The sequence below is a fragment of the Rhizobium sp. A37_96 genome (genome assembly GCF_053521765.1).
In genome coordinates this window covers 165,624-222,632 of sequence record NZ_JBNWDS010000012.1, presented here as the reverse complement: position 1 = coordinate 222,632, position 57,009 = coordinate 165,624, and the positions used below count along the sequence as shown (strand labels likewise).

49 protein-coding genes and 2 pseudogenes (2 of these 51 running past the window's edge) are annotated in these 57,009 nt (G+C 59.7%); 29 read left to right on the top strand and 22 right to left on the bottom strand.

The genetic code is table 11. The features are described 5' to 3' along the window. The 3 genes in view from ACQZ6J_RS25280 to ACQZ6J_RS25270 are tightly spaced (at most 47 nt apart) and all read right to left on the bottom strand, a layout consistent with a single transcriptional unit that may run on beyond the window. Window positions 1-875: the 5' portion of an ABC transporter substrate-binding protein gene (locus ACQZ6J_RS25280; RefSeq protein WP_449086137.1), read on the bottom strand. Its footprint begins 133 nt before the window's first position; only the first 875 of its 1,008 coding nucleotides appear in the window; it begins with the start codon at window positions 873-875; its stop codon lies off the left edge, out of view. Between the two features lie 47 nt (window positions 876-922). Beyond that, entirely contained in the window at window positions 923-1,768 is an 846-nt protein-coding gene (locus ACQZ6J_RS25275) for an ABC transporter permease (RefSeq protein ID WP_449086136.1), read from the bottom strand. A 25-nt stretch (window positions 1,769-1,793) separates the two neighbouring features. Then, the gene (locus ACQZ6J_RS25270) at window positions 1,794-3,140 is read right to left on the bottom strand and encodes an LLM class flavin-dependent oxidoreductase (protein ID WP_449086135.1); all 1,347 of its coding nucleotides are present in this window, start codon (window positions 3,138-3,140) and stop codon (window positions 1,794-1,796) included. Window positions 3,141-3,654: 514 nt separating this feature from the next. Between ACQZ6J_RS25270 and ACQZ6J_RS25265 the strand changes: the two genes are divergently transcribed. The 8 genes from ACQZ6J_RS25265 to ACQZ6J_RS25230 all read left to right on the top strand — a co-directional run bounded on the left by ACQZ6J_RS25265 (window position 3,655) and on the right by ACQZ6J_RS25230 (window position 12,677). Continuing rightward, complete coding sequence (locus ACQZ6J_RS25265) at window positions 3,655-4,257, top strand: ANTAR domain-containing response regulator (protein ID WP_449086134.1); 603 nt, start codon at window positions 3,655-3,657, stop codon at window positions 4,255-4,257. Next, window positions 4,254-5,468 carry a CmpA/NrtA family ABC transporter substrate-binding protein gene (locus ACQZ6J_RS25260; protein ID WP_449086133.1) on the top strand — a complete coding sequence of 405 codons (1,215 nt, stop codon included), beginning with the start codon at window positions 4,254-4,256 and terminating at the stop codon, window positions 5,466-5,468. Before ACQZ6J_RS25265 ends, ACQZ6J_RS25260 begins: the two co-directional genes overlap by 4 nt. A gap of 303 nt (window positions 5,469-5,771) precedes the next feature. Beyond that, a complete protein-coding gene (locus ACQZ6J_RS25255; RefSeq protein WP_449086132.1) occupies window positions 5,772-7,034 on the top strand; it encodes an MFS transporter in 1,263 nt (420 codons plus the stop codon). Window positions 7,035-7,051: 17 nt separating this feature from the next. After that, window positions 7,052-9,502 (top strand): nitrite reductase large subunit NirB, encoded by a 2,451-nt coding sequence (nirB, locus tag ACQZ6J_RS25250; protein ID WP_449086131.1) that lies wholly within the window; start codon window positions 7,052-7,054, stop codon window positions 9,500-9,502. 4 nt (window positions 9,503-9,506) lie between these two features. Beyond that, window positions 9,507-9,845: a nitrite reductase small subunit NirD gene (nirD, locus tag ACQZ6J_RS25245; RefSeq protein ID WP_449086130.1), complete on the top strand. Its 339-nt coding sequence runs from the start codon at window positions 9,507-9,509 to the stop codon at window positions 9,843-9,845. A 35-nt stretch (window positions 9,846-9,880) separates the two neighbouring features. After that, window positions 9,881-10,723, top strand: a complete 843-nt coding sequence (locus ACQZ6J_RS25240) for a formate/nitrite transporter family protein (RefSeq protein WP_449086129.1) — start codon at window positions 9,881-9,883, stop codon at window positions 10,721-10,723. A 158-nt stretch (window positions 10,724-10,881) separates the two neighbouring features. Then, on the top strand, window positions 10,882-12,363 hold the full coding sequence (gene cysG, locus ACQZ6J_RS25235; protein ID WP_449086128.1) for a siroheme synthase CysG: 1,482 nt from the start codon (window positions 10,882-10,884) through the stop codon (window positions 12,361-12,363). Beyond that, the gene (locus tag ACQZ6J_RS25230) at window positions 12,363-12,677 is read left to right on the top strand and encodes a hypothetical protein (RefSeq protein WP_449086127.1); all 315 of its coding nucleotides are present in this window, start codon (window positions 12,363-12,365) and stop codon (window positions 12,675-12,677) included. Before cysG ends, ACQZ6J_RS25230 begins: the two co-directional genes overlap by 1 nt. A 273-nt stretch (window positions 12,678-12,950) precedes the next feature. Here the strand turns inward: ACQZ6J_RS25230 and ACQZ6J_RS25225 are convergent, their stop codons facing one another. From ACQZ6J_RS25225 to ACQZ6J_RS25210, 4 genes are all read right to left on the bottom strand, one after another. Next, window positions 12,951-17,138 carry a molybdopterin-dependent oxidoreductase gene (locus tag ACQZ6J_RS25225; protein ID WP_449086126.1) on the bottom strand — a complete coding sequence of 1,396 codons (4,188 nt, stop codon included), beginning with the start codon at window positions 17,136-17,138 and terminating at the stop codon, window positions 12,951-12,953. Continuing rightward, window positions 17,138-17,623: a nitrate reductase associated protein gene (locus ACQZ6J_RS25220; RefSeq protein ID WP_449086125.1), complete on the bottom strand. Its 486-nt coding sequence runs from the start codon at window positions 17,621-17,623 to the stop codon at window positions 17,138-17,140. Before ACQZ6J_RS25220 ends, ACQZ6J_RS25225 begins: the two co-directional genes overlap by 1 nt. 678 nt (window positions 17,624-18,301) lie before the next feature. Beyond that, window positions 18,302-20,035 carry a molybdopterin-dependent oxidoreductase gene (locus ACQZ6J_RS25215; RefSeq protein WP_449086124.1) on the bottom strand — a complete coding sequence of 578 codons (1,734 nt, stop codon included), beginning with the start codon at window positions 20,033-20,035 and terminating at the stop codon, window positions 18,302-18,304. A 40-nt stretch (window positions 20,036-20,075) separates the two neighbouring features. Beyond that, the gene (locus ACQZ6J_RS25210; RefSeq protein ID WP_449086146.1) at window positions 20,076-20,291 is read right to left on the bottom strand and encodes a DUF2945 domain-containing protein; all 216 of its coding nucleotides are present in this window, start codon (window positions 20,289-20,291) and stop codon (window positions 20,076-20,078) included. A 537-nt stretch (window positions 20,292-20,828) separates the two neighbouring features. On the opposite strand from ACQZ6J_RS25210, the gene ACQZ6J_RS25205 reads away from it, so the two are divergent. From ACQZ6J_RS25205 to ACQZ6J_RS25195, 3 genes and pseudogenes are all read left to right on the top strand, one after another. Continuing rightward, window positions 20,829-21,623 (top strand): hypothetical protein, encoded by a 795-nt coding sequence (locus ACQZ6J_RS25205; protein ID WP_449086123.1) that lies wholly within the window; start codon window positions 20,829-20,831, stop codon window positions 21,621-21,623. Next, entirely contained in the window at window positions 21,620-23,116 is a 1,497-nt protein-coding gene (locus tag ACQZ6J_RS25200) for a sugar ABC transporter ATP-binding protein (RefSeq protein WP_449086122.1), read from the top strand. The genes ACQZ6J_RS25205 and ACQZ6J_RS25200 overlap by 4 nt, the downstream gene beginning before the upstream one ends. Continuing rightward, window positions 23,116-23,982 (top strand): annotated as a pseudogene (locus ACQZ6J_RS25195) (hydroxymethylglutaryl-CoA lyase). Before ACQZ6J_RS25200 ends, ACQZ6J_RS25195 begins: the two are co-directional and overlap by 1 nt. Here the strand turns inward: ACQZ6J_RS25195 and ACQZ6J_RS25190 are convergent. Beyond that, entirely contained in the window at window positions 23,962-24,936 is a 975-nt protein-coding gene (locus ACQZ6J_RS25190; RefSeq protein WP_449086121.1) for a LysR substrate-binding domain-containing protein, read from the bottom strand. The pseudogene ACQZ6J_RS25195 and the gene ACQZ6J_RS25190 sit on opposite strands and share 21 nt — an antisense overlap. 108 nt (window positions 24,937-25,044) lie before the next feature. Here ACQZ6J_RS25190 and ACQZ6J_RS25185 point away from each other — a divergent pair, with 108 nt between their 5' ends. From ACQZ6J_RS25185 to ACQZ6J_RS25165, 5 genes and pseudogenes are all read left to right on the top strand, one after another. Further along, window positions 25,045-25,947 carry a hypothetical protein gene (locus ACQZ6J_RS25185; RefSeq protein ID WP_449086120.1) on the top strand — a complete coding sequence of 301 codons (903 nt, stop codon included), beginning with the start codon at window positions 25,045-25,047 and terminating at the stop codon, window positions 25,945-25,947. Further along, a pseudogene (locus ACQZ6J_RS25180) lies at window positions 25,947-26,312 on the top strand (DUF2891 family protein); the annotation flags it as partial. The gene ACQZ6J_RS25185 and the pseudogene ACQZ6J_RS25180, both read left to right, overlap by 1 nt. Window positions 26,313-26,419: 107 nt before the next feature. Then, complete coding sequence (locus tag ACQZ6J_RS25175) at window positions 26,420-28,072, top strand: transposase (RefSeq protein WP_449086119.1); 1,653 nt, start codon at window positions 26,420-26,422, stop codon at window positions 28,070-28,072. Window positions 28,073-28,125: 53 nt separating this feature from the next. Then, complete coding sequence (locus tag ACQZ6J_RS25170; protein WP_449086118.1) at window positions 28,126-28,956, top strand: TniB family NTP-binding protein; 831 nt, start codon at window positions 28,126-28,128, stop codon at window positions 28,954-28,956. Continuing rightward, the gene (locus ACQZ6J_RS25165) at window positions 28,953-29,981 is read left to right on the top strand and encodes a TniQ family protein (RefSeq protein WP_449086117.1); all 1,029 of its coding nucleotides are present in this window, start codon (window positions 28,953-28,955) and stop codon (window positions 29,979-29,981) included. Before ACQZ6J_RS25170 ends, ACQZ6J_RS25165 begins: the two co-directional genes overlap by 4 nt. Window positions 29,982-30,013: 32 nt before the next feature. On the opposite strand, the gene ACQZ6J_RS25160 is transcribed toward ACQZ6J_RS25165, so the two are convergent. The 5 genes from ACQZ6J_RS25160 to ACQZ6J_RS25140 all read right to left on the bottom strand — a co-directional run bounded on the left by ACQZ6J_RS25160 (window position 30,014) and on the right by ACQZ6J_RS25140 (window position 35,553). Then, on the bottom strand, window positions 30,014-31,531 hold the full coding sequence (locus tag ACQZ6J_RS25160; protein WP_449086116.1) for a DUF1254 domain-containing protein: 1,518 nt from the start codon (window positions 31,529-31,531) through the stop codon (window positions 30,014-30,016). Window positions 31,532-31,595: 64 nt separating this feature from the next. Beyond that, window positions 31,596-33,062, bottom strand: coding sequence for a DUF1254 domain-containing protein (locus ACQZ6J_RS25155; RefSeq protein WP_449086115.1), 1,467 nt, complete (start codon window positions 33,060-33,062; stop codon window positions 31,596-31,598). Window positions 33,063-33,167: 105 nt separating this feature from the next. Continuing rightward, window positions 33,168-33,914, bottom strand: a complete 747-nt coding sequence (locus tag ACQZ6J_RS25150; protein WP_449086145.1) for a hypothetical protein — start codon at window positions 33,912-33,914, stop codon at window positions 33,168-33,170. A 111-nt stretch (window positions 33,915-34,025) separates the two neighbouring features. Beyond that, complete coding sequence (locus ACQZ6J_RS25145) at window positions 34,026-35,030, bottom strand: haloacid dehalogenase-like hydrolase (protein ID WP_449086114.1); 1,005 nt, start codon at window positions 35,028-35,030, stop codon at window positions 34,026-34,028. A gap of 1 nt (window position 35,031) precedes the next feature. Continuing rightward, the gene (locus ACQZ6J_RS25140; RefSeq protein ID WP_449086113.1) at window positions 35,032-35,553 is read right to left on the bottom strand and encodes a hypothetical protein; all 522 of its coding nucleotides are present in this window, start codon (window positions 35,551-35,553) and stop codon (window positions 35,032-35,034) included. Window positions 35,554-35,868: 315 nt separating this feature from the next. Between ACQZ6J_RS25140 and ACQZ6J_RS25135 the strand changes: the two genes are divergently transcribed. Beyond that, window positions 35,869-37,080 (top strand): alpha/beta hydrolase, encoded by a 1,212-nt coding sequence (locus ACQZ6J_RS25135; protein ID WP_449086112.1) that lies wholly within the window; start codon window positions 35,869-35,871, stop codon window positions 37,078-37,080. A 105-nt stretch (window positions 37,081-37,185) separates the two neighbouring features. Here the strand turns inward: ACQZ6J_RS25135 and ACQZ6J_RS25130 are convergent, their stop codons facing one another. Beyond that, entirely contained in the window at window positions 37,186-38,886 is a 1,701-nt protein-coding gene (locus ACQZ6J_RS25130; protein ID WP_449086111.1) for a tetratricopeptide repeat protein, read from the bottom strand. A gap of 119 nt (window positions 38,887-39,005) precedes the next feature. Next, on the bottom strand, window positions 39,006-39,236 hold the full coding sequence (locus ACQZ6J_RS25125; protein WP_449086110.1) for a hypothetical protein: 231 nt from the start codon (window positions 39,234-39,236) through the stop codon (window positions 39,006-39,008). A gap of 273 nt (window positions 39,237-39,509) precedes the next feature. On the opposite strand from ACQZ6J_RS25125, the gene ACQZ6J_RS25120 reads away from it, so the two are divergent. The 5 genes from ACQZ6J_RS25120 (at window position 39,510) to ACQZ6J_RS25100 (ending at window position 43,280) form a co-directional block, all read left to right on the top strand. After that, window positions 39,510-40,280 (top strand): hypothetical protein, encoded by a 771-nt coding sequence (locus ACQZ6J_RS25120; RefSeq protein ID WP_449086109.1) that lies wholly within the window; start codon window positions 39,510-39,512, stop codon window positions 40,278-40,280. 70 nt (window positions 40,281-40,350) lie between these two features. Next, window positions 40,351-41,454 (top strand): hypothetical protein, encoded by a 1,104-nt coding sequence (locus ACQZ6J_RS25115; protein ID WP_449086108.1) that lies wholly within the window; start codon window positions 40,351-40,353, stop codon window positions 41,452-41,454. A gap of 12 nt (window positions 41,455-41,466) precedes the next feature. Beyond that, complete coding sequence (locus ACQZ6J_RS25110; RefSeq protein WP_449086107.1) at window positions 41,467-42,312, top strand: DUF2092 domain-containing protein; 846 nt, start codon at window positions 41,467-41,469, stop codon at window positions 42,310-42,312. Next, a complete protein-coding gene (locus tag ACQZ6J_RS25105) occupies window positions 42,309-42,926 on the top strand; it encodes a hypothetical protein (protein ID WP_449086106.1) in 618 nt (205 codons plus the stop codon). The genes ACQZ6J_RS25110 and ACQZ6J_RS25105 overlap by 4 nt, the downstream gene beginning before the upstream one ends. 45 nt (window positions 42,927-42,971) lie before the next feature. After that, on the top strand, window positions 42,972-43,280 hold the full coding sequence (locus ACQZ6J_RS25100) for a DUF982 domain-containing protein (protein WP_449086105.1): 309 nt from the start codon (window positions 42,972-42,974) through the stop codon (window positions 43,278-43,280). 430 nt (window positions 43,281-43,710) lie between these two features. Here ACQZ6J_RS25100 and ACQZ6J_RS25095 read toward each other — a convergent pair whose 3' ends face one another. The 4 genes from ACQZ6J_RS25095 to ACQZ6J_RS25080 form a co-directional block, all read right to left on the bottom strand. Next, a complete protein-coding gene (locus tag ACQZ6J_RS25095; RefSeq protein WP_449086104.1) occupies window positions 43,711-44,754 on the bottom strand; it encodes a helix-turn-helix transcriptional regulator in 1,044 nt (347 codons plus the stop codon). A 134-nt stretch (window positions 44,755-44,888) separates the two neighbouring features. After that, a complete protein-coding gene (locus ACQZ6J_RS25090) occupies window positions 44,889-45,704 on the bottom strand; it encodes a helix-turn-helix domain-containing protein (RefSeq protein ID WP_449086103.1) in 816 nt (271 codons plus the stop codon). 108 nt (window positions 45,705-45,812) lie between these two features. After that, a complete protein-coding gene (gene scpB, locus ACQZ6J_RS25085; RefSeq protein ID WP_449086102.1) occupies window positions 45,813-46,508 on the bottom strand; it encodes an SMC-Scp complex subunit ScpB in 696 nt (231 codons plus the stop codon). Between the two features lie 10 nt (window positions 46,509-46,518). Next, window positions 46,519-47,472 (bottom strand): DUF1403 family protein, encoded by a 954-nt coding sequence (locus ACQZ6J_RS25080; protein ID WP_449086101.1) that lies wholly within the window; start codon window positions 47,470-47,472, stop codon window positions 46,519-46,521. A 124-nt stretch (window positions 47,473-47,596) separates the two neighbouring features. Here ACQZ6J_RS25080 and ACQZ6J_RS25075 point away from each other — a divergent pair, with 124 nt between their 5' ends. The 4 genes from ACQZ6J_RS25075 (at window position 47,597) to ACQZ6J_RS25060 (ending at window position 51,000) form a co-directional block, all read left to right on the top strand. After that, on the top strand, window positions 47,597-48,751 hold the full coding sequence (locus ACQZ6J_RS25075) for a site-specific integrase (RefSeq protein ID WP_449086100.1): 1,155 nt from the start codon (window positions 47,597-47,599) through the stop codon (window positions 48,749-48,751). Window positions 48,752-48,850: 99 nt separating this feature from the next. Next, complete coding sequence (locus ACQZ6J_RS25070) at window positions 48,851-49,321, top strand: NUDIX hydrolase (protein WP_449086099.1); 471 nt, start codon at window positions 48,851-48,853, stop codon at window positions 49,319-49,321. 478 nt (window positions 49,322-49,799) lie between these two features. Further along, window positions 49,800-50,729 (top strand): recombinase family protein, encoded by a 930-nt coding sequence (locus ACQZ6J_RS25065; protein WP_449086098.1) that lies wholly within the window; start codon window positions 49,800-49,802, stop codon window positions 50,727-50,729. Window positions 50,730-50,790: 61 nt separating this feature from the next. Further along, window positions 50,791-51,000, top strand: a complete 210-nt coding sequence (locus ACQZ6J_RS25060) for a hypothetical protein (protein ID WP_449086144.1) — start codon at window positions 50,791-50,793, stop codon at window positions 50,998-51,000. A 48-nt stretch (window positions 51,001-51,048) separates the two neighbouring features. Here ACQZ6J_RS25060 and repC read toward each other — a convergent pair whose 3' ends face one another. From repC to repA, 3 genes are all read right to left on the bottom strand, one after another. Beyond that, window positions 51,049-52,263 carry a plasmid replication protein RepC gene (gene repC / locus ACQZ6J_RS25055; protein ID WP_449086097.1) on the bottom strand — a complete coding sequence of 405 codons (1,215 nt, stop codon included), beginning with the start codon at window positions 52,261-52,263 and terminating at the stop codon, window positions 51,049-51,051. Between the two features lie 162 nt (window positions 52,264-52,425). Then, entirely contained in the window at window positions 52,426-53,433 is a 1,008-nt protein-coding gene (gene repB / locus ACQZ6J_RS25050; RefSeq protein ID WP_449086096.1) for a plasmid partitioning protein RepB, read from the bottom strand. A gap of 62 nt (window positions 53,434-53,495) precedes the next feature. Then, window positions 53,496-54,701: a plasmid partitioning protein RepA gene (gene repA / locus ACQZ6J_RS25045; RefSeq protein ID WP_449086143.1), complete on the bottom strand. Its 1,206-nt coding sequence runs from the start codon at window positions 54,699-54,701 to the stop codon at window positions 53,496-53,498. Window positions 54,702-55,084: 383 nt separating this feature from the next. On the opposite strand from repA, the gene traI reads away from it, so the two are divergent. The 3 genes in view from traI to ACQZ6J_RS25030 are tightly spaced (at most 10 nt apart) and all read left to right on the top strand, a layout consistent with a single transcriptional unit that may run on beyond the window. Further along, the gene (traI, locus tag ACQZ6J_RS25040; RefSeq protein WP_449086095.1) at window positions 55,085-55,708 is read left to right on the top strand and encodes an acyl-homoserine-lactone synthase; all 624 of its coding nucleotides are present in this window, start codon (window positions 55,085-55,087) and stop codon (window positions 55,706-55,708) included. A 10-nt stretch (window positions 55,709-55,718) separates the two neighbouring features. After that, the gene (gene trbB / locus ACQZ6J_RS25035) at window positions 55,719-56,690 is read left to right on the top strand and encodes a P-type conjugative transfer ATPase TrbB (RefSeq protein WP_449086094.1); all 972 of its coding nucleotides are present in this window, start codon (window positions 55,719-55,721) and stop codon (window positions 56,688-56,690) included. Beyond that, window positions 56,680-57,009: the 5' portion of a TrbC/VirB2 family protein gene (locus tag ACQZ6J_RS25030; protein ID WP_449086093.1), read on the top strand. 57 nt of this gene lie beyond the right edge of the window; 330 of the gene's 387 nt are visible here — the first part of the coding sequence; the start codon lies at window positions 56,680-56,682; its stop codon lies off the right edge, out of view. The genes trbB and ACQZ6J_RS25030 overlap by 11 nt, the downstream gene beginning before the upstream one ends.

Genomic DNA, 57,009 nt, shown 5'->3' with positions numbered 1-57,009 from the left:
CCCTCACGCACGCCATAGCCGGCGAAATACTGCGCGATGTCTCCGTTCTCACCGCGTGCGGCGAGCACCTTGGCAATGATCGCCTTGGTCTCCTCAGGATGAAGACGAGCATATTCGAGTGCGGCTTCGGATTTCTCGACAAAAATCTTGGCCGCCTGCGGGTGCTCCTTGATCCAGTCACGACGCAGAACAACGAAACCGCCGGCGATTTCACCCAGCACATCGGTGTCGCCAAAGACCTTCTGGAGCGGGCCGTTCTTCAGAGCGGCCCCCTCGAACGTCTTCGGCCAGAATCCGAAAGCGGCAATATCGACTTGCCTGGATCTCAAAACCTGCTCCAGTTGTGGACCGGGCACCACGACGAGCTTCGCCGAATTCTCGGGCAGGCCGACCGAATGGAGTGCCTCACGAACCGCATAATCCAGATGAGCGCCGAGCGTGTTGACGGCAATCGTCTTGCCCGCAATATCCTTGATGGATCGGATCGGGTTCCCTTCCAATGTGTAGAATATGCTCTGGGTCGTCTTGTTAATGCCGTTCGAGGCGTAGGCTGCCACGAAGTCGTTCCCGCCGGCAACGGAATTGAGGACCGCCGCCGTTGCGGCGCTGCCAAGCTCGACGTCGCCGGAAGCCAGGGCAAACAACGAGGCCGGACCGCCCTGCGCGTAACCGACGCTCTTCAGTGTGATGCCGGTGTCCTTGAAATAGCCGAGTGCGTCCGCCAGTTCATGCGCGGAAAGGTCGCCCTGACTCGCAAGGAAGCGGATGGTGACCTGCTCCGGCTCGGCCGCGAAGGCAAGGCTGGTCGGGCCGGTGAGAAGCAGGCCAGTTGCGAGCGCAAGTGCACTGCCGAAAGTACGGCGTGATATAGGCATGATGAACTCCGTTGATTGTTATATGAAGGTTCGGCGTTGACGAGGCTTCAGTCCTTGACCTTGGACCAGCGGCATAGCCGGGCCTGAAGGAGTTCGAGAATGAGATTTGCCGACAGACCGAGAAGGGCGAGAAGAAGGATCGCCGCAAACATCAGCGGGATCTGGAAATTGTATTGGGCGTTCATCACCTGGAAGCCGACGCCGGAATTGGCCCCGATCATTTCGGCCGCGATGAGCAGCAGAAGCGCCGTCGTCGCGCTCAGGCGAAGGCCAACGAAGATTTGCGGCAACGCAGCCGGGAGTACAACCCGGCGGAAGATGGTTAGTCGCTTTGCGCCGTAAACCCGCGCCATCTCCAGAAGCTTGGGGTCGACCTGCTTTACGCCGCCAATGGTGGCGAGCAAAACCGGAAACAACGTCGCCCAGAAGATCACGAAGATCTTCGACGTCTCGCCAAGACCGAGCAGCAGAATGAAGACCGGATAGAGCGCAAGTGCGGATGTCTGCCGGAATAGCTGAAGGATTGGATCGAGACTGCGCTCGATGATCCGGATCTGCCCCATGAAAAGGCCAAGCGGAATGCCCAAACCGGCGGCCGCGCCAAAGGCTATCCCCGCGCGCTCAAGACTGATGAGAATATCGGCCGAAAAACTGCCAGCGGTGATCCCGTTCCAAAGCGCGACCAGTATGGCGCTAAGCGGCGGCAAGACCGCCCGGTTGGTCCAGCCGAGCGATGGCGAAACTTGCCAGAAAACGGCAAACGCGATGAGAAGCCCGTAGCGGGACAGAAAATTCCGCAGCACGTCAAGCACCCCTTTCAGAGGGTTGCTTTGCCAAACCGACGCTGTTTCGTAGTTATGCAATATGACTTGCTGGTCACTGTCTAGTGCCATCGGATGTCTCCTTGTCCCGTTTCGACTATTCAGCGGCTTTAGTGTGTGAATTGCTCCAGCGCGTGTGCGGGAACGGCAGGCCGAGATTTTCGCGCAATGTCCTGCCCTCATAGACCGTGCGGAACAGACCTCTGCGCTGCAGTTCGGGGATGACCAGATCGACGAAATCGGTCAGGCCGGTCGGCAGCCAGGGCGGCAGAATGTTGAAGCCGTCAGCCCCTTCAGATTCGAACCACTCCTGGAGTGTGTCTGCGATCTCAACGGCGGATCCGACGATGGTAAAATGACCGCGTGCGGAAGCGATCCACTGGTAAAGCTGCCGGATCGAGAAATGGTTCTCGTCGGCAATCTGGCGGATCAGATGCTGACGGCTCTTGAGGCCTTCGGTCGGCGGTGCCGGTGGTAAAGGTCCATCGAGATCGATGCCAGCAAGGTTGAGCTCGCCGCCGCTGAGTGCGTTGATCAACGCGAGGCCGTCTTCCTCGACGATCAGGCTTGTCAGGCGGTCATATTTCTGGCGCGCTTCGGCCTGCGTCCGGCCGACAAAAGGTGAGACACCTGGCATGACCAGCACATGCGATGGATCACGACCGTAGCCTTGCGCGCGGGTCTTGATGTCCCGATAGAATTCCTGTGCGGTCTCAAGCTTTTGATGTGCCGTAAAAATGACCTCCGCCGTCGCCGCTGCCAGATCGCGTCCGTCATGGGACTGGCCGGCCTGCACGATTACGGGATGTCCTTGCGGCGAGCGGCTGACGTTCAGCGGGCCTTCGACCTGGAAATGCTCACCACGATGGTAGGTGCGATGGACTTTATTGATGTCGAAATAAATGCCGCTATCGCGATCGCGGATGAAGGCATCGTCTTCGAAGCTCTCCCAGAGCTTCTTGACGACAGAAACGTGTTCGGCCGCCCTTCGGTAGCGCGCGGCATGGGGTAGCTGCTGGTCGAGATTGAAGTTTCGCGCTGCGGCTTCCGTTGCGGTCGTCACGACATTCCAGCCGGCTCGACCGCCCGAAATGAGATCAAGTGAGGCAAATTTACGCGCGATGGAATAGGGTTCTTCATAAGTTGTAGACGCGGTCGCGATGAAGCCGAGATTCCTTGTGTGCGACGCAATTGCCGAAAACAACGTTACGGGTTCAAAACCGACAACTCTTGCGTTGCCGCCTTCGACCCCGCCCCCAAACGCAATCGCGAGCCCGTCCGCCAGAAAGTATGCGTCAAAAAGGCCGCGCTCTGCTTCCTGTGCGAGTTCGATGTGAAACTTCAGATTGACCGCTCCATCGAGGGGCTGGTCTGGATGCCGCCAGGCCGCAATGTGCTGGCCGCCGCCTGGCAAGAATGCACCGAGCTTGATTTGTCTTTTCACGAGTCCCTCTCAAGGTTCATGATCGCGGCGCTGTTTCAAAGGCTCGATCAGTATATCGCCTTACGACATATATTCTGGATAAAATCTACAAAATTGATAGACTAACCCTTGTGACTGATGGCGTTTCACGGGAATTTTTTTCTAAACTGAACCTAAAACGAACAAGATTCGGGTCGGCAGGGCCGCCAGCGCGAGTGCGCAAGGCACGCGTGTTTCACGAGCCGATCACAGGGCGCCGGCACGATCAAAGCGTCCGAGAGGCAACAATTCGCGGGGGTAAATGCCACTGATGGTCATCAGAGGTTGGCAGCACGACATGCGAGCAGGGTTTGGCCTCCGACGACGCGGAGATAAACCGCTTGATCTGAAGGTTATTTTTGCGCATTCAATCATGCGAGGATCGTTGATTGAGTGTCAAATTGCAAATTATGAATGGCCGAAGCTTCACGAAGGTCGAAGCGCGTTCACCCTATTCAGAATTGTGAAGGCAAGGTAATTTGTGGTCAGACGCCCTGTGAAACCGAGCAGCCTCAACGTTCTCGTCATCGATGAGAATAGCATCCGCGCATCCATTATCGAGATAGGCCTCCGTGAGGCCGGCTATGACGATGTGACGATCATCGCAGACATGAACGGCCTTGCCCGACGCATCATGGAGATCAATCCGGATGTCATCGTCATCGATATTGAAAACCCGAACCGCGACATGCTCGAGAGCATCTTTCAGATTTCGCGCGCGGTGAAACGTCCCATTGCCATGTTCGTCGACAAATCGGACGAGGCATCGATCGAAGCGGCCGTCGAGGCGGGCGTTTCGGCCTATATCGTCGACGGTCTCAAGCAGGAGCGGGTTCGTCCCATCCTCAAGATGGCGATCGCCCGGTTCAACGCATTTTCACGCCTCAGCCGCGAATTGGAGGAGACGCGCAGCGAGTTGGAAAGCCGAAAGGTCATCGACCGCGCCAAAGGACTGCTGATGCGGTCGAGGGGGCTTTCCGAGGAGGATGCCTATGCCTTGCTGCGGCGAACAGCGATGAACCAGAACCGAAAGATTGCCGAGATTGCCCAAAGCCTTGTTACCGCAGCAAACCTGCTCGATCCGGGGACCGACGCATGACCAGTAGACACGACATCACCGCCGGCTTCCTTCCACTGCTCGACAGCGCTCTGCTCGTCGCGGCAAAGGAAAAGGGCTTTGCCGAAGAGCACTCGATCAACCTCAAGCTTGTTCGTGAACGATCCTGGGCGACGATCCGGGATCGATTGGCGGTCAGCCATTTCGATGTGGCTCATATTTTGGCACCCATGCCGATTGCCTGCAATCTCGGACTGACCGCGCCGGCGCCGCAGATGGTCGTCCCGATGGCCTTAGGACTTGGTGGCAACGCGATCACGGTTTCCCCCGCTCTCTGGCGGCAGATGGCCGATCAGGGCGCCATCGCGGACCTGGGCGCCCGAACAAGTGGATTGGCTCTACAGCGGGTGATCGCTCGACGCCAAGGCGACCGGATACGGTTTGGCGTCGTTCATCCCTATTCAGGCCACAACTACGAACTGCGCTACTGGCTGGGAGCGAGTGGGATCGATCCCGAACACGAAATCGAGACCGTCATTCTGCCTCCACCGGATATGGCAGATGCCTTAAATGCTGGTGTCATTGATGGTTACTGCGCTGGAGAACCCTGGAACACGCTCGGCGTCCTCAAAAGCGAAGCCCATATCGCAACGGTTAAGGCGGCAATCTGGAAGTCTAGCCCGGAGAAAGTCCTTGGCGTCAACGATCGATGGGCTGAACATCATCCGGAAGCATTGGATGCCCTTCTCAAGGCGCTCTATCAGGCGTCGCTCTGGTGCTCCGATCCCGGAAATCACGAGGAACTTGCGCGGCTCTTGGCAACATCTCCCTATGTTGACCGACCGGCGGAAAGCATGCAGCCTGCCCTGAGCGGCAGGTTGCTAATTGGCGGCGGTCGGACACAGATCGTCGAGGATTTTTTTGTTCCCAGCGCCAAGGCCGCGACATTTCCCTGGAAAAGTCACGCCCTCTGGTTTTACACGCAAATGGTTCGATGGGGGCATGTCGAACACACGGCAAGCCACCAGGAGATCGCCGGTAACACCTATCGGCCCGACCTCTACCGGAGCGCACTGAAGGCGCTAGGCGTTGCCCTTCCGTCTGCAAACTCCAAGGTCGAAGGCGCCCTGCGCACTGAAACGCCAGTCGGTTCCACGGGCGCTTTGATACTCGGGCCGGATGGCTTCTTCGACGGTAGCCTCTTCGACCCCGATCAGGTCACCGCCTACATTGCGAGCCAAACCACCATTTAACAATGTGCACATTTTATGCGCATTGCACAAATTTTTGATTGATTGCTGTGCGCCTGGATTGGCTTGCCGCTGGCAAAATTCAGTAAAAAACGTGAAAACAGGCACTTAGAGAATCTGGCACGTGCCTTGCATTGTTTTAAGCAGGCCAACAAGCCACGATTTTGGCGTCCAACGACGGGCGCCCCCAGCAAAGCCGCTGTTTCAGGATATCCCGTGCACCTCGTGGTGCGTGTCCTGATCAGCGGCTTTTTGTTTTTAACCCAGCGATTGATCGGCACGACCTTGTCGGGCCACGGAGAAGCCATGTCTTTTTCTGAAAACGCACAGTCCATGTCTGCCGGCGAACCAGCCAGAGCCTTGTGGGTGTCCACGATTGCCTTCACGCTCTGTTTTGCCGTCTGGACGATCTTTGCGATCATCGGCATTCGCATCAAACAGGATCTCGACCTCGATGAGGCGCAATTCGGCCTGCTGGTCGGCATTCCAGTCCTGAGCGGATCGCTGGCTCGTGTCCTCCTTGGCGTATGGACCGGGCGCTATGGCGGCCGCTTGGTCTACACACTGACGATGTTGGGGGCGGCGCTAGCGACCTTCCTTCTGTCCTATGCCCACACCTATGCCCAGATGCTGATCGCCGGGCTGGGTGTCGGCCTTGCGGGCGGCTCTTTTGCTGTCGGCATTGCCTATGTCTCGCCTTTCTTCCCGCCCGAGAAGCAGGGAACGGCGCTCGGTATTTTCGGCGCCGGGAATGTGGGTGCTGCCGTCACGAAATTCGCCGCGCCCTTCGTCCTTGTCGCATGGGGCTGGCAGGCTGTCGCAGAAATCTGGGCTGCGGTCCTTGCCGTCATGGCTGTCGTCTACTGGTTCACCACCAGCAACGATCCGGCGTTCCGCGCCCGCCGTGGAGTAAAGTCCGCGCCCAGGAACCTCTGGCAGGAATTCGCGCCGCTGAGGAATGCCCAAGTCTGGCGTTTCTCGCTCTATTATTTCTTCGCCTTCGGCGGTTTCGTCGCCCTCTCCCTCTGGCTGCCCCGCTATCTCGTCGGCGTCTACGGCTTCAATCTCGAAGTCGCCGGCATGGTTGCCGCCGCCTACTCCATACCGGGCAGCCTCTTCCGCATCTTTGGCGGCGTGCTGTCGGACAGGAAGGGCGCGCGTGGCGTCATGTATGCCGTGTTTGGGGTCTCGGCCGTCGCGACCCTCATTCTGTCGCTGCCGGCGGCAGGAAACAGCCAGGCGTTGGGCATCACGCCGGCCGTCTTCATCATTGTCATTTTCGTGCTTGGCTTCTTCATGGCGCTCGGCAAGGCGGCCGTCTACAAGCATATCCCCGCCTATTATCCGGACAGCATCGGCGCCGTCGGCGGCATCGTCGGAATGATGGGCGGTCTGGGCGGTTTCGTCCTGCCCATCGCCTTCGGCTTTCTCAAGGACATAACCGGCCTGTGGTCGAGCTGCTTCCTGCTGCTCTTCGCGCTCGTCGTCGTCTCGCTCGCCTGGATGCACCTGTCTGTCAGGCAGCTCGATCGTAGGGCGCCTTCCACCCAGACCGTTACCGCCGCCTGATTTGAGGATATGAAACCATGACTGAGAAACTTGTCATCATCGGCAATGGCATGGCGCCCGGGCGCATGCTGGAACACCTCTTCGAACAGGCACCTGATCAATACCAGGTGACGATCTTCAATGCCGAACCGCGTGTCAACTACGACCGCATCATGCTGTCACCGGTCCTGTCCGGCGAAAAGACCTATGAGCAGATCGTCATTCATGGCGACGGCTGGTATATCGATCACGGCATCACCCTCTACAAGGGTCACAGGATCGTCGCGATCGATCGTACGGCAAAGACGGTGACCTCGGACCATGGCGTCGTCGAAAGCTACGACAAGCTGGTGATCGCTACCGGCTCCGTCCCCTTCATCATCCCGGTTCCCGGCAAGGACCTGCCCGGCGTCATCACCTATCGCGATCTCGATGACGTGCAGGCGATGCTGCTTGCCGCCCAATCGCGCGAAAAGGCCGTCGTCATCGGCGGTGGCCTGCTCGGTCTCGAAGCCGCGGCGGGGCTTGCCCAGCGTGGCATGGACGTCACCGTGCTGCACGTCATGTCGACCTTGATGGAGCGCCAGCTCGATCCCGCGGCCGGCTATCTCTTGCAGAAAGCGGTCGAGGAACGCGGAATCAAGGTCATCTGCAAGGCCAATACCAAGGCGATCATCGGTGACGGCAAAGTCGAGGGCATCGAATTGGATGATGGACGCATCATCCCGGCGACCCTCGTCGTCATGGCCGTCGGCATCCGCCCCAGTGTCGGCCTTGCCAAAGAGGCTGGTCTCGCGGTCAACCGCGGCATTGTCGTTGACGACGGCATGCAGACGTCGGACGGCAGCATTCTGGCACTCGGCGAATGTGCCGAGGTGGGCGGCATGGTTTACGGCCTGGTTGCACCGCTCTACGAGATGGCCCGTATTGCCGCAGCGCATCTCTCCGGCGATCGCTCGCCGGCCTTCGTACATGCGGATACGCCGACCAAGCTGAAGGTCACCGGCATCGATCTCTATTCCCTCGGCGATTTCGCCGACGGCGACGACCGTGAGGAGATCGTGTTGCGCGACGCCTGCGCGGGCGTCTACAAGCGCCTTGTGCTCAAGGACAACAAGATCATCGGCACCGTGCTTTACGGCGAAACTTCCGATGGCGCCTGGTTCAACGACCTGAAGAAGAAGGCGACCGATATTTCGCAGATGCGCGAGACGCTGATCTTCGGACAGGCCTATCAGGGAGGGTCGCCGCTGGACCCCATGGCGACCGTTGCAGCCTTGCCGGATGACGCGGAGATCTGCGGCTGCAACGGCGTCTGCAAAGGCAAGATCACCTCGACGATCCTGGGAAAGGGCCTGACGTCGCTGGACGACGTTCGCGCCCATACCAAGGCTTCCGCCTCCTGCGGGTCCTGCACCGGCCTGGTCGAGAAGCTGATGGCGCTGACGCTGGGCGACAGCTACAATCCGAAGGCCGTGCAGCCGATGTGCACCTGCACCGAGCTTGACCACGACGACGTCCGCCGCCTGATCAAGGCCAAGGGGCTGAAGAGCATTCCCGCCGTCATGCAGGAACTCGAATGGAAGACCTCCTGCGGCTGCGCCAAATGTCGTCCGGCGCTCAACTATTACCTCGTCTGCGACTGGCCTGACGAATATGCCGACGATTACCAGTCGCGCTTCATCAACGAACGCGTCCATGCCAACATCCAGAAGGACGGCACCTATTCGGTGGTGCCACGCATGTGGGGCGGGGTCACCAATGCGAACGAGTTGCGCGCCATCGCAGATGTCGTCGACAAGTTCGAGATTCCGATGGTGAAGGTCACCGGCGGCCAGCGCATCGACCTGCTCGGCATCGAGAAGGAAGATCTGCCAGCCGTCTGGGCCGACCTCGGCAAGGCCGGGTTCATTTCCGGCCAGGCCTATGCCAAGGGGCTTCGCACCGTGAAGACCTGCGTCGGTTCCGATTGGTGCCGCTTCGGCACCCAGGATTCCACTGGCCTCGGCATCCGCATCGAAAAGTTCATGTGGGGGTCCTGGACGCCGGCAAAGCTGAAGCTTGCCGTATCGGGATGCCCGCGCAACTGCGCGGAGGCCACCTGCAAGGACATCGGCGTCATTTGCGTCGATAGCGGCTTCGAGATCCATTTCGCCGGCGCCGCCGGCCTTGACATCAAGGGCACCGAGATCCTTGGCCTTGTGAAGAGCGAAGACGAGGCACTCGAGCATATCGTCGCACTGACGCAGATGTACCGTGAACAGGCCCGCTATCTCGAGCGCATCTACAAATGGGCAAAGCGCGTTGGCCTCGACGAAATCCGCCGCCAGATCATCGGCGATACCGAGAAGCGCCAAGCCTATTACCAGCGCTTCGTCTTCAGCCAGAGCTTCGCACAGGTCGACCCCTGGTCGGAACGCGTCTCCGGCAAGGACAAGCACGAGTTCAAGCCGCTGGCGACCATCGGCTACCCGCAGGCCGCTGAATAAGGAGATGGATATGAACTGGATCGCAATCGGTGACATCGCGGACATCCCGCTGCGCGGCGCACGCTGCGTGAAGACGCCGCAAGGCAGGATCGCCGTGTTCCGCACGGCGGACAACGAAGTTTTCGCGATCGAGGACCATTGCCCGCACAAGGGCGGGCCGCTCTCCCAGGGCATTGTCCATGGAAGCGCGGTCACCTGCCCACTGCACAACTGGGTGATCTCGCTCAAAACCGGCAGGGCGCTCGGGGCCGACGACGGCGGCGTCCGGACGATCCCGCTCGAGCTGCGCGGCCGGGAAATCTTCATGGCGCTTCCCGCGGAGAAGCTGATCGCAGCCGAATGATCACTCCATTGCAATCACCACAAAAAGGGGACCACATGTCATACGTTCAACCGACCGAATTCGTAGCAAAGATGATCGACGCCGGCGAGGCGAAGGTCTTCATGTCCACCCGGGACACCTTGATCCGGGCTTTCATGGCGGGCGCCATCCTGGCTCTCAGCGCCGTCTTCGCCGTAACGATCTCAGTCCAGACCGGGCAGCCGCTTGCCGGCGCCATCCTTTTCCCGGTCGGCTTCTGCCTCCTTTACCTCATGGGTTTCGACCTCCTGACCGGCGTCTTCACCCTCGCGCCACTCGCCCTGATCGACAGGCGGCCGGGCGTGACGGCCGGCGGCGTGCTTCGCAACTGGGGCCTCGTTTTCACGGGTAATTTCGCCGGTGCGCTACTGGTTGCGGTAATGATGGCAATCATCTTCACCTTCGGGTTTACGACTGCACCCAGCGAGGTCGGGGAGAAGATTGGCCATATCGGAGAAGGCCGCACGCTCGGTTATGCCGCGCATGGTGCAGCAGGCATGCTGACGCTCTTCATTCGCGGCGTGCTGTGCAACTGGATGGTCTCGACCGGGGTCGTTGCCGCGATGATGTCCACCTCAGTCTCCGGCAAAGTCATCGGCATGTGGATGCCGGTCATGCTATTCTTTTATATGGGCTTTGAGCATTCCGTCGTGAACATGTTCCTGTTTCCGTCCGGCCTGATGCTCGGCGGCAATTTCTCGATCATGGACTACTTCGTCTGGAACGAGATCCCGACCGTCATTGGAAATCTGGTCGGCGGGCTGACCTTCGTCGGTCTGGCGCTCTATTCCACCCATGGGCGCAAGCAAGCCGCATCCAATGGTCGGCTGGCCGGCCCCGCAGCCGTTCCCGCGGAATAACCAGATGAACACCGCAGCCGCTGGGACCGGAATATGGACAGTTCCGTCCCCCCAGACCTGCCTCTATTGCGACCTCGGCTACCACTGAGCCGCCTCCAGTAAACTCAACGCCGGCAGCGACTATGGCTCTTGCCACGCTAAAATCATGGAGATTTTCGATGAATGTTTTGCGGCGCTCGCGGAATGACAACCCGGCGCGCATGGAACCACTGGCAAAGCTCCCGGTGTTCTGGGCGCTGGAAGGCAAACGTGTCGTCATAGCGGGAGGCTCGGATGCCGCTGCCTGGAAAGCCGAGCTGCTAGCGGCCTGCGGCGCGCTTGTCGAGGTTTATGCCGAGACACTGACTGAAACCTTTACGGCACTTCTGGCACGACAGCCGGAACATCCCTCGGCGAGGCTTGTTTATCATCCAATGCCCTGGAAACGGCATGACCTTGTAGGGGCAGTGCTTGCGATTGCGGATTGCGACGACGATGCCCAAGCAAGGCTGTTCTTCGACGCCGCCCGCGCGATGGGTGTCCCGGTCAATGTTATCGACAAGCATGCCTACTGCCAGTTCCAGTTCGGCTCGATCGTCAACCGCTCGCCTGTCGTTGTCGCCATCTCCACCGATGGAGCAGCACCCATTCTCGCGCAATCGATCCGGCGCAAGATCGAGACGCTGTTGCCGCGCAGCCTGAAGACATGGGCCGCGCTGGCGCTGTCGATGCGCACGCGGATCAACGACCTCCTCGACACCGCCGCAGCACGACGAAATTTCTGGGAGCGATTCACTGACATGGCGTTCGAGGGATCAGCGGCTCCACGCAGTGACCGCGACCTTGTCCTAGCTGCCCGCAATCTGAGTTGCGCCCCGGCTGCTGGCCGAGTAACCCTGGTTGGCGCCGGTCCAGGAGATGCGGAGCTTCTGACGCTGAAAGCGGTCCGCGCCTTGCAGGCCGCTGACATCATTCTGTTCGACGACCTTGTTTCGACCGAAGTGCTGGAACTCGCCCGCCGCGAGGCCAGGCGCATGCTGGTCGGCAAACGCGGTGGCCGCACGAGCTGCCGCCAGGAAGACATCAACGAGATGATGGTGAAACTCGCCAAGGCGGGCAAACGTGTCGTGCGCCTGAAATCCGGGGACCCGATGATCTTCGGCCGCGCGGGAGAGGAGATCGCCCATCTCGATCGCGAGAATATCCCGGTCGACGTCGTCCCCGGTATTACGGCGGCGAGCGCGATGGCCGCGCGTCTCGGCATTTCGCTTACCCATCGGGACCATGCCCAATCCGTCCGCTTCATCACCGGGCATTCCCGCCACGGCGGGCTGCCAGCGGATGTCGACTGGAGGACCGTCGCCGACCCTCGCACGACCACGGTGTTCTACATGGCTGGCAGGACGGCGCCGTTGATCGCCGATCGGTTGATCGCCGAGGGCCTGACACCCTCGACGCCGGTCGTGATCATGAGCGATGTAAGCCGTGCGACACAGGCCGAGTGGCGCGGAACGCTGGCAATCGCGTTGGACGGCATCGCCGCCATCGGCTCCGATAATCCCGTCCTGATCGCAGTCGGCCAGGCTCTTGCGGCACGCACGCGCATGATGGAGGATTTAGACGGTCTTGTAAGGCAAGTTTCGATGACGGGGGCCCGCTGATGCAGGGGCAAATGCTTGCACCGGCCTTCCTCGTTCTGGCCGTCACCCTCAGCTGGCGGCGGTTCGTCAGCATATTCCGGCCGAGCACAGATGCTGCGATGGCGACATCCCCGTCCACGATGATTGCCAGCGCCACGAGCCTTTCTGCCTTCGGATTGGCTTTCTCGGGAAACGATCCGTGGCTAGGCGCCTTCATCGTGGTCTTTGGCTCGCTTCTCGGATCGGTAATGCCGGTACGGGCGTCTGCCATGTCGGTTGCGCTGTCTGCTGCAAGCCTGGCACTCTATCTGGAACTCAGTCCCGTCTTTGCCTAGGGTTGCGGTAGCTGTCCTTCGCCCGAGAGTTCATCTCGCAACTGCTTTCGGCACCAGCCTGGCCACAGCATATCCTGGTGCTGGTAAAGAGCCCGCTCCGCCCCCCCGGTGAAGCAGTCTTCGCTGGTGTGGCGTGGTGGCTTAGCCGCGAAGGTCGAACATAATGCCGTGGAGCAGCTATGCGACAACCGTACATCGGAAGGACCGGGCCAAAACTGCGGATTGGGCGGCTTCAGACGTAAAAGCGTGTGCAAAGCGCTTCGGTCAATCGGGTCAGTAGACATCCCTCACATATCGTTTTGAAGCCGAAAGCTCTTTCACATAGTTCTCCGCCATGTCGCTGCTCATGTTCCCATGATAAGCGATAATTTCCTTGAGCGCTGCATCGACATCCCTGGCCATGCGGCTAGCATCGCCGCAGACATAGAAATATGCACCCCGCTCCAGCCATCGGAACAGTTCTGCGCCGTATTCTCCCATCCGGTGCTGGACGTAGATCTTGGCATCTTGGTCGCGCGAGAAAGCAAGGTCCAGCCGCGTCAGGTGACCGCTCCTCGTCCAGCGTTCCAGCTCGTCACGGTAGTAAAAATCGATGGCCTGATGCTGCTCTCCGAAGAACAGCCAGTTTTTCCCCCTCGCACCGCGCGCCTCCCGCTCCTGCAGGAACGCCCGGAAGGGAGCAATGCCTGTTCCGGGTCCGACCATGATCGCCGGTGCATCGGGATCGTGCGGCGGCCGGAAATGCGCCGACGGCTGAACGAAAATGGGAACGGCAATATCCGCTGCGCGGTCGGCGAGAAAGGACGATGCGGGTCCCGCCCGGCTCACACTTTCATTCGCATATCTGACAACGGAAACTGTCAGGTGGACTTCCTTCGGGTGCAGCTTGGAACTCGACGATATCGAGTAAAGCCGTGGTTGCAGGCGTTTCAGGTTGTCGACGAGTTGCTGCGCTCCGATTCCGTATGGCGCCAGCGCGACGATATCGGCAATCTGCTTGCCCCAGAGCCAGCGCGAAATATCCTCACGCGCGCCGGAGAGTATTTCCGACAGCGCTTTGCTACTTGAAACGGAAGCCCACCATTTCAGGAAGTCGGTACTCGCCCTCCCGATCTCGAAATGCTTCCGAAGCGCCTCCGCAAGCGGCAATTCCCCCAATCCCTCGACCGAAACCGGGTTATCGGCTTTGAGTTTCAGTGTCGTGACGATCTCATCGGCCAGTGTCGGACAATTGATCGGCCACACTCCGAGCGCGTCGCCGGCCTCGTAGCTCAACTCCCCCTCGCCGAGATCCAGGACGAATTGCCTGACCTCCTTGGAGCCCCCATCCGATGTCAGCCGTTTATTGACCAGCAGCCTGGATGCGTAGGGTGCTTTCCGGCTGAACGTCTGCTTCGATGGAATGCTAACGGCGGCGGGATCGGACGTAGCGACGATGCATCCGGCTACATCGGAGGAGGCGACCCCGTTCTCAGTCGATTGCAGCGCCATGGCGATGCGGTCTGCCCAGGATGCGACGGGTGCCTCATAGTCCGGCTCGCAGTCGACACGTTCGGCGAGGCGTTGGGCACCAAGCGCTTCCAACCGCTGATCGAGCTTGCGGCCAAAGCCGCAAAACTGATCGTAGTTGCTGTCTCCGAATGCACAAACCGAATACCGAAGGCCCTCAAGACGCGGCGCCGGCTCCTCGCTCAAGGCTTTCCAGAAGTCCGCACCATTATCCGACGGATCGCCGTCGCCGAACGTGCTGACAAAAAACAGGCAGGTCTTCGCCCCGGCAAGATCGCAAGGGGACAACGTCTCCAATGCTGAGAGACGAGGCTTTTTGCCTTGCGCCTCAAGGCGCTTTGCAAAATTCGATGCGGCGGTCTCGGCATTGCCGGTCTGCGACGCCCATGCGATCAGAACGATAGGATCCGTTGCTTCCACCGGGGATACGATGGCCGGGCCGGTTGGTGACGGGACAATAGTCCCAGGCCGCGCGCGGGTTCGCGAAAACAGCCCTGCCAGCATGCCATCGATGAGCAGCCGGCGCTCGGTGGTCAGCGGCGCGTTTTCGGGAAGCACTGGAACATCGATTGAACGATTGACGATCCCGGCGTTCAGCCCCGTCATGAACCCCTGCAGATAGACCTGTTCCGAAGGAGTAAAGACCGGAACAACGGCAAGCGCTAACCCAGTTATCTCACTCAAGGCGGCAATCTCGGACCTGGTGTCGAGCTCGGCCCCGGTTGCCGTCTCGCGGCGAGGCGTCACAGCGATATTCATCTGGTGCTTTTCCTGTTCATTCTTCGAAGGGGTGGCTTTTTCGCTGAGGCGCAGAGCAACCGCGGTAAACTTGAACTCCGGTTGCAAGGACAGCGGATCGACCGCGTCGCTGGTGACGGCATTGATGGCGAGGCTGTCGCCGAACGTGTCGTTCCAGTGGAACGGCGCAAAGCAGGTTCCTGGCCGCACCCGCTCGGTGATGATGGCGGGAAGGAGCGCCTTTCCCCGCTTCGAACGGATCTCGACCCGGTCCTTCTCCCCGATGCCCAGTTCCGCGGCGTCTTCGGGATGGATTTCAACAAAGGGACCGGGATTGAGCTTGTTCAGCGTCGGGACCTTGCCGGTCTTCGTCATGGTATGCCATTGGTGTTGCAGGCGACCGGTGTTGAGCACAATTGGAAATTCAGGCCCCGGCGTTTCAGCCGGTGCCATATGTGGTCGGGGGAAGAACGCAGCCTTGCCGCTAGCCGTGGCGAAGACGAGCCGGGGGAGCGTTCCATCCGCTGCGAGTTTGCGTTCCTGGCTGACACCGTCGTTGATATAGCGGATCGGGTTTCGACCGTCGGACTCAGCTGACGCCACCGGCCATTGAAGCGGTGACTGGGTCAGGCGATCGTGGCTCGCTCCACGGATATCGTAGCCGGTCTTGGGATTCCACGCCTGTTTGATCTCTTCGAACACCTCAGCTGAGGAGGCATAATCGAATGCTTCGGCAAAACCCATTTCATGGGCAACCCGCGCGATAATCAACCAGTCCGGCAGGGCTTCCCCTGGAGGTTCAACCGCCTTGCGCGTCAGCGTCATGTTGCGCTCGGAATTGATCATGACGCTGTCGCCTTCGGCCCAGAGCGCGCCGGGCAAGAGGATATCGGCGTAGATATTGGTTTCGGTGTCGAGATAAGCGTCCTGCGTCACCACCAACTCGGCGGCCTTCAGTGCCCTTACGACATTGTCGCGGTTGGAAACGGTCGCAACCGGATTCGTGCAGATGATCCAGCAGGCCTTGATCGCGCCGGCGGCCATCTCCTCGAACATACCGATCGTGCCGCCGCCCGCCTCGGCCCGCAGGCTGCCGCGCGGGATTTTCCAGAGGTCTTCCGTGAAGGCGCGGTCCGCTTCGACCAGCGCGGAGCGCTGGCCGGGCAGCCCCGGCCCCATATAGCCCATTTCCCGGCCGCCCATCGCGTTCGGCTGGCCGGTCAGGGAAAAGGGACCGCTTCCCGGCCGGCAGATCTTGCCCGTGGCCAGATGCAGGTTGCAGATCGCATTGGTGTTCCAGGTGCCGTGCGTGCTCTGGTTCAGCCCCATCGTCCAGCAGCTCATCACCTCCGTCGATGTGCCGATCCACTCGGCGGCCTCGACGATGTCGTCAACGGGGATCCCGGTGATCTCGGACACTTTTTCCGGCGGATATTCCGCCAGGAAATCGGGCATCTGCTCGAAGCCCTCGGTGAATTCGGCAATGAAGGCGGAATCCGTGTGACCGTCTTTGACGATCAGGTGCAGCAGGCCGTTCAGAAGCGCGAGATCGGTCCCCGGCTTGATCTGCAGGAACAGGCTTGCCTTGTCGGCCGTGGCGTTCCGGCGCGGATCAACCACGATCAGCCGCGCGCCCTGCTTGACGCGGTCCATCATGCGCAGGAACAGGATCGGGTGACAATCGGCCATGTTGGCACCGATCACGAAGAACAGATCGGCCTTGTCGAAGTCCTGATAGGAACCGGGGGGACCGTCGGAGCCCAATGAAAGCTTGTAGCCACTGCCGGCGCTCGCCATACACAGCCGGGAATTGGACTCGATGTGCTTTGTCCTGACGAAACCCTTGGCGAGCTTGTTGGCGAGATATTGGGCTTCCAGTGACATCTGACCGGAGACGTAGAAGGAGACGGCATCGGGACCATCGCGTTCGATAATCGTCTTCAGTCGCCGCGCAGTCTCGCTGATCGCCTTGTCGACCGATACCGGAAGCTGATCCTGTCCGCGCGCAGGACGCACATGCGCCTTGTCCATCCGGCCCGATTCGGCGATGGCCTGGCCGCAGGTGTTGCCCTTGGTGCAGAGCCGCCCGAAATTCGTCGGGTGGGTCTTGTCGCCAGACACTTTGACCACCCTGTTGTCCCTGACCTCCATCACGATGCCGCAGCCGACACCGCAATACGGACAGGAGCCCTTGACCGTCTTTGCCGTGGGCATCAGAAAACGCCTTTCGGCTGCGTCAGGATTCCGAATTCTTCCATCGCCGGGACGAAGTTGTCGTTGTCATGCCCCTCGCGGGCCAGCTTGAGCAAGGCAAAGCGCTGGAGATTGGTCAGTCCCTTCCAGTGATCCGCTGACGGAGGAGCGACGCCCTTGGAAGTCGCCTGCGCCCTTACGACCGGCGGCACTTCGGTCACGATGCTCCAGGCCACTTCCTCGTCAAGTCCGATCTGACGGGCGGCCTCCCCGGTACGGTTGCGGATGACGTCGGTGAGCCTGTCGCGGTATGCTTTTACTTCAGCGGGCGTCTCGCACGGTTGCTCCAGCAGCCATCGGCGTTCCATGCGCTCGAAACCGCTCCACTGGCGCAGGGAAAGCTTGATGCCGGCAATATCCAGCTTGAACCGGACGGCCATTGGAATGCAGCGAAGATTGTCGGCGAAGTCCTTCTCGAATTCGAACGTTGCAAGACGGTCGTTCATGACCGCCTCCCGTTGGCTGTCAGATGATTGGCAGGCATCCCGCTTTATCCCTCACGAACAAGACCGATCCGGTCTTGAAAAAAGCCCAAAAAACAAAAAAGCCGCAGACCGGAAAATCCATCTCCGGGAGGAGACGAGTTTCAGATCAGCAGCTTTGCTATAATCGTCCGCCGTTGGACGCTATGTCAGTCGCTCAAAGCGACCCGCAATTCCGATGCAACAATCATGCCAGCTCTCGGAGCGCCGACGAGCATTGGCGAATTGAGCGTATTCTCTCCGGTTACCAAGAGATGCTGCCGTGAAAATTTGCATTCACGATAAGCTCAGCGGGCAGATGCCCGCCATTTAGGCCCTCTCGACATTTTGAGCTCATTCCCACAAGCATCGCTTTGCCCGAAAAGTGACGTGCGGTGTGCCGGCTATGTGGTCATGCTTACGATGGAAAATCTCAAGCTTGCGGATCACCGCCGGGAGAGTCGACTGCGTGCCACTACAGACTTCGCGGTCCGCGCAAATGCTTTTTCTTTGCAAACGTCGCGAAGAAGGAAGCATCTCGGATCAGAATACAGCAAGAGCTTTCGATGTTGACGACGACCAAGCGGAATTGCGTCATGCGCCCCTGCGTCGCGCTCGTCATCTGCCGAGGCATTCTGTCAAGATTGTCATCCCCACGAATGATCAAATCGGCATTCGATAGCCATAGAATTCATGATCTTCATTATAGCCGCCTTGGCCGGCGCCGAGATCGACGAAGTCCGCGACGAATTCGATTGCCGCAATCCACTTGACCATCTTGAAGCCGAGTTCGTTCTCGCAGCGTAGCCGCAGCGGTGCGCCATGTAGGACACTAACCGGCTCGCCGTTCATCTCGTAGGCAAGAATGGTCAGTTCGTGACGCATGTTTTCGATCTTGTGCACGTCGTAGTAGCGGCCGCCCTCCGCGCCGTCGGCCAGGGAATAGAACACAGCATAACGCGCTTCCGGCAGCGGCTTGACCAGGGCGAGAACATCCCGCATCGGAACGCCGCCCCACTCTGCGACCCCTGACCAGCCCTGAATGCAGAAATGCGTCGTGATCTGCTCCTGCTTGGCCATGGCCTTGAGGTCAGCCAGTGAGAACTCCTGCGGCGTCTTGACCAGGCCGTCGACTCGTAGCCTGTAGCTGGCGAAGTCCTCGGCCAAGAGATCATCGAATTCTTTCGAGCTCGGCATCGTCCCGTTCGGCCAGAAATAGGGAGAGATGTCCTTCTTCGTGAGTTGCGAGCGCGGATCCCATCCTTCGGCCAGTCCCATCAACCAGCCGGTCATGAATGCACCCGTGCGCTGCACAAGACGCGCGTAGTGGAGGGTGAGGGGCGAGACGATGAGCCAGGACGTAATCATGATGGCCATCGCCAGGAGAAACAGCGGAAACCCGGCCCAGGAGGCGTTATCGACACCTGCGAACATGTGGTTGGTGTTCTGGCGGATGCCAGTGACGAACACCATGGCGCCATGCGCCAGAATGAAGGCGACGAACCAGGCGAACGAAATGAAATGCACCGAACGCATCATCTGCCGGTTGAAGATGCGTCCTAACCATCCGAGCGCGTTGGAGATCGCCGGGCTCTGCATCAGGCCGGTGACGATCGAGACGGGCGCCGCGACGAAAACGGTTATGAAATAGCTGAACTGCTGGAGCCCGTTGTAGCGGGTCCAGCCTTCGTCTACTGGAAAGTTCAGCGAGGCATACTGTATGGCCGTGGAAAGCGCCGCCGGAAAGACCTCCCAGGTCATTGGCACGAGCCGGCGCCATTGGTCGGTCGAAAACAGTAGCGCGTAAAACGCGATACCATTGATCAGCCACAACAGGTTGACCGAGAAGTGCCACCAGCGCGACAGGCCGAGTGTGTGACGAAGGCCGGGAATGCCGAGCCATTTCGGCAGGGTGACGGAATCGTCCTTGGCGGTCCAGATGCGGCCCTTCGGCACTGGCACCTGGAAGCGGAACCAATCGCTTCCAGGTGTGCAGTCGCGGCCCCAATAGAGGCGCGGATGATCGGCCAGTATCTGCAAGCCGGCCCGCATGATGAACAGCATGAAGAACATGTTCAGGAAATGCTGGAGCTGAAGCCACCACGGAAAGCCCGAGTCGACCGACGGCGCCGATTGCGCGATGCCGGGATGATTCTGAATGAAGGCTGCCACGCTCGGCAGTTCGCGCAGGCTTTGCGCCAGCGCGATCAGGCAGAGCAGCACCGCCGCACCGATGGGTAGTGCCCAAAGCGTATTGAACCAGCGGCTCCCGATCCGGATGCGGGGGAAAATCCCTTGCTGGGGCGGCATCCAGTGATCGATACGGATGCGATCGTCCGCGTCGCTGAGGTTGGCGCGGAGCAGTTCGGGTGAAGGAGATTGAGTTCTCTCGGGCATCGGATGATCGCTTTCGTTTCGATCGCGCCTGACGGACGCGTCAGTCGCGAAGCTTGGTCAGCACCGAGCCTTTATGGAAGGCGACATGTTCGGTCTTGCTGCTCTTGATCTCGTATTGCGGCTTGTCCGCGGTCGCATGATGCGTATAGCCGTTGACGTCGAAATTGCGAATATGGATACGAATTACCGTGCCGCTGACCCGCCCAGCTTCGGAATTCCAGGTTACATGATCGCCAATTTTGAATTGATCCGCCATGGGTAAATCTATCGCAGGCGTTGTCACGGTACCAAACAGCCTTTCGGTGGACGCTCCAACCCAAACCAACGGCCGAGAGCGGCTTTCGTTCCGGTCAAAAGGACAATTGCTCCCAAGAAAATTCGTTCGGGAAGGCATCTTGGTTTCCGAAACACGCCATCCCGCTCGATTCGCGATCGATCCGGCAGTCATCTCGAGCCGCTCCCAGCCATTCTCAGAACAATAATTCGGTCGTGCAGCTAGCGCCTGATTGATACCCGCTTACACCGCGCGCCTATTCCTCCCCACATTTGAAGGCCCCGAAACAGCCCGTTTGCGCGCCCGGCGGCGAAGACGTGCAGAGCTGCGGATTGCCGAAATCTCCACCCCCGAGTCTCGGCGTTTCCGCGGTTTCGGTCAGTTCCGAGCAGAGCGGGCAATTTCTGTCGATGCGATGGTCGGGCCTCAACGGAAACCACGCACAGCAGGCTCGGATAGCAGCCAATTTACCCTAGAGGTAAATCGTCGATATCGCTGAAAGCCCACCTTTGTCTAAATATGACCCTGAGAAATGCCCCGAAGGCTCCCTCGGGCGATTATCGGCAGCTCGATCTGCAGCGCCAATGCACCGCCTGCATCACTGCCGGCCTGTTCGACTGCGAGAACGCGTTGCTGCTCGCAGTCGGTTCGTGCCAGCACCCGATGTCCGACTGGAAGCGCGACCTGATGAGCCATGGTGCCACGGGCCAGGTCATCCGCCACGACCTCTCGACTGGAAAGACCGATGTCGTGCAGGGCGGACTGGCTTTTCCCTACGGCCTCGCCCGCTCGCCCGGTGGCGGCGTCGCTGCGACGGAAAGCTGGCGGCATCGGGTCGCCGCCATCGGCCCAGGCGCGACGCCCCGCACCCTACTCGGCGAACTGCCCGCCTACCCTGCCCGGCTAGCTGCAGCATCCGATGGCGGCTATTGGCTGGCGCTGTTCGCGCCGCGCCGTCAGCTGACCGAACTCGTTCTGAGCGAAGACGACTACCGGATGGAGATGATGGCGACCATATCGCCCGAGGCATGGATCGGCCCCGACTTTACCGACGGTTGCGACGAAGAGCAGCCGCTGCAATCGGGCTCCGTACGGCAGATGGGAGTAATGAAGCCATGGGCGCCGTCGCGCGCCTATGGCATGGTCGCCCGGCTCAACAGCAGGATGGAGCCGGTGGCCGGCTATCATTCCCGCGCCGACGGCAAGATCCATGGCATCGCGTCCGTGGCCGAATTCGAAGGCTCGCTCTACGCGGCCTCGCGCGGTGCGGGCACGCTTGTCCGGCTCGACCTGGTAGCAGGGGCAAGGCCATGACCGATATCGTCGAATTCCGCAACGCCACCAAGGAATTCCGCAGCGTCGCGGCCTTCCAGAACGTCAGTTTCACGCTGCGCAAAGGCGAGGTGCATGCGCTGCTGGGTGAAAGCGGTGCGGGCAAGTCGACGCTGTCAAAGGTGCTGGCCGGGCTCTATCCGCTGACGGCGGGTGAGATGCTGGTCGAGGGCGAGCCGCGCAGCTTCACCTCGCCGGGCGATGCGCTGTCATACGACGTCGCCATGGTCTTTCAGGAAACCAATCTTATCCCGGCGATGACCGTGGCGCAGAACCTCTTCCTCGGCGAGGAGAATTTCTTCAACCGCCTGCGCGGCGTCAACATCCGGGCGCAGCAGCAATTGCAGCGGCTGAGCTTCCATGTCGAGTCGACGGCGCTCGTCTCCTCGCTCGGCGCCGCCGAGAAGCAGATGGTCGAAATCGCACGAGCCGTGCAGCATAACGCCCGCATCTTCATTTTCGACGAGCCGACGGCGACGCTGACACCAGAGGAAAAGCAGCATTTCTTCGCGCTTGTCGAGCGACTGAAGGCCGATGGCAGCTCGATCATCTTCATCAGCCACGCGCTCGAGGAAGCCCTGGCGATCGCCGACCGCATCTCGATCCTGCGCGACGGCGAGCTCGTCGTCACCGACGATGTCAGGAATTTCACCCGCGACCGGATCGTGCAGGCCATGGTCGGCCGCCAGCTGAAGGACGAGCTCTACGACAAGGCGAAGCGGCGCGTTGCCCGGCCGCCCGGCCGAAAGGTATTGGCGCTGGAGAACGTCTCGATGGGCCAGGTGGTGCGCAGCGCCACCATGTCGGTCTTCGCCGGCCAAATCACCGGCATGTTCGGCCTGGTCGGAGCCGGCCGCACCGAGATGATGAAGATCGTCGCCGGCGTGCTGAAGCGGGATTTCTTCCACGGCGGGCGCATCAAGCTCAATGGCGAGACCGTGCGCTTCAACGTGCCGCGCAGCGCCGTCAACAACCGCATCGCCTATATCACCGAAGACCACAAGCTCGACGGCCTGTTCGACACGATGGGCATCGCCCAGAATATTTTTTACGGCAAGCTGGTGAAGCGCGGCAATCCGGCCTCGGTCGTCACTCTGTCACAAGCGCGGCGCGAGTCGGCCGAGTGGATCGAGCGGCTGCACATCCGCACCATTCGCCAGAATGCCAAGGTCGTTGAACTCTCCGGTGGCAACCAGCAGAAGGTGGTGATTGCCAAGAGCCTGATCCCGGCGCCGGAACTGATCATCTTCGACGAGCCGACGCGCGGCGTCGACGTCGGTGCCATCGCCGAGATCCACGAAATGCTCCAGGAGCTGGCCGATTCCGGCGCAGCTGTTGTCGTCATTTCCTCTTATCTTCCGGAAATCCTCGCCATTTCCGATCGCATCCTGGTTGCGCGCCAGGGCCGTATCGTCGAGGAAATGGCGATCGAGGACGCCACCGAGGAGAAGATCATGTATGCGGCGGGGCATTGATGGAGGAAGATCGCAACGTCATTATCGTCGAGGTTGGTCGGCGCGACGGTCTGCAGAATGAAAAGGGCGTGATCTCGGCGGATGACAAGCTCGAATTGATCCGCCTGCTCGCCGACGCGGATTTCAACCGCATCGAGGCGACGGCATTCGTGTCGCCGAATTGGGTGCCGCAGATGGCCGATCACGATGAGGTCATGCGCATTGCAGTGCGGCGGCCAAGCCTGGTGCTCTCCGCCCTCATCCCCAACGAGAAGGGCGCACGCGCAACCATTACTGCCGGCGCCCAAGAGCTGGCCGTCTTCGCCAGCGCCTCGGAAGCCTTCGCACAGAAAAACACCAACTGCACGATCGCCGAGAGCATCGAGCGTTTTCAACCTGTTCTTTCGCTGGCGGGAGAGCATGGCTTGCCGGTGCGTGGCTATGTCTCCTGCGCCCTGGATTGTCCCTAGGAAGGTCTGATCGAGCCTTCGGCCGTCCGATATGTCGCGGAACGCCTGCTGGAGATTGGCTGCCGAGAGATTGCCGTCGCCGACACGATCGGTCGGGCTATGCCGGAGCGGGTCGATATCATGCTCTCGACCGTATGCAAATCCATCCCCGCGAAAAACATCGCCTGCCACTTCCACGACACGTCCGGCCAAGCGCTATCCAATGTCGATGTGGCGCTCGACTACGGTATCCGCATCTTCGACAGCGCCGTTGGCGGCCTTGGCGGATGTCCCTACGCGCCGGGCGCCGCTGGCAATCGTGCGACCGGCCGGCTTGCGCGACACCTGTCAGATCTTGGCTATCATCATGGCATAGATCGCGCCGCACTTGACCACGCTGAGACATTTGCCAGGACGTTAACCGATCACGCCAAATGATTCCGAAATTTGATTGGTTGCTTCGTCGGATGCTGCAAGAAGTGGTGCGACATGGGCGGCACGCTTGACTGTGTCGATCAGCCATCTCATCCCGCCATCCTCCGATGACCGGCGTGCATGAACAATGTCGATGGCGAAGTTCTGGATTTCGAACGGCGGACGATGGATCGAAATTCCTGCGTTGTCGACGAACAGGCAGGCAACCCTTTCGGCCATCGTCGCGATGAGGTCCGTTCCCGCTACCGCGAACGGTATCGCGACAATATGGGGAAGCGTGACGGCAATGCGCCTCTTCAGACCACGCTGGGAAAGAAGCGTATCGACGACACCTGGAATGCTATCTCCGCCCACCGCCGAAAACATGGCATGCGGCAAGCTCGCATAATCTTCGAGCGTCAGCCGGGACGCTTCTGCGTTGGAGCGATCGCTGATGCAGATGAAGCGTTCATCGAACAGCTTCTCGCGTACGCACAGTGAAGAGTCAGGAAGATGTCCCCCAATCAGTATATCAACATCACCACGCTCGAGCCTGGTGACCGCGCTCTTCCCATCGGTGATTGGTCGGACGACAAGATCGACGCCGGGCGCCTCCCTGCGAAGCAGGTGGACCAGCTTCGGCATCACGATCAAATCCCCGTAATCGGTCACCGCGATGGTAAAGCGTCTCTGTGAGAAAGCCGCGTCGAACGTCGCTTCCGGGGATAGGGCATTCCTGATCTGGCGGAGCGCCGACGCGATCGGTCGAGCCAATGCCATGGCCTTGTCGGTCGGCTGCATTCTTCCACCCGCACGTAAAAATAATTCGTCGTCGAACAAGTCGCGCAGTCTCTTAAGGACGTTGCTCATCGACGACTGCGCAAGGCCAATGCGATCGGCCGCACGCGTGACGTGGCGCTCTTCCATCATTGCTTCGAAGGCGACGAGCAAATTGAGATCGACCGATGCTAAATTCATAGAGGAAATAGTAATTATAGAAACTATCCATTTCAACGATCATTTGAAGTCCCGTACATTCGCCCAATGAACGCAGTTCCGGAAAACATCAGAATCAGGCTCGGGCGCGTGACACCTGGCGGGCCGGCGCTCCTGGTCCTCGGCGTCGTCGCGGGACTCGCCTGGCCGCAACTTGCGAACGCGGCCCGTCCCCTGATGCCGACGGCGATTTTCATCTTGGTCCTGGGGACCCTGCTTCGGGTTGATCGCCGTGAGTTCATGATCGCGTTCAGGAGACCGCATGTCTCCGTCTTCCTTCCACTTGTCGCCATGCTTGCCTGTCCTTTCGTCGCCGCCATTGCGACGCTAATCTTTGGGCCTGGTCCGGAACTCTCGGCCGCCATCATCCTGTCGGTCTCAGCCCCACCGTCCAGCGGGACCGCCGCAGTCGCACGCATGCTCGGACTGGACGCGACCCTTCCCTTCGCGGTGACGCTTTGGTCAATGGCAATCGCCCCACTCACCCTCCCCTTGATTGCAGTGTCGTGCGCTGGCATTGCGCTAGATCCGGTCGAACTGGCATCGAGGCTGGCGCTGATGATCGGTGGCGCGGGCGCCGTCGCGCTCCTGCTTCGGCGCTACGCGGACGCCCCACTTGCACGCAACGGCGGATTGATCGACAGATTTGTGTTGGTCGCTCTTTTGGTGTTTGCGGTTGCGACGATGGCGAATGTCACGGAACAGATCACGGTTCAGCCATTGACCAGCGCGACATACGTCGGACTGGCCTTCGCCATCAACCTTGCACTCCAATGCCTCGGGGCTATTCTTCAGCCCGGCACACTGCCGGAGCGGTTGAAGACGGGTCTCGTTCTCGGCAACCGCAATGTCGGGCTCGTCTGGGCCACCATCGGAGCAACGGTCTCTCCAGTCATTGCGCTGTTCTTCGCTGCGACCCAGCTCCCCATCTACATGATCCCGCGCCTGATCGAAGTTATTCTGCGGCGCGCAGACAAGGAGAAGGTCCTTTGATGACGACGCTCTTGACAAAAGAACTCGCCTCCCGTTTCGCGAGCATCGCACTCGGCCATGTCCGGCGAGAGTATCCCAACAAGCCGGACCATACTCTGGGCGGTCCCGCCGATGCCCAAACGCCGAGCGAGCTTCATCCGATTTTCTATGGCAGCTTCGATTGGCATTCCTGCGTCCACAGCTACTGGATGCTTGCCAGGCTGCTGCGCCGCTACCCCACCATGGATGTCGCGGAAAGGATCCGGACCCTGTTCGACGAGCAGTTCATCGCCGAGAAGGTGGCGGGGGAAATAGCCTATCTTGCCGACCCGTTGGCCGGAGGTTTCAAACGGCCTTATGGCTGGGGCTGGATGCTCAAGCTGGCTGTGGGTTTTACCTTCCTATTTCAATTTGGAAAATGTCATCCTTTCGTTAGGTTTAGCCGGTAAAAATCAAACAGTTTTCCGCTAACGATTTCAGCGAGAGCTGCCGTTTGCCAAAGCAATTGCGCGATCGATCACTAAAGGCGGCTCCGACGGTCACGGACGAGCAATGGTCGGCGGCGCGCCGTGCGGCCCGTGAATTGGACAAGGTTCTTGAAGACGGTGGTCCAAGACGGGAGGCCGTCGCTCGCGCCGCTGCCGAGCTGCGCCTGACCACCCGCCAAGTTTACAATCTGCTCGCACGCTATCGCACTGCGCGAACGGTAACAGCCTTGCTGCCGCGCACCCCCGAAAGGCGGCGCATGCGGCTTCCGGCCGAAACGGAGGCGATCATCAGCGCGACTCTGCGCGAGCAATGGCTGGTATTGGAAGCACCTCCACTTGCCCCCGTTATCGCCGAAATCCGGGCCCGCTGCGAGGAAGCCGATCTGGCTCCGCCTTCCTACGTTTCCATCGCTCGGCGTATTCCGGTACTGTTCGGACCTGAAGAAATCGCCCGAAAGCGATCAGCGAATCCAAAGCACCTGCTACGCCTGAAACCTCGACCGGGTTACATTCACGCAGCACACCCGCTGGACGTCTGTCAAATTGACCATACGCCGGCCGATATCAACTTCGTCGAGGTCGTTGACACAAGCGGGGTGTTTGTCGGTCGACCCTATCTGACGATCGTCACTGACGTTATGACGCGAGCGATCCTCGGCTTTTGCCTGACACTGGAAAAGCCCTCAGTCCTGTCTGTCGCACTTTGTCTCGCGCATGCGATATGCCCGAAGGAGGCCTGGCTTGCCGCACGAAACCTTGATCACCCATGGCCGATGTTCGGTCGGCCGCGGCAGCTGGTCACGGACTCGGCAAAAGAGTTCAAAGGGCATGCGTTCCAACGCGGCTGCGACGACTTTGGCATCCGGATTCGCTACCGTGATCGCGGTCGGGTACATCAGGGCGGCGTCGTTGAACGAGTCCTGGGTAAGCTCAACGCGGTTCTCGCCACCTATCCGGGGTCCTCCGGGCGATCGGTGGCCGATCGTGACGGATATCCTGCCGGGCAACATGCCCGGCTGAGTTTTGGGGATCTTGAGCGTTGCGTCGCTCTGGCCATAATCGATCACAATGTTCAGGAAAATTCCAAGACGCTGAAGGTGCCGATCACGGAATGGCTGGAGAATAGTAAGGGCCTGTCGCGCTTCGAGGACGACCCGCAACACGTGTTGTTGTCATTTCTGCCGGGAACGGAGAGACAATTGTCGCCGCAGGGCATCAGCGTGTTCGCCTTGCACTATTATGCATCATGGCTTGGCGTCCTCGTTCCGCAGCGCGACCGGCTTGGCAAACTGGAGATCCGATACGATCCTCGCGACATCAGCCACGTCTACGTAAGAGACCCGGAAACCCGGCAGTATCGGGCTGTTGAGCGGCGCGATGGTCGCCTGACCGCGCTGACGTTGTGGGAGTTTGAGGCTGAGCGCGCCCGCCGACGTACGGCAAACCACCGCTCGAACGTCGAACAGGTGGCGCTTCGCCGGGAAATCGCCAGCTTTGCGACGGCTGCAAAGCCTTCGAAAAGGCAACTCCGCGATGCCGTTCGCAGCGCGCATGCCGCCGCGGCGGTAAAGCCCCATGCTGCCATGCAGCCGCAAGAGCCGGCGATCGCCGGCCATTCGGTCCGTCAGAAACGCACTTTGCCGGTCGAAGATTGGTAAACAGGTATGGCGACCATCTCCTCGACCATGCGCGCTCCTATCTGGATCGTGACATGGAAGAACGCGTCGCCTATGTCCGTGCTTCGCGATGGATCGGACATCAGGTGGCGCAACACGCTCATCGGCGGTTGGAGGACTTGCTATCGCGACCACCATCGTTGCGCACGCAGGGTCTAATGCTGGTCGGACCGTACGCCAATGGCAAGACGATGATTGCCGAGCGGTTCGCTGTCGAACATCTCAGGCGCTCGACCGAACAAAGAATATGGATGATCCAGACGCGCGAGGGCGCTGGGCTCGGACACTTTTATGGCAGCATTCTCCAAGCGTTGCGAGCGCCTGGCAGCAACCTTCACAACATCGGGCGCAAGGCCGAGCAACTCGATCACCTGCTGGCCACCCTTAAACCGAAAATTCTGATTTTTGACGAGTTCCACAATGCGCTGCGCGGACGCACGCGCGACGTCGAAGCTGTCTTCGCCTTCCTGCGGCGGATCGGACGCCAGTACGATATTTCCCCGGTGTTGATTGGCGAGGTGGCCGTCTACGACTTCATCAACGCCACCAGCGAGATGGCGAGCCGGTTTGACTTTTGCGCCGTTCGGCGATGGCAATATGGCGAAGAGTATCTGATGCTCCTCGACAGCCTGGAAGCGGCCTTACCCTTAAAACGGGTTTCCGATTTGTCCGATGAACGGTTGGCGCGACGCATATTCAACCTGTCGGAGGGATTGATCGGCGAGACGGTCGCCATCGTCACGAAGGCGGTCATCGCCGCGATAAACTCGGGTGCGGAACGTATCACCAAGGCCAGTCTGGACGAACTGCGCTATTTACCGATCTCGCAGCGGCGCAATGCCACCCTGCGTGAAAGCCTCCTGTGACAACCCTCGACGGCGGGCCGACGATCGCCATCCGCGCGCGATACGATGACGTCGTTTCGGACCGATGGCCGGTCTTCGTCCAACCTCAGCCCGGCGAATTGCTCTCAAGCTGGGTACATCGGCTTGCTTTCGCGAACGGCATTGCCCCTCGGCCATTTGGCCGTGTGCTCGGCTTCAGCGCCGGAATGTGGTCTCCATCCCTCGACATGAATTTCCAGAGCGACGCCGTTAACATCCTCAGCGCGCACACCAATATCTCCCAGCCGCAACTTTTCACGATGTCCCTGAAGGGATCGCCGCTGAAGCGCCTGCTCCTTCCGCTGCGCGATGATGGACGCCGGCGCAGTTCTGCTTGGCTGCAATACTGCCCGCAATGTCTGGCGGACGACGCCCACCCGTATTTTCGCCGGCAATGGCGCTTGGCGACAAGAATCTCTTGCCCCCATCATCGATGTGGATTGCGTGATCGATGCCCGTCTTGTCGCAATCGCATTGCAGCTTACAAACAGGTTGAACTCGTCCCACAGCATTTTTGTGTCACCTGCGGGTTCGATCTGCGGCGGGCCTCGAAGATTTTTGTCAGTCCATCCGTACGGTCGCTGGACCTGAGTATTCACGATATCTGCAGGCTGGAGGCAATCACCGGCTCGCTGCTCAACGGTCGTCTTATCCGACGCCTGCTGGCCGTTCCCGAGTTTTGCAGCCAATATCCGTCGGCTTCTCTCGCCAACCTGTCCACCTCAGCACGCATTCGATGTTTCGTACGCCTCACGATGCGACCGAATGACTGGCTCATAGAGGATGACGATGCTGTGGTCACGCTTTGGCGACGGTCCATCCTGTCGGCGGATGGACATGCTTCATTGATCGGGTTGCTTGCGCATGCCCTCGAGCGAAAGAGGCTACGACTTGGTCCAAAAAAGCGCCAACAACCGACAACTGAGCTTTCCAACTTGCTGACAGCCTACCTTCGCATGATGGAAAATCCTCGACGCCAGTCCGCTCTTACGGGGCCGGCGATTTGAGCACTTCTCGCCCTCTGACTGCTCGAGCCGGTTTACCCGGCACGCTGCACAGCCGGCGGCGTCCACGAGCCTTCGATCACGGCAGTTTTCGGCCAGTAAGCGCGGACGTAAAGCGAGAAGTCTTCCCCTCTTGGCGCCGGCAGCCAGTTGTCGCGTTGCCCGGCTGGCGGCGCATCGGCCTGCACGTAGAACGTCAACGAGCCGTCCTCTCCAAACTTCAGCGTCTTGTTCTTGGTCCCCAGCGAATACCGTTTGATCTCGTTCGGTGAGAAAAAGTGGTGCTGGTTGTAGAGCGTCAGCGACCAGAAACCATCGACCGGCGGCGTCTGATCCTTCGCGAACGTGATGGTATAGCGATTGGCACCGTTCAGCCGTGTGCCCGAGGCATCGAGGTCCTGATAGAAATATTTCGTTTCGTTCGGCGCATTGACAAGGATATTGGATTTCGCCACGGCCGTACGGGTGAAATAGTCCGTGCCAAAGGCGGCTTCGTTGGAAATCGTGCTCCAGTGGTGCGGGAGCTGCTGACCCCAATTGCGAAACTCGAACAGCGGCGCCACCAACTCCGTATCGGCCTCCGTCGCCCCCGATGTCATGGCCGCCTTGATCGCCGGATCGTTCTTTGCAGCTTCGAGCACGGCAAGCACCTGCGCATAGTGCGCCTCCTCGCCAGGTAAGGGCGGGGCGTCGGCAAGAACGGCAGGCAACGTATCGACGAAGGATTCCGGCGGCACCCATTTCACTTCCTGTTCTCCTGTCGCCGAGTTCGGCAGTTTCTTGATCGTGCTCCAGTCTATCTCCTTCATCCGTCCGTCGTATTCAGCAAGCGGATACATCAGAATCTGGCGCAGGACCGGCTGGATCGCCTTTCGATCTTCCGCCGTGTCGTCCATGAAAATGCGCGGCGCGACCATGCCGGTGTTGGTCGAGGATCGAAAGACCTTGCTGATGCCTTTCGGGATATCGCCCTGCCAGTCGGGACCGACCAGCAGATAGAAGCCCGGCGTGGTGCCGTACATTTTTCCAAGCTGAGCGAAGCTATCGGTGCGCAGGTCGACCATCTGGTAAACCCAGAAGCGCTCGCCAAAATCGGGCACCTGAACGACGACGGGGGAGCGCTCGAGACCGAGCGAGCCGACGCCATAGACCACGTCCTGGTTGGGGCAGGCAACGAGACGTTCGTCGGCGGCAACATAGTCCGTCAGCATGCCGACCCGGTTGACCGGTGCTGCCGGCACAGGTCCGGAATAGGCAAGCTCCTTCGACTGTTCTGCTCCACGCCGCTTGTTAAAGATGTTGACCATCGGCCACGCCCAGAAGAAGGCGTCGCGGGCGACATGGGCCGCGTAGGCCTCCGTGATCTTGACCCTCGTATCGGGTGCGAGCGGAAGAGCCCGCGCCCATTCTGGAGACGGCGGCAAGGGCTGCGGGTTGAGCGACGAGGTCTCCGCGTGCGCCGACGGCGTTAAGCCGCCTGTCAAAACCGAGACGGTCGCAAGGGTGGTTGCGCCGAGCAGAACGGACCTGCGGTCGAGATTTACGTTGGTCATCGTGCGATCTCCGGGTTGATGGGTCATGCTTCGTCCGCCAGAGGCGGACATTTCTGTCTGCAAATTATTGTGCAGTGGCTTTCTCGACGTCCGGCAGCACCCATGTCTTTTCGAACAGCTCTTTCTTCGGGCCGTAGAGGCGAAACAGCAGCTCGAAGCCGCGCTCGCGGTCGGTCGGTACCCAGTTCGCTTCTTTGCCGGCAGGCGCCTCTGGGCCAAAATATATGTCGACCGAGCCGTCAGCGTTTTTCTGCACCTCGCTCGCATTCGAGGCGCGGCTCGCCCGCGAAAGATTCTTGATCAGCGCGTGGGTCTGTCGGTCGTACGCAGTCACCGACCAGTACTGTTCCACGGGAACGTTCGGCGGCACGTGCAGCCGATAGGTCTTGGCGCCGTCCAGCGCCCCGCCATCCCTATCTTTGCTGGCGATCAGGTAAGTCTGCGCCGTCCCGAGGCGCTTGATGCCGATATATCCAATACTATAGGTGAGCGCCCGGGCGTCGACGGGATATATGTCCGCCTCGGCGTAGCCGGATGATCCAGCCTGCACAAGCGCCGGGAAGGCGGGCACAGCCCAGCGCGATCCGGGAAAGAAACGCGGAAACCCGGCATCATACATCTGATCTATGACGTCCCGCGCTTCGGCGCCCGCGCTATCAAGGGTGGATATCGTTGTCGCATCGGGGTTGAACGGCTTACCCTTCTCGATGCCGATCGTCTTCAACTGATCGATCATCGCCTTGTCGCGGGTCAGCCACGGCTCGCTCTGCACGACGCGGTCGAGCGACTGGAAGAACCTGATGTCGTAGGGAATGGTCGAATCGTAGAGGACATCCTTTGCATCGGTAAACTTCGTCTCCGGCGGGTTGGCCGCTTGCGACAGCGGGTAGACCTTGAGTCGCTTTCCGTAAGCGACAGCTTTGGCAATGTCGGCATCGCCGTGACTGGCGAGATTTGATCGAAATAGCGCGTACCCTCCGAACGTTTCGGAGTGAACAGCAATGTAGCCTTCGGGGATCCGGTCCTTATAGTTCGGCGGCAGGATCAGATATTTGCCCCCTGCCCCTTTGTCGGCGCCGTAGGGGCCGGCATCTTCCAGCGGCATCTGCCAGACGGTGTCGATGTTGGCGGCGAAAGAACCACCGTCGGCTGGTGGGACATCGATGACGATCGGGCCAGCGGTTTTTGTGTCAAAGAAGATCATCAGATAGATCGCGTCGGGATTGGGTGTCAGCGTCTGGTTCTTCCAGTCGGCAGGCCGCGACCAGAAGACGATCTCGTTTTGCTTCGCTGACGTTTTTTTGAGCATCTCCTGAAGCATCAAGTCGTAGTTGACGGCGGGCATGCCCCATATGACCGCCTCGACGGCGCGCCGAGCAGTCTGCCTGATCGTGGCATCTTTATAAGACAGATTTTTGCTGGTATCGGATGACTGCGCAGATGCGTTAGAAGCGGACACCAGGCACAAGGCGGCCGACATCGTTAAGCCGAGCAAGGCAGCGCGGCGCCTAATCCTGAGATGATTGACCATTGTTTCCTCCTGGCGGTTGTACGTTTCATCGTGGCGTTTGAACACGGGTTGCGACCTGGCGTGTGATCGCGTCGGCAGAGCGGCCTTACTGGGACAGATTCGATGCTAAAAGTGGAAGACAAGACCAAGTATCGGACCATGCTCAACGATGTCCGTCGTCATGCTGCCGTTCGAATAATCGACGCCAAGCGCCCGGTAGCCGACCACAGCCGAAACGGACTCCTTCCATTTGTAGCCGATGCCCGCCATCACGTCCCAGTCGAGGTCTGCGCCGCCCGCACCGATCAGGGCCGTTCCCGTCAGATAAACGGTCGGCGTAAGCGAATAGACCCCTCGGAGCCCGGCCATGCCGTCGACCCATGTTGCATCGTCGCGAGCGGACGCTCCACCCAGCGGGCCGCCGCTGAACGAGATAGTCGTCTCTGTCGACCAAAGCTTGGCGCCGCCAATGACGTCCAGGCTTCCCTGCTGGTCCTCAAGGACCGTGTACCCTAGCCCCAGGAAGGCCGTAAAGGTTTCCTGCTTGAGGTTGACCTTGTCAGCGAATACGCCGCGCGGGGTGGCGGAGTCCGACGTGATCCGGGCATAGGAAATATCGGTCAATACGGAAAAGTTGCCATATCGGGCGTCACCTGCAGCGGCGAAGCCAAAGTCGAAATCCTTGAGGATGTCGCCAAAGCTCTGTTCGGAATGAACTGCGGGCAGCCCGAACACGCCGCTATCGCCACTGATTCCGGCGACCCAGAAATAAGGTGAGAATGAAAACGTCAATCTGTCGGGATCTCGCTCCTCCGGCCTGGGCGCGGTGACGGGGAGAGCATCGGCGGCGTAGACTTGTCCGGAGCAAGCCATCAAAGCCAGGACGATCAAAGCAGTCGGTTTTATACGCCGATCCCCAGAGAGCCCAATGGCGGTTTTCAGCTTGTCGCGTATCGTGAATTCTGCGGTTGTCATCTTCATCTCCTACTTCGCAGGACCGACAATGGCATTCCAATCGGATCGCATGCTGACGACGTGAAAGCCGTATTTCTGCGCTGCATTGATCGAATAATCGTCCGACTCCGAGTAGGTGTATTCTCGGGCTTCGTCATCGTGGTTGATCAGAAGCTGCAGGCTTGGTCCGTCCTGGTCTTTTGACCAACGCATCATCGCGATGTCGCCGCGCCCGCCCTCGTTGCCGCCGATCACGACCGGCCGCTTGCCAATCGCAAGACCAATACCGACGGCCTTTCCGGATCCATCATTGTACCTGTCGATCGAGCCGTCGAAGACGAGGACGGTCTTCCCGTTACGCTCGTCAAGCTTCAGGCCGGCATTGCTTCCGATTACCCGCTCTGGCGGGATACCGAACATTTCCACCGACAGCGCGCGGGTGATAAGGATCGGGCTGCCGCTTGATATCCAGTTTTGAAAGCCGTTCGCCGCAAGCAGCGCCAGCAACTCTCGCATCGGCTGGTAGACGGCGCGCGCGTATGGCACCTTGAATTTCGGGTGGATCTGCTTTTCCAGCAAAGGCTTGACGTTATCGACGATCTCCTCGGTCGTCTTGCCGTCCGTGGACACTGCAATAAGGTCCAGGATGCCCTGCTCTCCGAGCGCATGGAGGCCCTCTTCATCGCCCTTTAGAAGGGCTGCGACAGCCGGCTTTTCGCCGAGGAATGGCCTTTTGGCAACCGCCTGTCTGATGTCGTCGAGCACGGGGATGAGGGCGATTGGCACCGGCTTTTCAGGCGCAAGCGTCCCGTCCATGTCGAAAACGGCGATGCGATCGACAGGCGCCACAAACCCCGCACTTCCTTCACGCGCCGAGTTGGCTACGAAGTCGAGAATTGCCTGCTTGACCGGTGTGTTGTTCCAGGACGGCAATGGGTCGTCTTGCCCGAAAGCGCCTCCGGCCATCGTCGAAATCAGAAAAATGACACCGGCGCCGGTGGCAACAAACCACCCAAGAAACCCTCTCGAATGCATCTCAGGTCTCCAGTAAATTGAGCTTGCGCTGCTGGGCAGCTTTGAGCGCCTGATCCAATGAGGCAAACATCGACACGACGCCGATGAAATAGACGGCGATGAACAGTCCCTGGCCGAGAAGCCAGATGTTTTTGGCAAGTGCGATCGGCGAATAGTAGTAGCCTGGCCAGAGGGCGTCGAAGACGAAGTAGCCGGCATAGCCGATCGCAAAGACCCCAAAGAGGCCGATGTTGCTGAGCCAGAGCGACCACGCTCCGCCGGAGCCTGTATGTCGCTCCTGTGTAACTCGGGCCGCGACCATCTGCGTTAGCCCCAGGGCGACCATTCCCAGGCCGCCGGCCTGGATGGCCGCAACTGAGAGCGTCCAGGGGCAGGCCCACCAGAGTGTTATGTTTTGCATGAACACAACGCCTGTCGGCCACCGGGCTCCGACGCAGTAATGGGCGACGATCCCGAACGTGAGGAAGATGCCGAAGATGAAGAAACCCAGTCCGCATCTGGTAAAGCGTGCGCCGAGTATCATTTCAACGACTCCTCAATCCCGAACAAAGTAGCGAAGTGAACGCCGTACACCGAAAGAGAAACCCTTGGATGGTGCGCCGACGCCTATGGTGACTTTGTTCGGTCATGGTCGTCATTCTGTCGATCACCACTGTGATCCTCCAAAGCATGCGCCGCTCCTGTACCCCGCTCTGCCTCGAATTGTGATTAGTCCGGCGAGAATAGGAAGGATGTTACGGTAACGCCGACGCAGATCGGTCGAATGTTACCGTAACATTCTGGGCTCGCCCGTGAGCTCCGTTAAGACTGGCGGCAACAGCACGAGACGGGGGCGACGATGAAGAGGTTAAGCGCGGCGGCGTTGATGCTATGTCTTGCGGGATGCGGGCACCCAAGCGGCGTCATGATCCCGATTGCATCGACGGCTGCCATGGCGAACACGTCGAAGGTCGATATGCTGGTTGCGACTACGCGGCAGCCGTCCGGCGATCCGGCAACTCTATTCAATGGCGAGCGCAGCCCCGAGCCGCACTTCACTGACATCGCGGTCTCCCTCCCGCCGATCCGAAGGTCGGGTGAGGTCCAGTGGCCGCGGCGATTGCCGCCTGACCCTGCCAAGGATTTCGCGGTGACCCGTGTCCGCCAGATCGAGACCCGTGCGGACGGTCGCACGTGGTTTCGTCAGCATATCGAAGATGGCCACGCGCTGGTCTTCGTGCATGGCTTCAATAACTCCTATGAGGATAGCGTCTTCCGCCTGGCGCAGATCGCTCATGACAGCGGCATGCGTGCGACGCCGATCCTGTTCACCTGGCCGTCTCGGGCGCAGCTCACGGCGTATGAGTACGACAAGGAAAGCACGAACTATTCGCGCACTGCTCTGGAACAGTCGCTGCGCGTGCTGGCTCAGGATCCTGACGTCAAGGACATCACCGTTCTGGCGCATTCCATGGGGACTTGGCTGGCGATGGAATCGCTGCGACAGATGGGAATAAGGGACGGCCATGTGAGTACCAAGATCCACAACGTCATCCTCGCCTCGCCGGATATCGACATCCAGGTGTTTGCAAAGCAGTTCGTCGAGATGGGCGAACCACGGCCGAAGTTCACCATCTTCGTGTCGCAGGACGACCGGGCGCTGGCAGTCTCGAGCTTTATCACCGGCAATGTCTCGCGTCTTGGTGCCATCGACCCTTCGAAGGAACCCTATCGAAGCCGGCTGGAAAAGGCCGGCGTCACCGCGATCGACCTCACCAAGGTGAAGACCGGCGACAGCTTGCATCACGGCAAGTTCGCCGAAAGCCCGGAGATCGTTCAACTGATCGGCCAGCGACTTATGACCGGCCAGACGCTGACGGATTCCAATATCACCATTGGTGAAGGCGTCGCCGCGGTTGTCGGCGGAACGGTTCGCACCGTTGGCACCGTGGCAGGCGCCGTTGCCGCCGCGCCATTGACGATCGCCGATCCATCCAGCGATCGCAAAAGGCCTCGCGACGTCACCGATAGCTTCCAAACGCACACAAAGTCGGAGCCGCTTGGCCAGTAAGCGTCGCCAGTTCCCGTCAACCAAGATCCGCGATCGGATGACGTGTCAGGCGCGTCATCCAAACAGCGATTATAAGTGGTTGGCGGCCAAGCGTGAGTTCAAATCCTACATCGCAGCGATAACATCGCCGGTGATTTGCACTCCGGCAGCTTGCAGCCCGGCGGTCAGAGCCTTGACAAGATCCGGTGTCAAACGGCGAGCACTGAGACTTCCTGCGAGCGCCTTATCGAAGCCTGGTTCCTGTGCTTTCAAGTTTGCGTAGCGAACACGGGCCTCCTCAGCGTCGATGTGCGCCGTCGCCGCAATGCGTATCGCGCGAACGAGGATATCGCCGCAATTGACCTGCGCAGCATAACGGGCCGATGCGGCAAAGTCGCCCCGACGATATGCTTCGAGCGACAGGGTCAGGACCGCCGCGCGCGGCGGATTTTCCGACGCGGAAGCGTTCATTGCCAATGCGGTCGCGTCGGACCAGCGTCCAGCGTAAGCGAAAAACAGGCCGACTTTTGCGGTCAACTCTATACTGTCAGGATTGAGGACCATCGCTCGTCTGCCAGTTTCCAGGGCGACGTCGGTTTGACCGGCAGCGAACTGGGCAAACATCAGGGCCGTTTCCGCACGTTCGGAGCCTGGCGCGATGAGGACTCCGGTGCTGGCCAATCCGAGCGCTTCGTCCACCGCCTTGTGATCGCTACCGTTGGGGCGAGAGACGACAAGGAACCTCGCCAGTGTGGCTTTCGCATCGGCATCTGTCGGATCTCTTGCCACACTCGCACGCAGGCATGTTTCCAAACCCGGGAGGTCGTCGAACATGCCCTCGTCCATGATGTTCTCAGCACGCAAGACACAGGCATTTCCTAAAGCGCCCTGCGCGGCCAATCCGGCTTCGAGACGATTAATGACCCCGCGTGTGGAGGCAATGTCGCTTGCCAGATCTGCGACCAGTCTGTCGCGCACCGCGCGGCCGTCGCTCGCCTTCGCTGGAACCCTTTCGATCCCCGCCTTCAGGATCTCGCCGTTGCGACCGTCTGAGACTTGCCACCAGATGCTAGGCCCTTCATCATCGTTGCGATATTTGAGATCGACGCGGTAGGTGGCCGTCGCAGCGTCTGGGCGGCCGCGTCCATCGATAATCCGAAGCGTTTGAAACTGCGACAACGCCGCCATCAGATCATCGAACGTTCTTTCTGCCTCACTCTTCAATGCTTCCTCGCCTGTCGTCATTGCTAAGGCGACACCCGGCTTTTCGGTCATCGGTGCAACCGGAACTGAGGAAGTCGGGGGAAACATCAAGGTGAAGAACGCAGCCGTGGCAGCCACGGCGACAGCGACAAGCCAACCCTGACGCCGAACTCTTCCCGAAACCTTCGGCACGTCATCTCCGACCGGGGAACCGACCGTGGCCGCTTCATCGGCATTAGGAACGAGGTCGTCCCCACCACCGTCGATGCGATTGAAGCGAGGAATGTATCGCCCTTTGGGCAGATCGATCCGAAGTCTGCCAGGTTCACCATGTGCCTGGTAATATTGATCGAGGCCAGTTCTCAGACGATTGGCCTCAATGCGCACGATTGGGTCGTTCTGTCCATCGAAACTGTCGGGCCGGCCGAAAACATCGATGGCGATGATGTAGGACTTTACGCCAGCACTTCCGTGCTTGTATCGCGCGTCCGTGATGTAGCGGAGGAAGTTGCGGTTTCTCTCCGCCATCTTGAAACGCGGATCGGCAAGTAGCCGTTCGAGTTCCGCCCTGGCTTCGCTCTCTGGAACACCGTCGAGCTCGACCTCGGACTGGCCATTCTCCATCGCACGTCCCCCTCATCACCAACGCGAGCGATTAGACCTTTGACGAGACACGACTACACTACGGATGGTTGAATGTCGAACACCTAAATAACCAAGGTGAACGAATGGGACGCTCGCGCTCAGTTTTGGGACGGGCGATCAGCATCGAGGCAAAGCGAGATCACATCCGCTTCGATGTCCAGGCAAATCGCGCCGTATTCTGCGAGTAAAGCATGGTCGGGGTGGGCGTCAGCGCGAAGGCGTTCAAGGGTCGAGGAAGCATCCTCATAGGCCTCGAAGAGATTGCATATCGTTGGCTGGCGAATTTCAACAAGCTGCAGGGTCCCTCTGAGCCGGGGGAGCCGCAGCATCAATCTCAGCCTGCCTCGTGACTGCGGTCCGTCCGTGCCCAACCGCCAATCCCTTCATGATCGTTGAGGATTGAAGGGTTCAGCATGCACCTGTTGCTGCTCAGATGGAAGCGCGTAACGGTAAATCGAAATTTTCCATATGTAACATGTCCGTCGTTACTCCGGTCGTTACCGTAACGAAACTCACATCGATTGCAAAAATGTGGCCTGTTGCGTCTCTCGACACGGAGATCGCAGATGAAGGGTTTCGCGAAAACAATCTTGATGGCTTCGATGGCAGTTCTGACGGGTCATCTGGCCATCGCTCAGGAGATTGACGCCACAACGGAAGCCAACAATCCCCTGACGCCCAAGATCAGTGTCAATTTCCAAGACTACTACGTCCCCAGCTTCGTAAACACGCCGGGAGACCCGCAGGCAAACCAATTCTTAATCCGCGGCCTGATCCCCTCCGACATGTGGGGCCTACCGCAACTCTTTCGTTTCACCCTTCCGATCGCAACTTCTCCAGACGTTCCGACCGGATACGTCACGGGTCTGGGCGATCTCACGCTCACCGATCTCTTTGTTCTGCCAAAAAAGGGCGATGTCACGTTCGCGGCAGGACCGGTTTTCGTCATACCGACGGCGACCGACGAACAGCTTGGCAGCGGCAAATGGCAGATCGGCGGATCCGGCGTCGTCGTTGCGCCGCAGAGCTGGGGCCTGGTCGGGGCCTTCGCGACATACCAGACTTCGTTCGCTGGCGTGTCCGATCGCGACGACGTCAGCCTGTTGACCTTCCAACCGATCGTCAACATCAACCTCACTGACGGCTTCTATCTGCGTTCGACTGCGACCTGGAACTTCAATCTCGAAAGCGGCAACTCCTACATCCCTGTCGGCCTCGGGATCGGAAAGGTCTTTCAGCTCGACAAGGGTATCACCATGAATGCCTTCATAGAGCCGCAGTATACCGTCTGGCACGACGGACCAGGGGCACCACGCTGGCAAATCTTCGCCGGCCTTAATTTCCAGTTCCCGATCCATAAAGCGGCCGACTGAAATGGATAGCGACCAGGCCGCCAGCGCAGCGCCTCGCCGGCCTCCACCGGCGGTTCTGTCCCTCTCGCTCATGGATTCCGCGCCTTTCTCGCGGGTAATGGTTGGTTTGGGTTTGCGGTCTCATACGAGGCGAATAAGCGCCCTCGTCACGACGTCGTTTGGCGTTCCGCTGCTGCTTCTTCTGTTCGCTGCCGACATTCGCCATGTCACCAGCTTTCTGACCGACTGGGGCGTGATCTCGAAATTCCTCGTCGGCACGATGCTTCTGGCGATCGCCGACCGACCCATCACGAGGTCTCAATCCAGCTGCGCAGAAATCCTGATCCTTGTCCCGATCGTTGCCTCGGTGTCGGCAAGAGATGCTACGGCCGCGATCGATCGCGCCGAGGCGAAGGCTTCCGCCCTTCTCCCGGAACTCGCCTGCGTTGCTCTTGCCGCTACAGCCTCAGTCGCTAACGCCCGTCACGTCCTGGCCGGCAACGACCCTGCCTGGGCTGCCGGCGAGACCGGTGCGGTGATCGTTGCAATCTGGTGTATCGCCGTCAGCAACACGCTCTTCTGGTTTCTCTTTACGAGGGTCATCTGGAAACATCTGATCTGGACTGAGTTGATGTTCGCGCTTGCGCGGTGCCCTCTGCGCTTGGTGGCTTCTCATCCAGACGGGCGAGGAGGCCTCGGATTTGTCGGCGCCTATCCATCGGGGTATTGGCCGTTCATTCTTTCCGCGGGGTGCGTCACGGCGTCTGCCGTCGGCCATGCCCTGCAACACCAGTCGGTTACTCCGGCCACATTCACGATCGTCTGCGGCGTCTGGCTTGCATTCGTCGCTGGCTTTTTCGGTGCGCCGACCGCCAGCCTGGCAGTTCAGGTTCACCACTTCAAGTCAGATATGCTTCGTCGCTGCTTGGAACCGCTCGTCCTGTCTTTGCAAGCAGCCGAGCGCAATGTCCTTGATGGCGACGCAGCCTCAGACATCGATGAAGAGGGTAAGGCAAGCGCAGAAGAGGTTTCGGCCCTTTACAAAGCCGCATTGAAGCTCTCCCCGGTTCTGTTCGATCGACATGACCTTCTCTCGGTCTTTGTCCCTGCCCTTTTGCCGATGCTGCTCGTCGGAGGAAGCTTTCTTTCCTTTGCTCAGCTTGGCCCCATCGCCAAGCGCCTGTTGTTTTTTTGAAGGAGTATGCCAATGCGGTTTGTTCCGAATGATCACACGTCCCTTGCGGCCCGACGCAGAACGATCGTATTCGCTCTCCATCCGGATCTCGAACGGCATAAGCAGATACTAACCACAGTCGCCGCGCTGGCGGTTGCGCTCTTACTCGGTTTGGGGACTGCTCTTCCGGTACAAGCACAAGACGGGCCGTCGATTGAGCCAGCCTCGATCGACGCGCTCAAGCGAATGGGCGATCATCTGCAGTCGCTGAAGACGTTCAGCCTTCAGGCAGTGACGACCACGGAAGTGGTGCTCGATGACGATCAGAAACTGGAAATCGGTGGCACTGCGACCTACGAGGTTCGGCGGCCGGACCGATTGCGGATCGACCTTGCGACGGACTCAGTCCATGGCGAATTCGTCTACGACGGAAAAACGATTATCTACGCTTCGCCCGACGACAAGGTTTACGCTCAAGTCCCCACCGCGGCCACAATCAAGGATACGCTTGAGGAGGCAGCTCAGAAATATAATCTCACTTTTCCGCTCGCCGATCTCTTCTCCTGGGGCACCCCCGATGCGCCGATAGATCTGATCAGACAGGGGTTTTTCGTCGGACATGCCTTCGTCGATGGCAAGGAAACAGATCACTGGGCTTACCGCGGCGTCGACCAGGATGCCGAGATCTGGATTGCCACCGAAGGAAGTCCGCTCCCACTGAAAATCTCTCTCGTCGACCGCGAGGACACGACCCGTCCGCGGATCACCTCCATCCTGAAGTGGACGGAAAACGCCACGATCAACGACGATCAATTCCAGTACACGCCACCTGAAGGCGCCGCGAAGATCCGGTTCCTCGGCGGGGAGGACAAGAAATGAGATATGCCCGGGTCTTCTTCAGCGGTCTGCTTGCCACTGTCCTTATCTTGCCGGACATCGCCGAAGCGCGTGGCGGCTTTGGCGGTCGCATGCCGCGCATGAACTTTGGCGGTGGCGGCATGCACGCGGGCGGGTTTCATCCATCGGGCGGTGCGTTCCGAGGCTTCAATGCGCCGACCCATCTTGCGCCGCGCGTTCATCCGCCGGTGGCGCCGCATCCACCCCACCATCCGCCGGCGCCGCGGCCGCGCCCGAACCCATCAGGCCATCATCCTCACCCACCGGTCCCGGGTCCGCATCCACATCCGGGCCCACACCCGCCTGGTCCCCATCCCGGCCCGCATCCCGGACCCCATCCTGGTCCTCACCCTCCGGGGCCACCGCATCCGCCCCCGCCACCCGGTCCCTACTGGCCGGGATACTGGGGCCCCGGCCCTGTGGTTCTGGGCGCCGCAACCGCAGTTGCGATCGGCACGGTCATCGCAACCGTTCCGCCCGAATGCGTCGCTGTCGTGGTAAACGGCATTTCGTACCGGGATTGCAACGGACGCTGGTTCGAACCGCGTTACGACGGCCACATCGTCGTCTATGTCGCAGTCGCCGACCCCAGATGATCTGAAGTGGAGCACAGCCGCTTGCAAAAAGCCGGGGGATACGGAATGATCTCCCGGTCTTCTCACGCTTACAGTCAGCCCGCCATGAGTGAGCCAACCCCTTACGAGCAACCCTGGCCCGACCCTGTCGATGTCGATCTTCCGGGAAAGGGGAGAATGCGGGTCGCAAACACCCGTGAAGCCGTCGATTGCCTCTGCGAACACTGGCCACGGGAGGACATCAGCAACGAGTACGACACAGCGCTACGCATCTGCCTCGATGTCTACGAAGGGAAAGAACCGGCGTCAGCGGCGCGAGAAGCGGTTTGGATGGCGGCAACGAACGCCGGCCTGCTCGTCACATCAGATCGTTAGCGACCAGCCGGCGCATAGGGTCTGAGTTCGAGAGATGCGTCATCTCCACTTCGCCGCAAGACCAGCCGTGACAACGTGTTGTGCTCGCGGGAATAGTGCCGGTCGAGTGCCACCGCGAGACGGGCAAGCTCGATCCGCACGATCGGATCCTCCCTTACTTCGAAGCCGGGCTCTCTTCCAAATACCTCCACAGCGGCGGTTCGCGGACAGAATGCGTTGCTCCTTTCGATGAAGTGGAGCAGCGCCTTACTTCGCTCGCTGATGTCCGCGACTAGGCGAAGACGCTCGACCTCTTGCCGCAACTGCTTTAGGGTCCATCCTGACGACATGACGACGCCCTTGAACAAAACTGGAGCGAGTATTTTAGCAGAATCGCATTGGTTCAAAACGGTGTTATTCGTCCCAAAAACGGTGCGTGTGTTCCGGCCTCCTAGGGAGCAAGGTCAAGAAGCCATCTGCCAAACGACCCATCGGTAACGCTGCTCGCCCGATATTGCTTGGATTGATGCAGCTGAAGACCATGGGCGTCTCGAGGCGCATAGCCGAAGCGCCGCCTGAAGGATTTGGTGAATTCTTCAGGGGACGAAAAGCCGTAGGCTTCGGCGACGGCGTAGACGGTCTTTCGAGTGCGGTCGTCAGAGAGCGCTGCATGGCTTGCAAGCAGACGCTGCTCCCTGATCTCGGCAGCCACACCGCCTTTACCCTCGAAGAGCCGGTAAAGGCTCGAACGGGAGACGCCGAGAAATCTGCAGACCTCATCCGGCGACAGTGACGGCGAACAGACGTTCGACCTGATGTAGCGGCGTGCGCGTTCGAGCAGCGTCGCCGAAATTGCCTCGCTGGCGCCGACGATACCGTCCCTCGATGGTGCAAGACAGCAACCGATCATCGCTTTCACAGCATCGCATAGCTCGGGGATCTGATGCTCGCGTATCTGGGGAAGTTGCCGCTCCAGGGAGAAGAGGAAATCCGAAAGTAGCATCACAAACGGGTCGGACGCGCTATGGCAGCGGAAAGCATCGATAGCATCAGCTTTGCGCGCAAACATGTCACGCGGCACGTAGACAAGGAACATTCCGCCACCAGCCACCTCGCCGCTGATCGGTTTACGCAGTGACCGCATGGCGACGCCACCACGGGGCACGCGAACGACCGTGCCGTTTATCTCCGAAACGGAATACCCCGTCCTGTTGACCGCGACGATCCAGTGATCGACATTGAGCCGGCTGATACCCGGCGCTCGGACCCTGTAGGACATCGGTTCGAAGTTCGAACTTGAGAACACAAAATTGCTGAGATTGTACGAGGTGGTCTCTCCGATATAGCCGGGCTTTTCCTTCTGGACTTTGCTCAGTTCCAGCATCGGATTCGCAACTTCCTGCCAAGCGTCGAACTGATCCTTTTGCCGCAATTGCTTGGTTGAAAAACGAATTGTGCGGTGCTCGATTCCGTCGTCTTCTTGCTGAACGTCCATTGGCAGCTCTCCTGCACACGGAAGCATCGTTGCAGCCGCCAGCCCGCTGTCTCATCGCAGACCTGAAGACAAGGACATCCAGCGCGCTCTCAGACTGACGCTACCATGGCGTGAGCGGATTTCAAGCGTGAAATTCAATCACCTTGCGACCCCGTCGGATTGTCTCTCATCCCAATCAAGGCCATTTCAAAATCAAGAAAGGTTCTGACCCGGGTTAGTCGAGGATGACGTTTCCACGCCGCGACACCCGCCAAAATGACCGGGAGGGACTTTACCTCAATCGCTCTCTCGATCGTCTTCTGAAAGCTGACCAAGGCTTTGCGAGTGGCTGTCCCCGATCCGGATATCACCACTAGGTCTGGCTTTGTCGACGTGAGCATCGGTGAGAGTTCCTGAAGCGGCGGACCTTCTCCGACCCATATGGTCCGCCAGCCGTGTTCATGTAAGATGAGTTCCGCCAGTGAAAGCCCCATCGTATGTTGGTCTCCCGCTACAGAAAAGATCAAGGCCCTTCTCCGACCGGAAGTCGACGATATCTCATTGTCGCATAGCAAAAGCGCACGTCGCAGTGCCTCGCTAATAATGTGCTCTTCATAAACATTGCAATCGTCGATTTCCCAGCGATGGCCGAGTTCCTGAAGGGCTGACGAGACGAGCTCCGCCGTTGCGGCCCAGCTTCCAGTCTCGATCCTGGTGGATCGCAAGCGTTCCGCCAACTTGCCGGGGTCGCCATTTCGGAACACCTGTAACCAGTCATCAAGAAACGCCTCGCGTTCTGCCGATCGATCTTTTGTTTCTAGGCGTCGGATCTCCGATAAGGGCACACGACGATGACCGCCCCGCGTTTTCTCAGCAATCAGCACGCCCTTTTCGACCCAGCGCTGCAGCGTCGCCGGGGAAACCCTCAACCGTTTCGCGGCGTTACCGGCGGTGAGGTATTCGTCGTTCACAGGGTATCTCCAGGGCGAGCGCAAACGCTGTTGAGGATAATGACAATCGACACCATTAGACAATATCACCCGAGCAGAGAGCGGCCGGAAGCAGTCGCGGTCAGTCGATTAAGACGATTCATCCTCCGTGTCGGAGGTATCGAAATGGGAGGTAACATTATCCTTTTGCGCAATAAGTCCGGTCAGCAGGCCCGCATCCTCGAGCGCCTCGATGTTCGGCAGATCGCGTAGCGTCTCCATGCCGAAGGCAGAAAGAAAGTGCGGCGTCGTCACGTAGGTGTATGGCGCACCGGGTGTTGGGCTGCGCGGCCCGGAGCCGATGAAACCCGCGCTCCGCAAATTACCGATAACGTCGCGGCTGACCTCCTTGCCAAAAATCTTCGACAGTTCGCCGCGGGTTACCGGCTGGAAATATCCCACCGCCATCAGCACCATCGCCTCGAACTCCGACAGGGCTGCAGCGCCTCCCCTTGTCGGCGCTGAAGACGCGCGGATCGTCTCGGCGAACCGCGGCCGGGTCCGATGCTGCCAGCCACCGGCAACCGATACCAGCTCGTAGGGTCGGTCTCGCAGTTCCTCGACAAGATCGTCGATCAGCAGATCGATGCTGCAATCTCTTCCCACCACCCGCGCCAAAGTCTCGCGGCTGACCGGCTCGGCCGAGGCAAAGATGACCGCCTCGATCCGCTTCATCCATTCGCGCCAACGCAGCTCTGCTGGCAGGTCTTCGAGCTCGCGATCGTAGAGGACATCGTCTTGAGGATTCTTTTTGGCGTGGCGGCGTGCTTGTGGCGCTGCGCTCATCCCGGCCGCCTCACAGCCCAAAGATCCGGAAGGAGGAGCGGCCTGAGAGTTCTCGTGCCGCCTCGAAGCCTTCTAGTCGCTCGAACAGCCGGTTGGCCGCCCAGCGCGAGAGATCACTGCCCGGGGCTGAAGCCAAGACGGCGTCTTCGGTCAGCAACCGGCGGATGACCGGCTCTGCGCCCTTAGTCCGGAGCTTCGGCGCCACCGCCAGCAGCCGCGTGGCGCGGCGATCGATCTCGACAGCGGAGCGCAGTGCGGCGTCGACACCGTCGACCAGCGCCAGGCAGATCGCTTTCGGATAAGCAGGCTCTCCTGGTCGGACGCGACCACGGCCGCCGATGGTGCGGAACGCGGGGCCAAACCGCTCGGGCAGCAGCAGTGACACGGGTTTGGGCCAATTCAGCTTTTGCGCCAGTACGACCTCGGCAAGGGCAAGGGCTAACACCTCGACGTCCGGGCGAACGGCAGAGATCGCCGTTATCAGGTCCGCCACCGCGAAGGGTGCTGCTCGCCCGGACTGATTTGCAGAATCGACGATGTCGGGAATCACCGCAAGGCTGTCGGTCCACGTCATCCCCAACAGCGCGATAAGCTCCTTAACGAACGGTGTGGTGATCGTCCCGGTTCGGCGCGCCAGCATTCGTGTGGCCAGAGCCAGCTTTCCAGCCGGGCCGACATCGTCGCCTGTTGCCGTCAGCAGGATAGCGTCACGTAATGCGTATTCGTCCTCGATGCGACCAAGCATTCTGGCGCCAACTGCAGCGGATTTCAACGCGAGGCGATCGCGCCAGCAGCCCAACCATGGCGGGTCGGCATGGAGAAGATCGTCGAGTAATTTCAAGCCTATACCGGCAGTGAAGGCGGCGTCGGATTCAGCGATGTCGTGCGTTCGCGGCCGCGTCCAGCTTGGCAGACGGGTCGACCACATCCTGATAGGTGAAGCAATAGGGGCAAGCAAATCCATGCGACTAACCATAAATCATGTGCGCACTTTATGCCAGGATTATCGCGCTGAACCGCACAGCCTGTCGGCAGGATAAAACGAACGATAAACTTCCATTATCGTTCATTTCTGTCATTATAGAGAAATGACGCAAATCATCGAGCAAAACAGCGAAAATCACGTCGAGGCGAGCTCTGCTCCGCCTCTCAGCACGGGGGCCGACGCCGATCTTTCAGCGCCGCAGGTGTCGGCTGACATCTCCATGCCCAACCCCGGGCTCCCCTCCCCTCTTCCGGAAACGCGCGCAGCCTTGCCCGCCCACCTGGAGCAGTTGGCCGATCAGGCCCGCGATTATGTCGAGGCGGCCAGCTCGGCGAACACCCGCAAGGCCTATGCCTCCGACTGGAAGCATTTTTCCGGCTGGTGCCGCCGGCAGGGGCTGGAGGTGCTGCCACCCGACCCGCAGACCGTTGGCCTCTACATCACCGCCTGCGCATCCGGTGCGGCGATCGCCGGCCGCAAGCCGAGTTCGGTCGCGACGATCGAGCGACGACTGTCCGCGATCACCTGGAACTATGCGCAGCGCGGCACACCGCTCGACCGCAAGGACCGCCATATCGCCACGGTGCTTGCCGGCATCCGCAACACCCATGCCACCCCTCCCCGGCAGAAGGAAGCGGTTCTGCCCGAACACCTGATCGCCATGCTCGAAACGCTTCCCCGAGGCACGCTGCGCGGCTTGCGCGACCGGGCGATGCTGCTGATCGGCTTTGCCGGCGGGCTGCGGCGCTCCGAGATCGTCGGGCTCGACGTCGGTCGTGACCAGACGAAGGACAGCCGCGGCTGGGTGGAGATCCTCGACAAGGGCATGGTCGTCACGGTCCGGGGAAAGCGGGGTTGGCGGGAAGTGGAGATCGGCCGCGGATCCTCGGACGCCACCTGCCCCGTCGTCGCTCTGCAGACCTGGCTGAACCTCGCACGGATCGCGCATGGCCCCCTCTTTCGGCGGGTCACCGGACAGGGCAAGGATGTCGGCCCCGATCGACTGCTCGATCAGGAGGTCGCGCGCCTGGTAAAGAAGGCGGCCTCGGCTGCCGGCGTGCGCCCTGACCTCACCGAGACCGAGCGTGCGGAAAAGTTTTCGGGCCACTCGTTACGCGCCGGCCTTGCCTCCTCGGCGGAAGTCGATGAGCGTTACGTGCAGAAGCAACTCGGCCACGCTTCTGCGGAAATGACCCGGAAGTACCAACGGCGGCGCGATCGGTTCCGGGTCAATCTCACCAAGGCCTCGGGACTTTGAGCGGTTTCTCGCTGACTTGCGATTGCCTCGAAAGCGCTCAAGGTGCAAACCTGTGCATCCAATCCCGACGCTCTATCATTCTCGGCAGGAGACGATCGTTTGAATACTGGCGACCACCTGTCGAGCATGAGCGGTAAGACGCAAGACCTGCTGAAGAATCGAAAGATCGTTCAGGGGGCGGCCATCTGTTACCGCCTCGACACGGAAGGCCGCTGCGAGGTCCTGTTGTTGACGAGCCGAGACACCGAGCGCTGGGTCATCCCGAAGGGCAATGTGGAGCGTGGCGAGCGGCCGTCGAAGTGCTCCGAACGCGAAGCGTTTGAAGAGGCAGGCATCATTGGTAAGGCGAAGAAGAAAGCGCTCGGCTATTACACCTACCTAAAGGATGAAAAGAAGCCGCCGCTGGTTGTTTCCGTCTTCGCATTGAAGGTTGTCGAGCAGCGCAGCGAGTTTCCCGAGAAAGGAATACGGCGGCTGACGTGGGTTCCGCCAGCGGACGCCTCGTCAATGGTGCAGGAGCCTGAGTTGAAGGGCTTGTTCCGGTTGGTGCATTGGAACCTGAACAGCTAAGGCCCGGGTTTGGGTCAACATAACCACGCCCTCGCAGGCGCCCTCCCCCGCCGAGCATGAAGTCGCTACGTCAAAATTGTGTGCCCGATTTTCAGCTTAGCGCTTCAATTGAAATCGGAAAGTAAAAGCCACAACCGCGTCCGAAATCGGCCGCATCAGTGTCTGGAGAGGCAATTTAGACAAGTCATAAGGCATTGAATTCATGATAGATGATTTGTTAAACGGACGCGAGATGATAGTTAGTGTCCGTCACGGGATAAATTCGCGCAGACAAGATTTCACCTCCGATAACCAATACGTATCGGATTGAACAAGGTTTGGTATCTCCGAGCATTTCGGGCAGGAAATCCCGTGTTTTCAGGCGGTTCGGCTCAAAAAGAACCTTGAGAATATGGGCTAGAGACGTTTACAAACGATCGTTTATCCTTATCCTCTGGGTTTGGAAAACTGCTTCGCAACGATCTCTCAGGCGCTCCAAATGGCTGCTGACACGCTGAATCGAACGTCTCGTCGACCACAGGGTCGGCTTATAGGCTATGCCCGCGTGTCGACAGACGAACAGGCAACCGAAGCTCAGGAGATCGAGCTGCGATCGGCCGGCTGCAACGTCATCGTTCAGGAACATGGCTCCGGCGCGTCTCGCACCCGTCCGGCGCTCGCAAAGCTGCTGCGGGAAATCGTGGCCGGCGACACGCTGATTGTCGTTCGCCTCGATCGCCTGGCGCGCTCCGTCAGCCATCTCCTTGCCGTGATCGAGGATCTGACCGCGAAGGGAGCGCATTTCCGATCGCTGCGAGATCCAATCGACACCACGACACCGCAGGGCATGTTCTCGTTGCAGGTTCTTGGCGCCGTCGCCCAACTCGAACGCGCGCTGATTTCCGAGCGAACGAAAGCCGGCATCAACGCAGCGAAGTCGAAGGGGAGGCTGCCCGGCAATCCAGGCATCCGAGAACGGCGGCCGGAGATGCTCGCAAGAATGACGGCGGCGCAGAAAGCAGCCTATGGCGAGCGCATCCAGATCGACGCCAACAAGTGGCTTCCGACGGTTCGGCGAATGCGGCCGGACCACACCTGGGATGACGTCGCCCGCGTTCTGCAGCAGCGGGGTATGGACTGGACGCCCGAACGGCTTCGTCGCGCCGTGAAATGGCTCGTTGCCGAACACCTTGCCGATCCCGGCCTGTTGAAAAAATCCTCTCCGCGCCCACCCGAAGATCGCTTGATGACGCTTGTCGCGGGCATGTATTCGCCCAACTCCGAACTGACGCTTCGGGAGATCGCCAGTCGGCTCGAACGCCTCCATGAGCGGACGCCTCGCGGTGGCACGAAATGGTCGCCATCCTCGGTCAAGAACCTGCTCGATCGGGCAAAGAAAACGGGGCTCGTCGAAGCCAGTGGGGAATAGCGCATTGGTCCAACGCACGATATTACCCCCGCACTGGAACAGGTCGGAAGAAGAAAAGATGATGGAAACCGCCACGATCGAGAACCGCGCCGACTTCGCACAATGGGCGATCGAGCGCGCTGCAGCCATCATCGCCGACAAGGGCGGCAATCTTGCGCTTGCTGCACGCGGGGACGACGACACGAAAATTGCCGAGAGCGCCAACGCCCTGGGCCAGGCCATCGTCGATGCGCTCCTCGAGGTATTCGATGTGCTGGTCCCCGAGGACTAAATCGACCCGGTCGTTCCAAACCTTTCGCATCTGACGCGCCCTCCCCCGCTATGCCGACTTCCTGTCTCCGCCGGCCTGGACCTTCAGCAAAGCCATCAGCATCGGACCGAGCCCGAATTCGCCCCGCGCCGCTTTCCGGGTGAGGTCGCGCAGATATCCGCCGGCCGAGTTGATATGACCTGCCCTTTCGAGGATGCAGGCGATCGCCGTCGCCGCATTTTCAGGCCCCATCACGTCGCAAGCGTCCTGGTACGCCGACGGACTGACCCCGAGGCTCGTCCGGACGACGACGGCCGCGGTCATCAGCTCCCGCCAATGGCTGATCGCGCCTCCTGGCCCGTACATCGCGATTTCGGGGCAAGCTCGCAGCACCATGCTCAACGGGAACGGTTTTCTCGTCTCGGCGATCGGCTTCGGTTTTTCCGCCAACGGCTCGCCCGGCTCTTTTTCAGAGCGTGGTTCAGATTCATGGATAGATTCGGGTTTTGAATTCTGTATGTGGCAGCCATTCTGACTACCATTGCCATCCATATTTCCTGTATTTTGCTGGATTTCCAACAAGTTAACGATTTCATCACGCAGAAGCGACATTTCATCGAGGACCGAAGCCACTTCATGACGGTTCGGATTGCGTGGCAGCTTGGCGAGAGCGGCAACATACATGGCCTCGATGGCCTCCCAGTCGCCGTCCACCCCCTCCTCTACCGCGGCTGTGATCAGCTTCCGGACGTCACGCCGGCAGATCGTCAGCGCTTCTTTGGCGCGCTTGAACAGCCGGTGCTCCTCGGCAACCTGCTGTGCTAACTGCGCAAGCTCTTCGACCCGGGCCAGGAGAGGCGCCAAGCTGAAGCCGAAAGCCTGCTCGATCTCGCCTTCCCTTCCACGATGGGCATAGCGTTTTCCGTTCGGGCTGTCCCTGCGATGGATCAGTCCCGCATCGACAAGCGCAGCAAGCTGCCGGCGCAACGTTGTGCCGGTGATGCCGTGCGCCCGAATTGAAAGCTGGGCATTGGACGGAAAGACCACCATGCCGAACTCCTCTGACAATTGGCTTTCCGGATAAAAGCTGAGCAGTGCGTCCAGTACGGCAAGGGCTCTGTCCTGAAGACCAAGCAAGCTCCGGGCTGCACTGACATCGCGGAACACCTTCCACTTGTCAGCGGTCTTGCCTGCCTTAATGTCCGCAGCTACCATCTGCGCTTTCACCAGGGCAAGCGATATAGGCCGCCGCCCAAAGGGCGTCGTCACACTTCCAATCTGCATTTTCCTTCACCTTTCAAGAGGCAAAAGAAATCCGCCCACCCAAACGACGGTTCGACTCTTGACAGCGATTCGTGGAAATGCGATTCTCAGTCTGCTAGGAATTGAGAGAGGCTTCCACGACTGTTGTCGTTCGGGGGCCTTTTTCTTTTGCGATTTTCGTCTTCAGTTTTTCCCTTGCTTCTGGAAAGTCTCGTACAGGCTTTCGATATTTTTCGTGATCCAATCACCGAATGCTATTCCATTCGACGATGAAAGAACGAGTGTCACGGCCTTTGGTGTGGCCTTGCGCGAGACGCTTACCGCGTTGTCCCTCGCGTTCCAGACTTCCCTAGGCTGGATGTTCTCCGAGCGCTTGACCGTGGTCTTGCCCTTACTGGATCGGAGACGCTTGAATACCGCTTCGAACCTTTCAGCCTGTCCGAGACTATTAAACTCCGCCTCCCCGACGACCTCCTCAGCCAGTGCCTTGTTCTTGGGGACGTCAATGAGCTTTCGAAGTTGCAGCCACCGATCACGCCCGACGCCTTTGGCAGGGCCAATCGCCTCGATGAGGCGCGCTCCAAATGCACTTGGGACCGTGAGCATCTTGGAAAGCGTCTGGTAGTCAACTGATAGAGCCGCCTGAATGACTTCGCGGGAGTATCCGAGCTTCTCAAGCCGGTCAGCAAACGTCGCTCGTTCTATAAAACTCAGGTTGGCGCGGGCAGAGTTTTCCTGCCCTTGGCTGATGATATGAGCCTGCTCGTCCAACTGCCGAACAACAGCTCGAACTTTCCGTCCGAGATCTTTCGCCACCTGGACACGACGATGTCCGAAGACGATCATATAACGGTCAGTGCTATTCGGAATGGGACGGACAAGAATTGGCGTGTCCTGACCTCTTTCGCGGATGGCGTCGCGCAGCTCATTGTATTCTTCGTCAGCCGCTTCCGAAGTGCCGGCGGGACCGGGAATTCGGTCTCGAACAAAGGATGCGTCGAGCTGTTCCGGATCAAGCTCGATGACCATATCGCCATCATTGATCCGTTCTGCTTGCCGAGCCAATGCATCTATCGACGATGAGAGCGACTTGGCAGCTCCAAATCGTGTGATAGGTGCGGATTCTTCGAGCGCCTCATCAGGCGCTTGATCATCCTTCATCACACTGTTGAAAATGTTCTTTCTGGCCATGGCCGCTCTCCGGCATTTAAGTCACTGTAAAGACGCGCAAAAAATCCAATTTAGACCGTAGTCTATTTTCTGCGCCCCCACGCCTCATGGATGAGTTCGCGGATTTCCCCATTCACTGCTTCCATCGCCTCCATGGCTCGATCATAGGTTCCCCGATTCATCGCGGACCGTTCAACCTCATAAAGCGTCTGTTTCGTTAGGCCCGCGTCGGATACTGCCGTCGACTTCACCATTTCATGCTTCGCCATATGCGGAATCAACATCGATTTCATAAAAGCGACCATCTGCGCTTGAGGCATATCCGTGGGTTCAAATCGCGTGATCAGATAGCGAAACCAGTCGAGATCAACATCGCCTCCCGCCTGTTTGACAGTCTTGAGGATGTCGCCGAGCATGAGAAGAAACTGTGACATCGACATGAGATCCAGCATCTGGGGATGGACTGTGATGAGGACCGAGGTCGAGGCTGCGAGCGCCGTAAGTGTCAGATAGCCAAGTTGGGGAGGGCAGTCCAACACGACGACATCATAGCGAGGGTCTACATCCTCAAGCGCGCTCTGGAGTCGATTCCAGAAGCGCTTGCCCTCGGTGCCAGCCTGCATCGCGAGTGGTGTGTCGTACTCGTACTCCTGAAGCTCAAGTGATGCCGGGACAATATCGAGGTCGGGGAAATTGGTGGGCTTTATCACATCTGCGAGCGAGCAACGCTTCTCATCATATCGAATTGCCTCGTATACGGACGGGTAGTCATCCACTTCTGGCTGGATGCCATAGAGCGCCGTCATTGATCCCTGAGGGTCGAGATCGATCGCTAACACGCGATGACCCGTCAAAGCCAAGTGCTGTCCGAGATGCGCTGCTGTCGTTGTCTTGCCTGAGCCGCCCTTGAAGTTCACAACTGCAATAACCTGCAACTTCTCATGCGCGCGGCGGCTTGGGACGTACTTTTTCACATCAGAGCGACCATTCTGATCAAGCCACTGCCTCAGTTCGCGAATTTGCTCTGCCGAATATGTTCGACGACCTCCGGCGTGAACCGTTGGGATGACCCCTTTGCCTTCCAGGTGTAGTTTTTTCAGATTGCTCGGCGACACTCCCAAGAAGTAGGCAGCCTCTGCCATCGAAAACTGACGAAGGGTCTTGCGAGCGTCCGGCGGGTAGCTTTCCAAACGCAGCTGATTCAGCTTGCGTGAGATGTCCTTTCCCTGAGCAAGGATGATATCCTCGAAACCGATCTTTTTCGCAGCGCTAGAAGCGACACTACTCATAACTTCCCCCGAATGACGGCATTTGGCTGAAATCAGCCCAAGTGCCGTCATTATCGGCGATTCCCTGTCGGTGGCAAGAAGAATAAGGTTAACAAGAAGTTAACGCCGGACGTTTTGTCGAACTCAGCCGACCACTGCATGGCAGATTTATATCGCCGATTCAGCAGCTTAATTAAAAGGCACGGTCATCGCCTTCCGAAAACAACCCCCGTTTATAAACGGGGGACGACCGCTCGTTCCTTCGCGCCAAAAGCTCGACTCCAACACGGTCCATGTGGAATCCACCCCGACTCACCCGACTCGGAGACTGTAGAATTCTACACTCCAGCGTCCCGATTGTTTGTGCTCATCTCCCGCCGCCTACCGAAGATGGAGATGTTTGCATGTTACTGCACGCAATACGTGACGCTTCCAACGACCGCGATCGGCTGTTGATCGACCGCCATCATCGCCTGCGGGCGCAGGTGTTCCAGGGTCGGCTCGAGTGGAACGTGGATGTGATCGACGGCCGGGAGGCGGATGAATACGATTCGTTCTCGCCGACCTACATCATGGCCGCGACGGACGAAGGTGCGGTCGCAGGCTGCGCCCGATTGCTGCCCGCTATCGGTCCGACAATGCTGGAGCGGACATTTCCGCAGCTTCTCGCGACGGGCGGGCTGGGCGCCCATGCCGCCATGGTCGAAAGCTCGCGCTTCTGCGTCGACACCTCGCTTGGAGAGGGCAGGGGAGGGCCACTTCACGACGCCACGCTCTCAATGTTCGCCGGTATCATCGAGTGGGCGATGGCGAATGGTTATGCGGAGATCGTCACCGCCACCGACATCCGGTTCGAACGCATTCTGAAGCGCGCAGGCTGGCCGTTGCGACGGCTGGGCGAGCCGCAACCCATCGGCAACACGATTGCCGTCGCCGGCTCTCTCCCGGCCGACGCGGCAAGCTTCGACCGGGTGCGTCCGGCAGGCTACCAGTCGATGATCATCAACAACCACCGGCGCGCGGCGTGAGGGGCCGGACGTGAACCAGCTCCGCTCTCATCCACGTCTGATCCGCAAACTTCAGGAAGCACTCGGGGATCAACTCTGCGTCGCGCTCGACGATCCCGGCGTCGTCGAGATCATGCTCAATCCCGATGGCAAGCTGTTCATCGAGCGGTTGGGGCACAGCATGGCGCCCGCCGGCGAAATGTCGGCGGCCGTGGCCGAAGTCGTCATCGGCAGTGTCGCGCATGCGCTGCAATCGGAGGCCGACGAGGACCGTCCAATTATTTCCGGCGAACTTCCGATCGGTGGTCATCGTTTCGAGGGACTGCTTCCGCCGATCGTCGCTAGCCCGACCTTCACCATCCGCCGGCGGGCATCGCGTCTCATCCCCCTTGATGACTACGTGAGGTCGAAGGTGATGACCCAGCGCCAGGCCGACGTCATCCGGAGTGCGATTTCCTCGCGGCTCAACATCGTCATCTCCGGCGGAACGGGATCGGGCAAAACGACGCTCGCCAATGCCGTCATTGCCGAGATCGTCGAGAACGCCCCGGACGACCGGCTGGTCATTCTGGAGGACACCGCCGAAATCCAGTGCGCCGCCTCCAATGCCGTGGCTCTTCATACCAGCGACACGATCGACATGGCCCGGCTGCTCAAAAGCACCATGCGCCTCAGGCCCGACCGCATCATCGTCGGCGAGGTCCGCGACGGCGCGGCGCTAACGCTCCTCAAAGCCTGGAATACGGGACATCCGGGCGGCGTCACGACGATCCATTCCAACACGGCAATGTCGGCCTTGCGCCGGCTGGAACAACTGACAGCCGAAGTCAGCCAGCAGCCGATGCGCGAAGTGATCGGGGAGGCCGTCGACCTCGTTGTCTCGGTCGAGCGCACGCCGAAGGGACGGCGCGTTCGCGACGTCGTCCATGTCGATCGCTTTAACGGCACCCAATACGAAACAGAAACTTACCCGCAGATCGACGAGGAACGCCATGTCGCGTGAATGCCACTCCATTCTTGTCCGCAGCGCTTTGGCGCTTACCCTTTGCCTCGTCCTGATCGAGCCGGCATTTGCCTCCTCGGGCGGCGGCGGCCTGCCATGGGAATCGCCGCTCCAGCAGATCCAGCAGTCGATCACCGGCCCGGTCGCAGGTTTCATCGCCCTCGCAGCCGTCGCGATCGCCGGCGGCATGCTGATCTTCGGTGGCGAGCTCAACGACTTCGCGAGACGACTTTGCTATATCGCGCTGGTCGGCGGCGTGCTCCTCGGCGCCACGCAGATCGTTGCGCTGTTCGGCTCGACCGGCGCGGTGATTGCCGCA

What these genes read in the sequence shown, in the direction of transcription:
- ACQZ6J_RS25155 (WP_449086115.1), bottom strand. Translation starts at nt 33,062, where the DNA reads ATGGTCAATCATCTCAGGATTAGGCGCCGCGCTGCCTTGCTCGGCTTA.
- ACQZ6J_RS25100 (WP_449086105.1), top strand. Translation starts at nt 42,972, where the DNA reads ATGATCTCCCGGTCTTCTCACGCTTACAGTCAGCCCGCCATGAGTGAG.
- ACQZ6J_RS25060 (WP_449086144.1), top strand. Translation starts at nt 50,791, where the DNA reads ATGGAAACCGCCACGATCGAGAACCGCGCCGACTTCGCACAATGGGCG.
- cysG (WP_449086128.1), top strand. Translation starts at nt 10,882, where the DNA reads ATGAATGTTTTGCGGCGCTCGCGGAATGACAACCCGGCGCGCATGGAA.
- ACQZ6J_RS25125 (WP_449086110.1), bottom strand. Translation starts at nt 39,236, where the DNA reads ATGCTGCGGCTCCCCCGGCTCAGAGGGACCCTGCAGCTTGTTGAAATT.
- ACQZ6J_RS25140 (WP_449086113.1), bottom strand. Translation starts at nt 35,553, where the DNA reads ATGATACTCGGCGCACGCTTTACCAGATGCGGACTGGGTTTCTTCATC.
- repC (WP_449086097.1), bottom strand. Translation starts at nt 52,263, where the DNA reads ATGCAGATTGGAAGTGTGACGACGCCCTTTGGGCGGCGGCCTATATCG.
- repB (WP_449086096.1), bottom strand. Translation starts at nt 53,433, where the DNA reads ATGGCCAGAAAGAACATTTTCAACAGTGTGATGAAGGATGATCAAGCG.
- ACQZ6J_RS25240 (WP_449086129.1), top strand. Translation starts at nt 9,881, where the DNA reads ATGTCATACGTTCAACCGACCGAATTCGTAGCAAAGATGATCGACGCC.
- ACQZ6J_RS25120 (WP_449086109.1), top strand. Translation starts at nt 39,510, where the DNA reads ATGGCAGTTCTGACGGGTCATCTGGCCATCGCTCAGGAGATTGACGCC.
- ACQZ6J_RS25105 (WP_449086106.1), top strand. Translation starts at nt 42,309, where the DNA reads ATGAGATATGCCCGGGTCTTCTTCAGCGGTCTGCTTGCCACTGTCCTT.
- ACQZ6J_RS25115 (WP_449086108.1), top strand. Translation starts at nt 40,351, where the DNA reads ATGGATTCCGCGCCTTTCTCGCGGGTAATGGTTGGTTTGGGTTTGCGG.
- ACQZ6J_RS25225 (WP_449086126.1), bottom strand. Translation starts at nt 17,138, where the DNA reads ATGCCCACGGCAAAGACGGTCAAGGGCTCCTGTCCGTATTGCGGTGTC.
- ACQZ6J_RS25230 (WP_449086127.1), top strand. Translation starts at nt 12,363, where the DNA reads ATGCAGGGGCAAATGCTTGCACCGGCCTTCCTCGTTCTGGCCGTCACC.
- ACQZ6J_RS25075 (WP_449086100.1), top strand. Translation starts at nt 47,597, where the DNA reads ATGACGCAAATCATCGAGCAAAACAGCGAAAATCACGTCGAGGCGAGC.
- ACQZ6J_RS25160 (WP_449086116.1), bottom strand. Translation starts at nt 31,531, where the DNA reads ATGACCAACGTAAATCTCGACCGCAGGTCCGTTCTGCTCGGCGCAACC.
- nirB (WP_449086131.1), top strand. Translation starts at nt 7,052, where the DNA reads ATGACTGAGAAACTTGTCATCATCGGCAATGGCATGGCGCCCGGGCGC.
- ACQZ6J_RS25110 (WP_449086107.1), top strand. Translation starts at nt 41,467, where the DNA reads ATGCGGTTTGTTCCGAATGATCACACGTCCCTTGCGGCCCGACGCAGA.
- ACQZ6J_RS25150 (WP_449086145.1), bottom strand. Translation starts at nt 33,914, where the DNA reads ATGGCTTGCTCCGGACAAGTCTACGCCGCCGATGCTCTCCCCGTCACC.
- ACQZ6J_RS25200 (WP_449086122.1), top strand. Translation starts at nt 21,620, where the DNA reads ATGACCGATATCGTCGAATTCCGCAACGCCACCAAGGAATTCCGCAGC.
- ACQZ6J_RS25260 (WP_449086133.1), top strand. Translation starts at nt 4,254, where the DNA reads ATGACCAGTAGACACGACATCACCGCCGGCTTCCTTCCACTGCTCGAC.
- ACQZ6J_RS25205 (WP_449086123.1), top strand. Translation starts at nt 20,829, where the DNA reads ATGACCCTGAGAAATGCCCCGAAGGCTCCCTCGGGCGATTATCGGCAG.
- ACQZ6J_RS25275 (WP_449086136.1), bottom strand. Translation starts at nt 1,768, where the DNA reads ATGGCACTAGACAGTGACCAGCAAGTCATATTGCATAACTACGAAACA.
- ACQZ6J_RS25220 (WP_449086125.1), bottom strand. Translation starts at nt 17,623, where the DNA reads ATGAACGACCGTCTTGCAACGTTCGAATTCGAGAAGGACTTCGCCGAC.
- scpB (WP_449086102.1), bottom strand. Translation starts at nt 46,508, where the DNA reads ATGAGCGCAGCGCCACAAGCACGCCGCCACGCCAAAAAGAATCCTCAA.
- ACQZ6J_RS25135 (WP_449086112.1), top strand. Translation starts at nt 35,869, where the DNA reads ATGAAGAGGTTAAGCGCGGCGGCGTTGATGCTATGTCTTGCGGGATGC.
- traI (WP_449086095.1), top strand. Translation starts at nt 55,085, where the DNA reads ATGTTACTGCACGCAATACGTGACGCTTCCAACGACCGCGATCGGCTG.
- ACQZ6J_RS25210 (WP_449086146.1), bottom strand. Translation starts at nt 20,291, where the DNA reads ATGGCGGATCAATTCAAAATTGGCGATCATGTAACCTGGAATTCCGAA.
- ACQZ6J_RS25145 (WP_449086114.1), bottom strand. Translation starts at nt 35,030, where the DNA reads ATGCATTCGAGAGGGTTTCTTGGGTGGTTTGTTGCCACCGGCGCCGGT.
- ACQZ6J_RS25170 (WP_449086118.1), top strand. Translation starts at nt 28,126, where the DNA reads ATGGAAGAACGCGTCGCCTATGTCCGTGCTTCGCGATGGATCGGACAT.
- ACQZ6J_RS25065 (WP_449086098.1), top strand. Translation starts at nt 49,800, where the DNA reads ATGGCTGCTGACACGCTGAATCGAACGTCTCGTCGACCACAGGGTCGG.
- nirD (WP_449086130.1), top strand. Translation starts at nt 9,507, where the DNA reads ATGGATATGAACTGGATCGCAATCGGTGACATCGCGGACATCCCGCTG.
- ACQZ6J_RS25130 (WP_449086111.1), bottom strand. Translation starts at nt 38,886, where the DNA reads ATGGAGAATGGCCAGTCCGAGGTCGAGCTCGACGGTGTTCCAGAGAGC.
- ACQZ6J_RS25255 (WP_449086132.1), top strand. Translation starts at nt 5,772, where the DNA reads ATGTCTTTTTCTGAAAACGCACAGTCCATGTCTGCCGGCGAACCAGCC.
- ACQZ6J_RS25080 (WP_449086101.1), bottom strand. Translation starts at nt 47,472, where the DNA reads ATGGATTTGCTTGCCCCTATTGCTTCACCTATCAGGATGTGGTCGACC.
- repA (WP_449086143.1), bottom strand. Translation starts at nt 54,701, where the DNA reads ATGAGTAGTGTCGCTTCTAGCGCTGCGAAAAAGATCGGTTTCGAGGAT.
- ACQZ6J_RS25095 (WP_449086104.1), bottom strand. Translation starts at nt 44,754, where the DNA reads ATGGACGTTCAGCAAGAAGACGACGGAATCGAGCACCGCACAATTCGT.
- ACQZ6J_RS25190 (WP_449086121.1), bottom strand. Translation starts at nt 24,936, where the DNA reads ATGAATTTAGCATCGGTCGATCTCAATTTGCTCGTCGCCTTCGAAGCA.
- ACQZ6J_RS25215 (WP_449086124.1), bottom strand. Translation starts at nt 20,035, where the DNA reads ATGCCCGAGAGAACTCAATCTCCTTCACCCGAACTGCTCCGCGCCAAC.